Source organism: Amycolatopsis ruanii, assembly GCF_003385175.1.
Classification (GTDB): Bacteria; Actinomycetota; Actinomycetes; order Mycobacteriales; family Pseudonocardiaceae; genus Amycolatopsis_E; species Amycolatopsis_E thermalba.
Genome location: NZ_PQHY01000024.1, coordinates 1 through 54,628 on the forward strand (window position 1 = coordinate 1; position 54,628 = coordinate 54,628).

Below are 54,628 nucleotides of genomic sequence, written 5' to 3' on the forward strand. Positions count from 1 at the left end.
GCAACGACCGCAGCAGCCCGGCCCACCCCCGCGCCGGCGATGACGTGCCCCATCCCCAGCGCCCGCACCCCGGACAGCGGATCCTCCGCCGCGCCAAGGGGTTCCGGCGCGCTGTCGCCGATCTTCGTGATCTCCACCAGCGGCAGGTCCGCCAGCACCTGGCGGTAGTGCGGTTCGGCCATCAGCTCCGCGGGCGTGCGCAGCATCGGCAGCACCGCGCCCGCCGTGACCGCCGCGTTCTCCAGGTCCCGGCCCCGCCACTTCGCGATCGCCGCGGCGACCGCCTCGGTGTCGTCGGGCACGCCGAGCAGCTTCTGCGCCGCCAGCTTGATCTTCGGGTACGGGTTGAGCGGCATCACCCACTCGTCGTCCGCCGTGCGGTAGAAGCGGAACCCCAGCGCCTGTGACGGGTTCGCCGGGGTGCTCGCCGGATACCCGTTGAGCAGCTCCCACTTCCGGTCGTAGAACGGGCACAGCCGGTGCGGCGCCACGCGCAGGTCGACGCCGATGTCCTGCCCGTCACCGCCGCGCAGCCGCCACAGCTTCGCGATCGCGGCGGACTTCGCGGCCAGCGCGATCGCCGCCGACCCGCCCAGCCGCAGCGTGCTCGGCACCACCGGGTCCGCACCGCGGAACGTGATCGCGCCGCCGGTGTCGGCCGGGCTCATCCCGATCCCGGCCAGCACCTCGGCCAGCTCGGCGTGCGGGTCGAACTCGTCGCTCGTCGCGGGGTTCGCCACGGCCGCGGTGATGCGCTCAGTCAGCGACATGGTCGAGCAGCTCCTCGGGGATCAGGACGTGCTTGGCGCGCAGGTACTCGCCGACGGCCTTGCCGACCTGATCGGTGCGCAGGTTAGCGGACCCTCCGGTGCCCAGCAGGCCGCGCAGGACGAAGTGGACGGCCCGCAGGTGCGGGAACTCGTGCCGGACGATGTCGAGATCCCCGGTCTCGGGCAACAGCTTGCGAAGCTCCGCTGTGGACAGTGCCTGCCGCAGCCACGGCCAGGCCCGCTCGTCCGGCACCCAGACCCCGACGTTGCTGTTGCCTCCCTTGTCACCGCTGCGGGCGTAGGCGACGGTGCCCAGCGGCGCCTTGCGCGCCCGCTCCGGCAGCGGCTGCCCGGCCGGTTCGGGGTGCACCGGCTGCCCCCGGCCCGGCGCGGTGGGCGGCGGGGCGATCGGCAGCGTGCGGCCGTCGTCGAGGACGACCCGGTGCGGCACCTCCGACATCGGCAGCAGCGCCGGCCAGTAGTCGATGCGCGGTTTGCTGCGCGAGGTCAGCCCGGCGCCGCCGTCGTGGTAGAAGCCCGGGATGCTCTGCAGGTACAGCGATCCCAGCCGGCCGGCCAGGTTCAGCTTCGCCAGCGGCTCCGGGGTCGCGGCCACGGCCATCACGCGCACCGCGACGGTGGCGTCCCACTGCGTCTCGGGGTCGGTGGCCGCGGTGCCCAGTCTGGTGATGTCCAGCTCGACACCCTCGGGCACCTCGCGGGTGATCTGCGCGCGCAGCAGGGCGACCTTCGCGTCCACGTCCGGCGCGGTGACGTAGACGGTGTTGACCAGCGTGTGACCGATCGCGGCGAACACCGCGACCTTCGTGGTCGGCGGGGGAGGGGACCCGGTCGCGCCGGTGACCTCGACCCGATCCGGTCCCGCCGCGGCCAGCCGCACGGTGTCCAGGTGCACCGTGACGTCCGGGTTGAGGTAGCGCGGGCCCTGGATCTCGTAGACCAGTTGCGCGGTCACGGTGTCGACGGTGACCGCGCCGCCGTGCCCGGTGTGCTTGGTGATCACGCTGCTGCCGTCCGCGGCGACCTCGGCGATCGGGAAGCCCGGCACCAGCATGTCCGGGATGCGCGTGAAGCCGGCGAAGTTGCCGCCCACGGCCTGCGGACCGCATTCGATGACGTGGCCCGCGGTGACCGCCCCCGCGAGCGCGTTCCAGTCGTCGGTGGCCCAGCCGTGCCACCACGCGGCCGGTCCGGTGACCAGTGACGCGTCGGCGACCCGGCCGCACACCACGATGTCGGCGCCCTCGGCGAGCGCGGCCGCGATGCCCCAGCCGCCCAGGTAGGCGTTCGCGGCCAGCGGCTCGTGCCCCCAGGACGCCAGCGGCGCGCCGGTGTCCAGGTTCTCCAGCCGGTGCCCGGCCTCGGCGTACTCGCCCAGCCGGGACAGCACGTTGTCGCCCTCGACGTGCGCGATCCGCAGCGGGACGCCCTCGTCGGCGGCGACCTTGCGCAGCTTCTCCGCGAGCGCGGCGGGGTGGAAGCCGCCCGCGTTGGTCACGACCTTCACGCCTCGCTGCGCGATCGCGGCCAGGTGCGGGCGGATCTGGCCGACGAAGTACTCGACGTAGCCGCGTTCGGGGTCCCGCCGGTAGCCGGTGGCCAGTGCGGCCAGCGTGACCTCGGCGAGGTAGTCGCCGATCAGCACGTCCACCGGATCGCCGCTCATCGCCTCGTCGATCGCCGTGTAGCGATCCCCCAGATAGCCGGAGAAGTTCGCGATCCGGACAGCGGTCATCGGCGGCACCTCCCGTGGTTCCCCCGACCATAGCTCATTAGCGATCGTTAGGTAACGGTCGTCAGGCGATCTTCGACACGGCGAGGAAGACCTCCGTGCAGTGCTCCACCAGGTCCTCTTCGGACAGTTCGAGCGAGCCGTCCAGCCACGACGTCAGCGCCTGGGAGAGCCCGCCGACCAGCATCTCGGCGAGCAGGTCCAGCCGCGGGGTGGAGGGCATGCCGTAGAACTCGCGGGCCTGCAGGCCGAGCAGCCCGGCGAACCACCGCGCGGACGCGGCGCGCCGCTGTGCCAGGACGGTGTTGTCGAGGGTGGGGGAGAAGAGCAGGAAGCCCTTGCGCGGGTCTTCGGCGATCGCGCGGACCAGGCGGCTCAGCCCGGCGTGCGTCTTCGCGCGGGCGTCGCCGGGTGCGGACTCGACGGCCTCCAGGGTCGTCGCCGCGATGCCCTCGACCACCGAGTCGTACACCGCGACGGCCAGCGCGTCCCGGTCGGCGAAGTTCTCGTAGAAGTAGCGCGCGGCCAGCCCGGCCTGCCGGCACACGCCGCGCACGGTCAGGTTGCGGTCGCCATCGCGCGCGCCGAGCAGTTCCAGGCCGGCCTCGATGAGCTGGGCGCGGCGCTCGGCCTGCCGGTCCTCGCCGGCGACGCCGCCGTAGGTGCGCAGCGCTGACGTCTCCATGCCCCCATCTTGACAGGTGTGGTGGGGCCGCGCTGGAATATCTGCGAACGGACGTGAGCAGATCGGAGACCGGCGATGACCGCCACAGCCGCCCCCACCCGCCTCGGCGACGCGGTGATCGGGGCCGGTCTCCTGGCCGGCAGCGCGAACGTGATCATGCAGCTCGCGCACCCGTCCGTGGGCTACGGCGTGTACGAAAGCCGGGTGGACAGCGGGAACCTGTTCAAGCACCCGGTCAAGCGGAGCCGGACGACGGTGACCTACCTGGCTGTCGTGGCGCTGGGCACCGACGAGGAGCGCGCGGCGTACCGGAAGGCCGTCAACGTCGCGCACGCGCAGGTCCGCTCCACCGGGTCCAGCCCGGTGTCCTACAACGCCTTCGATCCGAAGCTGCAGCTGTGGGTCGCGGCCTGCCTGTACCGCGGGTTCGAGGACGTCTACGAGGCGTTCGTCGGGCCGCTCGCCCCGGAGCGGGCCGAGGAGATCTACCGGCATTCGTCCGTGCTCGGCACCACGCTGCAGGTCACGGAGGACATGTGGCCGGCCGACCGGCAGGCGTTCGAGGAGTACTGGACCGGGGCGCTGGCGGAGATCTCGATCGACGACACGGTGCGCGAGTACCTGATGGGGGTCGCCGACCTGAAGTTCCTGCCCGGGTTCGTCAGCCGCGCGCTGGGGCCGGTCAACCGGTTCGTCACCACCGGCTTCCTGCCCGGCGTGTTCCGGGAGCAGATGAAGCTCGGCTGGACGCCGCGCGACGAGCGCCGGTTCGACCGGCTGCTCAAGGCGATCGGCCTCGCGGTGCGGCTCTCCCCGCGCCCGGTGCGTGAGTTCCCGTTCAACGCCTACCTGTGGGACCTGCGACGCCGCCTGCGCACGGGCCGGCCGCTGGTCTAGCCGCGGCGGCGCAGGCCGCGTGGGTTCCCCAAGTGGCTTCACCGTCCTAGCCGCGGCGCGGTGGTCCGGACGGGCCGCGTGCCGGGAGCGTCCGCCGGTACACCACGTTCGTCGTCGTGCTGCCGAATTGCGCCAGCTGGTCCGCGACCTCCTCCAGGTGGTCCATCGAGGCGGCCGCGACCTTCAGCGTGTAGCAGTCGTCGCCGGTGGTGCGCAGGCACTCCAGGATCTCGTGGCGCGCGCCGAGCAGCCGGTGCAGCGGCTCGTGCCTGCTGCCCGGGTACTTCAGCCGCACCACGGCGAGCACCGGGTAGCCGACCTTGCCGAGATCGACCTCCGCCCGGTACCCGGTGATCACCCCCGCCGCCTCCAGCCGCTTGACCCGTTCGGTCGTCGCGGACGCGCTCAGGCTGACGCGGCGGGCCAGCTCGGTCAGCGGCACCCGCCCGTCCGCCTGCAGTTCGGTGAGGATCGCCCAGTCGGTCGCGTCGAGAGTCTCGGTCATGACCCGAAAATACCGGCAGATCCACGGCGGACGGGGCACAAGTCCGCAAGGAATCCCTGTGCCGCCCGGTGATCTCTGCCTAACCTGGACGTCGTGAAAATCGGTGTGAACATCCCGAACTTCGGCCCCGGCACGGATCCCGGCGTGCTCCGCGACTGGGGCCGGACCGTGGAGGGACTTGGTTTCGACCTGCTGATGATGTCCGACCACGTGGCGATCACGCCGGACGTGGCCGGCCAGTACCCGGCGCCGTTCTACGAGCCGTTCACGACGTTGTCCTGGCTGGCGGGGGTGACCGAGCGGATCCGGCTCGGCACGACGATCCTCGTGCTGCCGTACCGCCACCCGCTGCTGACCGCGCGCATGGCCGCCAACCTGAACGCCCTCAGCGGCGGCCGGCTGGTGCTCGGCGTCGGGGTCGGCTGGGCGCGTCAGGAGTTCGAGGCGCTGGGGGTGCCGTTCGAACGGCGCGGCGCGCTGACCGACGAGTACCTGGACGTGCTGCGCGAGGCGTGGGCCGATCCGGGCTACCGGGCGGGGCGGATCCCGTTGTGGATCGGCGGGAACAGCGCGGCCGCCCTGCGCCGGGCCGTGCGGCTGGGCGAGCCGTGGCACCCGCTGCGGTTCGGCCTCGGCTGGTTCCGCGAGGCGCTGGGACGGCTCAAGGCGATCGCCGACGACGCCGGACGGCCGGTGCCCGCCCTGGCGCCGCGGATCGCGTTGCGCCTGACCCGGGAACCGGTCACCGGCGAGCGGCTCGCAGGCGAGGGCACGATCGAGCAGATCGTCGCCGACCTCGCGGAACTGCGCGCACTGGGCGCCGAAACCGTGGTGCTCGACCCGTTCGGGGGCGACCCGGCGGAAACGTTGCGGCCCCAGGCCGCCTGGCAGGCGCTGGCGACGGTCCGCGCCCAAATGGAGGATTGATGTCCGACGAGAAGTACCTGCGGCGCGCGATCGAGCTGGCCGCCGAAGCCCGGGCCGCGGGCAACCCGCCCTTCGGCTCGCTGCTGGTCGGCCCCGACGGCCGGATCCTGGCCGAGGACCGCAACACCACGATCACCGACCGGGACATCTCCGCGCACCCCGAGCAGAAACTGGCCCGCTGGGCGGCGCGTGAGCTGGACCCGGAGACGGCGGCGGGCACCACGATGTACACCAGCTGCCAGCCGTGCGGGATGTGCACGGGCGCGCTGGCGCGGTCCGGTCTCGGGCGGGTGGTCTTCGCCCTGTCGGGGGAGCAGCTGGAGAGCCTGAGGGAGCCGACCGCGCCGGTCGTGGTGCGGCCGGTGCCGCAGGAGGGCCCGTTCCTGTTCGACGAGGCGCGCGTGCCGGTGGACGGCTACTACCGCTGACCGTCCGGAATGGAGCCGCTGGCGGGCTGGAAGGAGCGCACCAGCGCGGAATCCCGGTGCTCGGCGAGCGTGAGGGCGAATCCGACCTCGTCGGCCCACTCCTCGCCCGAGCAGTCCGCGCCCGGCGGGGGCGCCGCGCGCGGGGGTTCGCCGCGCTCCTTCGCCGCCTCCGCCAGGGGAAGCCAGCAGGCCGTGGCGAGGGCTTCGCTGCCCGCGTGGACCCGGGCCGCCTCGATCGTGCCCGGGTCCACGTAGTCGCGCAGGACCAGGACCGCGTCACGGATCTCGATCACCCGGCGGTACAGCCGCAGGTCGCTGGCCCACCGGCCGCTCTCCGGCAGGTGGACCTGTGGCACCGCCGTCACCAGGCGGCGCCACAACGGTTCCAGGTGGCGCAGCGTCCGGCGGTCGCCCGCGGCCCGGTGCAGCCGCAGCAGCTGCGGCAGTGCCGTGCCCAGCGCCATGACCCACGCCGTGATCGCGACGTTGAGCGGGGCCGCCGCCCCCAGCCACGGCGACCGGGTGACCAGGTAGGCGGGCACCACCAGGCCCCAGAAGACGGTCGAGGAGGCGAACCCGGTGGCGAGCACGTACAGGCCGGCCCGGAGCGGACGGGTGGTGGCCCGCCGCCCGTAGCGGGCGCACAGGATCGCCGCGGGACCGGTGCCCAGCACGTGCGCGAGGCACAGCAGCGACCAGAACAGGCCGAACCACGGGACGTCGGCGGAGGTGAGGCAGGCCGGCGCGGGAGCGCCCGAGTTGATCAGCAGCAGCGCGGCGCTGACCAGGGCGGCACCGCCGTAGACCAGCAGGGGGCGGCGGCTGGCGGTGGCGGCCAGGACGAAGTCGAGGATGAGCGCGGAGCCGACGACGCCCCAGACGCTCACCACGATGCCGCAGCCGCCGCCCGGCCCGAAGGCGCGGTCGACCAGGCCGGCGACCGGTTCGAGGACGAGGGTGATCGAGGTGGCGAGGCTCGCGATCGCGATCAGCATGCGCCGCCGCGGGGGTGCCCGCCGGGCGGCGGGCGCGCGGATCACCAGCGTCACCCACAGCACGAGCGTCCCGGCGGCCAGGAGGTGCGTGCCGCCGCTCTCCAGCGCCGCGGGGCTCACCGCGCACCCCGGCGCAGCTGGCCGCTCACTCCCACGTTCCCCGCAGGCCGAGCGCGGTTTCGAACTCGCCGAGCGCCCCGGTCGTCGTCCAGGTCGCGCGGGCCTGCGCGGCGGTCCGGATGAGGCTGGCGACCAGCTCGGCCTCCTGCTCCTCCTCCGTGGTGTACCCGGTGCGGGTCAGCAGGCGCTCGATCAGCTCCGGCGACAGGTCCGGCAGCACCCGCGACAGCGGATGCCCCGTGCCGTCGCCGGTGTGGTCGCACAGCAGGTGGCCGATCTCGTGCAGCACGATGTGGTCGCGGTGCACCCGGCTCGTCTGCTCCTCGACGTAGATCACGTCCGCCGACGCCAGCCGGATCCACGCCCCGCACGCGGCGGCGCCGGACCCCGGCGGGAGCGTGCGCACGTGGATCGGGCGGCCGCGCCGCGCGGCGAGGGCGTCGACCAGCGCCGGCACCGAGAACGGCCGGGGCAGCGGCAGGCCGGCCACCAGGGCCTGGCACCGCCGCAGGTCGCGTCGCGTCACCATCGCTGCCGTCACCTCCGCTCGGGCGGGTCTGCGAGCGGGCGCGGCACCTGCCCCGGTCTACGCGCCCGGCTCGTCGGCCGGGTGCTCGGCCGGCGGCCCGAGCCGCTCGATCTTGCGGGCCTCGGTGACCATGGCCAGCAGCGCGTCCAGGGTATCGTCGGACAGCCCGTCCGCGCGCAGCGCGATCGACCGGACCTTGTGGTTGCGCAGCGCCTGCGCCAGCTCGAGCTGGGCGTCCACGCGGGAGGTCACCGCGTCGTCGAGGAAGTAGTCGGGCGGCACGCCGAAGAACGCGGCGAGCGTGCCCAGCGTCTCCTGCGTCAGGTTGCGCTTGCGGCCGCTGGCCAGTTCCCACAGGTACGTGCTCGACAGGGTCGCCCCCGTGCGCTCGCGGATCTGCGCCGCCAGCTTCGCGTATCCGGGCCTGCCCTCGGGGTAGAGGGTGGTGATCAGGTGCGTGATCTTGGCGGCGAGCGAGCCGCCCTCCTGCCCGCCCTGGTCCATGCGGTTCCTCGTGCTCGAAGGTGGTCGTCCGCTTCGGCGGACGGCAGTCATTGTCAATCAGCCGCAGGCCGTTGACAAACCGAGGTGTCCTGCACCTATTCTGGCCCAGGTCATCCGCTACAGCGGATGCGCGGCCGGCGGGGCCTGGGGGCTCGCCGGCCTTTTTCGTGTCGAGATCCGTTCAGCCTGCACACCCCGCCCCGAAGCGGCTATGATGGTGGAGGCGTCGTTCTCCCAGTGACCCCCAGGCTGGTCGAGGACGACGCCCCTTTTTGCGACTTGACTTATGTTCATGGTATGCATTAGATGATTTCAGTAGTGCAGAAGACCTGCTGACAGGGGGAGAAGTGAGCGAGCCGTTGCGGGCCGGGATCATCGGCGCCGGGTTCATCGGAGCCGTACACGCCCGTGCGGTGCGCACGCTGGGCCAGGACCTGGCCGCGGTGGCCGCGTCCACGCCCGCCCGCTCCCGCGCGGCAGCGGCCGAGCTGGGCGCCCGGTCGGCCGTGGACAGCGCGGAGGAGCTGGCCGCCGCCCCCGGCATCGACGTCGTGCACATCTGCACCCCGAACGCCCTGCACGCGCCGCTGACCCGCATCGCGCTGGACGCGGGCAAGCACGTCGTCCTGGAAAAGCCCGTCGGCATGAGCGGCGCCGAGGTCGCCGGCCTCGTCCGGCGGTGGCGCGACACCGACCGCGTGGTCGCCGTGCCGTTCGCCTACCGCTTCTACCCGGTGGTGCGCGAGGTGCGGGAGCGGGTGCGCGGCGAGCGGATCCGGCTGATCCACGGCGTCTACCTGCAGGACTGGCTCTCCCGCGACAGCGACACGAACTGGCGGGTGCGGTCCGAGCTGGGCGGGCCGTCGCGCGCGTTCGGCGACATCGGGGTGCACTGGTGCGATCTGGCGGAGTTCGTCACCGGACAGCGGATCGCGCGGGTGCACGCGGTGCTGCCGCGGGTCGTGCCGGTGCGGGCGGGCGCCGAGGTGGACACCGAGGACGAGGCGCTGCTGCAGTTCGAGACCGAGCAGGGCGTGTTCGGGTCGGCGGTGATCAGCCAGATCTCGCCGGGGCGGCGCAACCAGCTGCAGCTGCGGATCGACACCCCCGAGGTCGAGTACGCGTTCGACCAGCAGGAGCCGGAGATCCTGTGGATGGGCCGGCGCGACGAGACGCGGGTCCTGCACCGCGGCGACCCCGCCCTCGGCCCCGACGCGACGTCCCGCAACCTCGTCCCGGCCGGCCACCCGCAGGGCTACCTGGACTCCTTCACCGGCTTCATCGCCGACACCTACGCCACGATCCGCGGCGAGAAGCCCGAGGGCCTGCCGACGCTGGCCGACGGCGCCCGCGCCACGGCGATCACCGAGGCGGTCCTGAGCTCCGCCACGCGCCGCGACTGGGTGGAGGTCACGCCCGGCTGACCCCGGGCCTGGTACGAATTTCCGGGTTAGTGCGAGCGAAGGGAACGCGCGTGACCGCAACCATCCCGTCCGACCAGCTCGACGATCTGGTCCTGGTGCTCGATCTGGTGCGCTCCGGCGCCGCGCGGACCCGGCCGGAGCTGGGCAGGCGGTCGGGGCTGGGGCGGACCGTCATCAGCCAGCGCGTCGGTCACCTGATGCGCGCCGGGCTGCTGGAGGACGGCGAGCTGGGGCCCTCCAGCGGCGGACGCGCGCCGCGGGAGCTGCGGTTCCGCTCCGGCGCCGGGGTGATCCTCACCGCCGAGCTGGGCGCCACCAGCATCAGCGCCGGGCTCACGGACCTCGCCGGGACCCTGCTCGCCCAGCGCACCGAGGCCTCCGACGTCGCCCGCGGGCCGGAACCCGTGCTCGCCCAGGTCGGCGCGCTCTTCGACGACCTGCTGGCCGCCCGGCCGGGCGCCGAGGTGTGGGGGGTGGGCATCGGGCTGCCGGGCCCGGTCGAGTTCGCCACCGGGCGGCCCAGCGCCCCGCCGATCATGCCGGGCTGGGACGGCTACCCGGTGCGCGACCACTTCGCCCGGCGGCACAGCGCGCCGGTGTGGGTGGACAACGAGGTCAACGCGATGACGCTCGGCGAGTTCCGGGCGGGCGCGGCGGCCGGGGTGCGGGACTACCTCTACGTCAAGATCGGCACCGGGATCGGCGCCGGGCTCATCTCCGGCGGTCACCTGCACCGCGGCAGCCAGGGGTGCGCCGGCGACGTCGGGCACACGGCGGCCCGCACCGACACGACGGTCGTGTGCCGGTGCGGCAACATCGGCTGCCTGGAAGCGCTTGCCGGCGGCGCGGCACTGGCCCGGGACGGCGAGACGGCGGCGAAGGACGGCACCAGCCCGATCCTGGCCGAGCGGCTCGCCGGGAACGGTGTGGTCACCGCGGAGGACGTGGCGTGGGCGGCGCAGAACGGCGACCGGGCGGCGCTCGAACTGATCCAGCGCGCCGGGCGGCTGATCGGCGACCAGCTGGCGATGCTGGTGAGCTTCTTCAACCCGTCGCTGCTGCTGATCGGCGGCGGCGTGGCCGGCGCGGGCGACCACCTGCTCGCCACGATCCGCGAGGTGATCTACGGCAGGTCCCTGCCCCTGGCGACGCGGGACCTGCGCATCGCGCGCTCGTCGCTGGGCGACCAGGCGGGCGTGGTGGGCGCCGCGTTCATGGTGCTGGACGAGCTGTTCACGCGCGACCGCCTGGCGAGGTGGATCGACGCGGGCACCCCGGCGGGGTTGCCGGACCTGACGGCGGCGTGATCGCGACGGCGATTTTGCGTCCGGCCGGTTCGAGCCGGACGGAAATGCCGGGGGCCGTGGCGATCGGCACTTGCCCGGCGAGCGGTGTGCTGCAACGGCAACGGGCCGGTCCCCCGGATGGGGAACCGGCCCGTTGAGCAGTCGTGCGTGTCAGACGATGCTGACGCGGCTCGCCTGGGGGCCCTTGGCGCCCTGCGTGATCTCGAAGGTCACCTGCTGGTTCTCTTCAAGGCTGCGGAAGCCGTTGCCGTCGATCTCCGAGTAGTGGACGAAGACGTCCGGTCCGCTCTCCTGCGCGATGAAGCCGAAGCCCTTTTCGGCGTTGAACCATTTGACGGTGCCCTGTGTCATGCGTTTCTCCTTGATATTTTCTCTAACAATCAGAGCGCGGAAGCCGCGCCCTTCGTGGTCAGCCCGAGCATGGCGAGCAGCTCGCGGCAGTCGTGGACGTCCAGCGCGTGGTCGGCGACCGTGCGCGCCGCACGGTGGTTGGCGATCGCCTCGTCCTGGGCCATCCGGGCGCGTGCCTCGGCGATCGGGCCGCTTTCGGGTCGCGGCGGGGAAGCGTGGCGAGCCCAGGTCATGACGATCCCTTCGGTGGTGCGGATTTCACGGCCAGCCTCGCCAGCCGCTGCTCGGTGGGCCAGCGCACCTGCCAGGCCCAGCCGAGACGTTCGAACGCCCAGATCACCCGGGCGGACACGTCGATCTGCCCGCGTCGCACGCCGTGGCGGGCGCAAGTCGGATCGGCGTGGTGGGAGTTGTGCCACGACTCGCCCATGGACAGGATCGCCAGCGGCCAGAAGTTGGCCGAGCGGTCCCGGCTGGCGAACGGGCGGTCACCGATCATGTGGCAGATCGAGTTCACCGACCAGGTCACGTGGTGCTGGAACGCCACCCGCGCCAGCCCGGCCCACAGGAACCCGGTGAGCGCGCCCCACCAGGACATCGTCGCCAGCCCGCCGATCAGCGCCGGCAGCAGCACCGACAACGAGACCCACAGCGGGAACAGCCGGTCCACCGCGCGGATGTCCGGGTCGGCGGCGAGATCCGGGGCGAACCGGTCCACATTGGTCCGGTCGCGGCCGAACAGCCAGCCCATGTGGGCGTGCCAGAAACCCTTGGCCAGCGCGGCCGGCGAGGTGCCGAACAGCCACGGCGAGTGCGGATCGCCCGCGCGGTCGGAGAACGCGTGGTGACGACGGTGGTCGGCCACCCACCCGATCACCGGTCCCTGCGCCGCCATGCTCCCCGCGATCGCCAGCGCGATCCGAAGTGGACGGTTCGCGCGGAACGCGCCGTGGGTGAAGTAGCGGTGGTAGCCGATGGTGATGCCCAAAGTGGACACCGTGTAGAACGCGGCGGCGACGGCGAGATCGAGCCAGCTCAGTCCCCAGCCCCAGAGCAGGGGAACGGCGGCGATCAGCGCGGCGAAGGGGATGATCAGGAACGCCCGGATGACCACCATCTCGGTCATCGACGCTTGTTCCGACAGCAGGGGCTTGGTCTTCCGGTCCGGGACAACGGGAGCCGAAGAGGTCAAGAAGGAACTTCTCTCGTGGAGGATCAACCACGATGGGCCAACCGAAGGGAACGAAACCGGCCCTGTGCCAGCCTGCGAGAATCTCCCGACAAGACCGACTCTACCCCATCGGATCCGGTCCGTCACGGTCACCGCGTGGGAAACTGCCGTTCATGATCATCGTCGCGGCGGTCGCGCTGCTGGCCTGGCTGTGGCTGGCCGCGACCGGCTTCTGGCGCACTGACCAGCGGTTACCGCCCCGCCGGGAGCCCGCCGCGTGGCCGTCGGTGGCGGTCGTGGTACCCGCGCGCGACGAGGCCGCGATCCTGCCGGAAACACTTCCGGCACTGCTCGCCCAGCGCTACCCGGGACCACTCCGGATGATCCTCGTCGACGACGGCAGCGGCGACGGCACCGCGGACGTCGCCCGCGCCCTGGGCGGTGAGCGGCTCACCGTCACCGCACCGGGTGAACGCCCGCCCGGCTGGACCGGCAAGCTGTGGGCGCTCGCGCACGGCGTCGCCCAGGCCGGCGAGCCCGACTTCCTGCTGTTCACCGACGCCGACATCGCCCACGGCCCGTACTCGGTCGCCGCGCTGGTCGCCTCCGCCGACGGCCGCGATCTGGTGTCCCAGATGGCCCGCCTGCGCACCCGCACCCGCTGGGAACGGCTGATCGTTCCCGCTTTCGTGTACTTCTTCGCGATGCTCTACCCGTTCCGGTGGGTCAACGGCCCCGGCCGCACCGCCGCGGCCGCCGGGGGCTGCTGCCTCGTGCGGCGCACCGCGCTCGAGCGGGCCGGGGGCCTGGCCGCGATCCGGGACGCGCTGATCGACGACGTCGCCCTCGGCCGCGCCATCAAGCGCGCCGGAGGCCGCATCTGGCTCGGACTGGCCGGGGACGTGCGCAGCGTCCGTCCCTACCCCACGCTGCGCTCGCTGTGGGACATGATCGCGCGCAGCGCCTACGCCCAGCTGCGGCACTCCCCGCTGCTCCTCGCCGGCACCGTGCTGGGCCTGGCCGTGGTCTTCCTCGCGCCCCCGGTGCTGACCTTCGCGGCCACCGGCGCTGTCCGCGTGCTGGCCCTCGCCGCGTGGGTGCTCATGACGGCGACCTTCGTCCCGATGCTGCGCTACTACCGGCAGCCGTGGCTCGCTGCGCCCCTGCTGCCCGTCACCGCGACGCTGTACCTGCTGATGACCGTCGGCTCGGCGGTGCGGCACTGGCGCGGGCTCGGCGCGACCTGGAAGGGGCGCAGCTACGGGTGATCGCGGGTACGGTCTGAAGCGGTGACCGGAACGAGGAGGGAACCATGGCCGACCAGGACATCATCGCCAACATCGACAAGCTGATCGCCGAGGAGCACGAGCTGCGGTCGCGGTCGGTCGGCGGGGGCCTGAGCGAGGAGGACCGGGCCCGGATGCGCCGGGTCGAGGAGCAGCTGGACCAGTGCTGGGACCTGCTCCGGCAGCGCCGGGCCGCGCGCGAGTTCGGCGAGGACCCCGACAAGGCGCAGGCCCGCCCGGTCGGCGAGGTCGAGTCCTACCGGCAGTAGGTCACGCCAACGCAGGACTCGCGTGCGTGAGCGTGGGACTCGCGCGCATGAACGCAGGACTCGCGTGCGTGAGCGTGGGACTCGCGTGTGTGAACGCGGGACTCGCGGAATACCCGCCCTGCCCGGGCCGTTGTGCCAGCTAGTTGAACGCACAACTACCTGAGCAGGGTGAGTCCATGTCCCGCACACTCGTGGTCGTCTCGGCCGGTCTGAGCAGTCCCTCCTCGACGCGGCTGCTGGGCGACCGCCTGGCCCAGGCCGCGGCCCGCGAGACCGGCGCCGGCGGCGAGGTCGAGGAGCTGCGCGACCTCGCCGGCGACATCGCGAACAACCTGGTCACCGGCTTCCCCAGCCCCAAACTGGCCGGCGCGATCGAGACGGTGACCCGCGCCGACGGCCTGATCGTCGTCACGCCGATCTTCAACGCCTCCTACAGCGGCCTGTTCAAGTCGTTCTTCGACGTCATCGAGGCCGGTTCGCTGCGGGGCAAGCCGGTCCTGATCGCCGCGACCGCCGGCACCGCCCGGCACTCGCTCGCGCTGGAGTTCGCCCTGCGGCCGCTGTTCGCCTACCTGCGCGCCGACGTGATGCCGACCGCCGTCTTCGCCGCCGCCGAGGACTGGGGCAGCTCCGACGGCCCGGACGGCGACCTCACCGCCCGCATCGAGCGCGCCGCCGGTGAGCTGGCCACGGCGATGGGCGGGCGGCCCGCCGCCGCGCCCACCGGTGAGGACGAGTTCGTCCCCTTCGACCAGCAACTGGCCCGGCTGGGCATCACGTCATCGCGTTGACGCCGGTCAGGTCCCGGCCGATGATCAGCTTCTGCACCTGGCTGGTGCCCTCGTAGAGGGTGAGCACGCGGGCGTCGCGCACGTACTTGCCGACCGGGTACTCGTCGATGAACCCGTAGCCGCCGAACACCTGCAGGCAGTTGTTCGTCACGCGCACCGCGGTCTCGCTCGCGTGGTACTTCGCGGCCGAGGCGTCCGTGGCGTACTCCTTCGGCTTCATCCCGGCGTCGGCCATGCGCGCGACCTGGTGGGTGAGCAGGCGGGAGGCCTGCACGTCCACCGCGGCGTCCGCGAGCAGCTCCTGCACCAGCTGGAACGAGGCGATCGGCTTGCCGAACTGGTCCCGCTCGGTGGCGTAGCGGGTGGCCGCGTCCAGGGCGGCCTGCGCCACGCCGACCGCGCCCGCGGCCACCTCGATCCGGCCGCGGGACAGCGTGCCGAGCGCGATGCCCAGGCCCTTGCCGACCTCCCCGAGCCGCGCCGAATCGGGCACGCGCACGTTGTCGTAGGTCAGCTCGGCGGTCGCCTGGCCACGCAGGCCGAGCTTGCCCTTGATCTCCCTGGCGGTGAACCCGGGGGAGCCGGTGGGCACCAGGAACGCGGTGATGCCGGTCTCGCTGGTGCGGGCGAACGTGAGCGCGACCTTGGCCCAGGTGCCGTTGGTGATGAACATCTTGCTGCCGTTGATCACCCAGTCGCCGCCGTCGCGCTCGGCGCGGGTGCTCAGTGACCCGGCGTCGGAGCCGGTGCCCGGTTCGGTGAGGCCGAAGCAGCCGAGCGCCTCACCGCTGATCAGCCGCGGCAGCCACTCCTGCTTCTGCTCCTCGGTGCCGTGCGCGGCGATCGTCTTCGACACCAGGCCGAGCGACACCGACACGATCCCGCGCACCGCCGAATCGCCGCGGCCCAGCTCCTCGGTGACCAGCACGTAGGACAGCATGTCGGCGTCCACCCCGCCGTAGCGCTCGTCCAGCGTCAGCCCGAGGAACCCCAGTTCCCCGAGCCGCCGCACCACGGACTGGTCGACGTGCTCGGTGCGGTCCCACTCGCGCGCGTTGGGCGCGATCTCGGCGTCGACGAACTCCGCCGCCATCCGGCGGAAGTCGCGCTGGGTCTCGGTGAGCCCGAAATCCCGTGCCAGCATGGCTCTTCTCCTTCTCAGACGTCTTCGGGCGCGGTGCCGGCGGCGGTCAGCGGCAGGCCGAGCTGGGCGCGCTCGGTCAGCCACCGCGTCGGCCGGTAACGCGGGTCGCCGGTGGCCTCGTGCAGCGCGCGCTGCAGCGTGAGCAGCCGCGACGGGCCCACCACGTCGCCCCAGGCCAGCGGCCCGCGCGGGTAGCCGAGCCCGAGCCGCACGCCCAGGTCGATGTCGTCCGGCGCGGCGATGCCCTGTTCGGCGATCGAGGCGGCGACCGACACGATCGAGGACACCAGCCGCTGCGCGACCCCGCCCTCGACGTCCCGCACCACCGAGACCGCCTTCTCGCCACGAGCCAGCACCGCGCGCGCGTCGCGGGCCGCGGCCGGGTCGGCGGCCGGGGTGATCGCCAGCACCCGGCGGCCGGTCCGGATCGACAGCGGGTCGACGCCGAACGTCCGCTCCGGCGGCAGGCCCTGCGCGGCGATCGCGGTCGCGACCGTGGTGCCCCACGTCGTGACGAGCGCGACCGCGTCGCCGGTGAGCGTGCCGGTGACCTTCGCCCCGGCCTCGGTCAGGGCGGCGCGCAGCTCGTCGTCGTCCGTCCACACCGGACGGTCGGCATCGCCGGTGATCGGCTTCTCCGCGGGCTTTTCCGCCCCCTCGGTGTAGTCGAACCAGCCCTGCTTCGTCTTGCGGCCGTGCAGGCCCGCCGCGACGCGGTTCGGCGTGAGGAACGACGCGCGCAGCCGGTCGGAGAAGCGGAACCCGGCCCAGATCGACTCGATCACCGTCGCGGTGACGTCCAGCCCGGTGAGGTCCATCAGCTCGAACGGGCCCATCTTCAGGCCCAGCACGTCCCGCGCGATGCGGTCCAGCTCGGCCGGTCCGGCGACCTGGCGCTCCAGCAGCGCGAGCGCCTCGGTGACCAGGCCGCGCCCGGCGTGGTTGATCAGGAAGCCCGGCGTGTCCGACACGACCACCGCGCTGTGCCCGGTCTCGCGGACGAGCGCGGAGACGCTGTCCACGACATCGGGCCGGGTGCGGGCGCCGGGGATCACCTCGACGATCTTCATCAGCGGCGCCGGGTTGAAGAAGTGCAGGCCGACCAGGCGGGACGGATCGGACAGCCGGGCGGCGATCTGCGTGACCGGCAGCGACGAGGTGTTGGTGGCGAACACCGTCGTGGCGGGCAGCGCCTTCTCCAGGTCGGTGAACAACGCGGCCTTGGTGTCCAGGTCCTCCCGGATCGCCTCGATCACCAGGTCCGGCTCGCCCGGCTGGGCGGGGGAGTCCAGTGGCACCAGCCGTGCGCCGATCGCGGCGGCCTCCTCGGCGGTGCTGCGGCCCTTCCGCACGGCCCGGTCGAGCATGCCGCGGACGAACTCCACGGCCTCGCCGACCGATTCCGGCCGGGCGTCGGCCAGCTCCACGGTGTGCCCGGCGGTCGCCGCCCACTGGGCGATCCCGCGGCCCATCACCCCGGTCCCGACGATCCTGATGCGCACGGTTCTCTCCTTCATCGCAGATACACCCGCTCCGGGTCGACATCCTCGCGCAGCAACCGTAGTTCGGCCTCGCTCGGCGGTGCGATCACCGTCACGTCGCCGGCGACCTTCAGCGGCCAGCCGGTGGCTTCGCGCGCCTGCTCGACGGTGGCGCCGGGGTGCAGCGCGACCAGTTCCAGCTCCTCGCCGGGGCCGCCGCGCGCGAGGATGCCCAGCTCGGTGATCACCTTCGTGACGCCGAGCCCGGACGGCCGCACGCCGTCGGCGAGCGCGCGGTCCGGGCCGGGGGAGGTGCAGAAGTCCAGCTCGTCCACAAAGGACCGCGGGTCGTGGCGGCGCATCACCACGAACACCTCGCGGGAGTTCGCCATGACCTCCATCGCGCCCCCGGGGCCGGGCAGCCGCACCTTCGGGGAGTGCCAGTCGCCGATCACCGACGAGTTCAGGTTGCCCCAGCGGTCGATCTGCGCGGCGCCGAGGAACCCGACGTCGATGTGCCCGCCCTGCAGCACGTACCCGAACAACGCGGGCATCGACAGCACGGCCTCGGCGCCGGTGATCAGCACCGCGTCGGCGATCGTCTCGGGCAGGTGCGAGGGGTGCGCCCCGCACACGCCGGATTCGTAGACGATCTCCAGATCGGGTGCCACGGTCAGGTGCGCCAGCGACGCGGCCAGCGTGGGCAGGCCGATCCCGGCGAACACCGTGCGCTTGCCCGCCAGCTCGCGGGAGGCGACGACGGACAGGACTTCGCTCGACGTGGTCACTTCTGCAGCCTCCGTCCGTAGTTCACCGGTTCGCTCCAGGCTTCGCCGACGGCGAGGCCCGCCCAGGACTCCGCGCCCAGCTTGGCGACGTACTCGGCGTGGTCGGCGGTGCCGTGCACCCACTCCGCCATCCACGCGGCCAGCTTTTCCTTGTCCCTGCTGATGCCCGACCACGCGCGGTAGAAGGCGTTGTCGCGGTCGTAGTAGCCCTGCGCGAACGACGGGTGCGCGCCGCGCGGGACCTCGACCACCGCGTCCACGGCGTGCGCGGGCACGACCGTGCGGTTGGGGTCGCTGCGGATCACCTCGTCGGCGACGATCTCCTCGACCACCACGATCGCCTTCTCCGCGGCGTACACCGCCTCGGCCTGGATGCCGGTCAGGCCCCAGATCTGGGTGTTGCCGGCCCGGTCGGCGCGCTGGGCGTGGATGATCGTGACGTCCGGGTTGACCGGCGGGACGACGTAGATCTGCTCGTCGCCGTAGGGCGAGGCGACCTTGCGGATGTCCGGGTTGACCCGCGGCAGGTCGGAGCCGGCGTAGGAGCGCAGCGGGTAGAACGGCAGGCGCTGCGCCCCGGCGAGGTAGCGGCAGATCATGCCGTAGTGGCTGTACTCCTCGAACTCCAGCGGTTCGGGGTCGGCGTGCTCGACGCGGCGGCGCAGCTCGCCCAGCGACCCGGCCGAGGAGTTGCCGACGAACGACGACACCAGCTTGCGCACGCAGCCGCCGGCGAGCATCTGGTCGACGACGATGTCCGCGGTCATCCGGACCACCGTGAGGTCGCGGCGGCCCTGCCGGATGATCTCGTGCCCGGCCGCGGTGGGGATGAGGTGCGTGAACCCTTCCAGCGAGACGGTGTCCCCGTCGTGCACGAAGGCCGCGACCGCGTCGCGCAGGCTCATCGTCTTGTCCGGACCCGGGCGGGGCATCGTCGCGCTCCTCGAAGGCTCGTGGGTTGGGGCGGTCTTCACCGTGCCAGGAACATTGATTAGAGTCCAATACCGAATTCGGGTCAGATCAAGACGGAGACGGTAATAATGGAGTTGCGTTATCTGACGTCGTTCCTGGCGGTGGCGGAGGAGCTGCACTTCGGGCGCGCCGCCAAGCGGTTGCAGATGGCGCAGCCGCCGCTGTCCCAGCAGATCCGGCAGCTGGAGAAGGAGCTCGGGGTCCAGCTGTTCGAACGCAACACCCGGTCGGTGCGGCTGACCAGCGCGGGCGAGTCGTTCCTGGGCCCGGTGCGGCGGGTGATGGAGGACCTGGACATCGCGACGAAGGCGGCGCGGGCGGCCGGGCGGGGCGAGTACGGGCGCGTGACGGTGGGGTTCGCGGGGGCGTCGAGCCACGAGAGCCTGCCGCTGCTGACCCGGGCGGTGCGGGCCGCGCACCCCGGGCTGGAGCTGGTGATGCGCGGGCAGACCTACGCCAACGTCGCGCTGGCGCGGGTCGCGGACGGTTCGCTGGACCTGGGGTTCGTGCGGTTGCCGATCACCCAGCCCGGCGTGGCGGCGCGGGTGATCGACGAGGAGGAGATGATCTGCGCGCTGCCGTCGGATCATCCGCTGGCCCGCCTGGACGAGGTGCCGGTGGCGGTGCTGGCGGAGGAGCCGTTCGTGAGTTTCCCGGCCAACGCGGGGTCGAGCGTGCGGGACGCGACGGTGCGGGTGTGCGTGTCCGCCGGGTTCAACCCGCGGGTGGTGCAGGAGGCGCCGGACTCGTACACGATCCTGGCTCTGGTGGCCGCCGGGGTCGGGGTGACCCTGACACTGTCGTCCTGCCAGCACATCCAGCAGACGGGGCTGGCGTACCGGCGGCTGGCCGGCGAGCCGGTGCGGTTGCAGGCCGCGCTGGCCTGGCGGCCGGACAACCCCTCGGCGGCGTTGCGGACGGTGCTGGCCATCGCGGAACAAGCCCTGCCGACGCCCGTCCGCGATTGAGACGATCACCGTCTTGCCGAGGTGCTCATTCGGTATTGGACTCTTCTAGGTCCTGTTTGGCACGGTGTCCAGCAACACGGGATCTCAAGGGAGAGAGAAAAACACGCATGAGCACGGCCACGGCGGCCAGGCGAGCGGGCATCGGGTCGTTCATCGGCTCGACCATCGAATGGTTCGACTTCTACATCTACGGCACCGCGTCGGCGCTGGTCTTCGACAAGGTCTTCTTCCCCGAGCTGGACGGCGCGCTGGGCACGCTCGTCGCGTTCGCCACGTTCTGGGTGGGTTTCCTCGCCCGGCCGCTGGGCGGGATCATCTTCGGCCACTACGGTGACCGGCTCGGCCGCAAGAAGACGCTGGTCATCACGCTGCTCATGATGGGCATCTCGACCACGCTGATCGGCGTCCTGCCCTCCTACGCCCAGATCGGCGTCGCCGCGCCGATTCTGCTCATCGTGATCCGCATGGTGCAGGGCATCGGCCTCGGCGGGGAGTGGGGCGGCTCCGTCCTCATCGCCTCCGAGCACGCGCCCAAGGGCAAGTCGATCCTCTACGGCGCGTTCGCCCAGCAGGGCTCGCCCGTCGGCAACACCCTGAGCACGGTCAGCTTCCTGGCGATCAGCCAGCTGCCGGACGACGCGTTCACCTCGTGGGGCTGGCGGGTGCCGTTCCTGTTCTCCGCGCTGCTGGTGATCGTCGGCCTGTTCATCCGGCTGCGGGTGGCCGAATCGCCCGCGATGGCGAACCTCATCGAGAAGAAGGCGGTCGCCAAGCTGCCGTTCACCGAGGTGCTGCGGACCCAGCCGCTGCTGATCGTCCTCGGCATCGGGGCGTGCACCATCGGGCTGTCCGCCACGTACTTCAAGTCGACGTTCGCGCTGTCCTGGGCCACCTCGGACCTCAGCTTCGACAAGAGCTCCTTCCTGACGATCATCCTGGTCGCCAACATCACCCAGATCCTGGTGCAGCCGTGGGGCGCGCTGATCGCGACGAAGATGCGCAGCTGGTCCCGCGCGGTGATCGTGATGCTGGTGCCGGAGATCCTGCTGATGCCGCTGATGTTCCTGTTCATCAGCACGGAGAACTACGCGCTGGCGATGGTCGGCACGGTGATCGCGACCGTCCCGCACTGCCTGTACTACGCGGCGCTGGCCGGGATGCTCGCCAGCCGCTTCCCGGCGAACGTGCGCTACACCGGAATTTCCCTGTGCTACCAGCTGTGCGGCACGCTGCTCGGCGGCACCACGCCGATCGTGGGCCAGTTCCTGCTGAGCCAGACCGGCTCGATCGTCGCCGTGATCGTGTACGCGGTGTTCCAGGTGCTGCTGACGCTGGGCTGCATGCTCGCGTTGCTGCGCAAGCCCAACTACGACGAGCGCGCCGGCGAGGCGTCGGGCGCGCAGGCCGTCGCGGCCTGAGGGGAGTGGCTGCGATGCCGGTGGTGGCGAACGGGATCCCGGAGATCCTGGCCTTGCAGGGGCGCGACCTAGGGTACTCCGCGTGGCGGGAGGTGACGCAGGAGCTGATCGACGCCTACGCCGAGGTGTCCGGGGACCACCAGTGGATCCACACCGACCCCGAGCGCGCCGCGCGGGGCCCGTTCGGCCGCACGATCGCCCACGGGTACATGACGCTGAGCTGGGGCATCCCGATGGTCGCCGAGCTGCTGCAGGTCACCGGCGTCGGGATGGCGCTGAACTACGGCGTGAACAAGGTCCGCTTCCCGGCGCCCGTCCCAGTGGGCAGCCGGGTGCGCCTGCACGCCGAGATCGCCGCGGTGGAGGAGGTCGGCCGCGGCGGGGTGCAGGTGACGCGGAAGTTCACGTTCGAGATCGAGGGGTCCGAGAAACCGGCCTGCGTGGCGGAATCCCTGACGCGCTACTACCCGTAGGACGGATCGCGGAGGCCGTGCGGGAGGTGTGCCGGGACGGGCGTTACGTCCCGATCACCCGCAAGTAGCTCGGCGAACCGTGGATCATCGCCGCCGTGCCCGGTGCCGGCTACCGGATCGCCCACGGGCAGTGCCCACGGATAGGCACGCGGGCTACGCGCCCGGCTGAAACTCCTCCTCGCCGGCGTGATCCTGCTGGGCGTGGTCTGGTTGTTCCTGACGTGGTCCGTGCCGGACCGCGGGCAGCTCATCCAAGCGCTCCTCGAGCTGGCCGCCGAGCTGGGGCTGGAGCGGGTGACGGTGCATTCGTCGTCCCGGGCGGTGGCGGCCTACCGGCGGCACGGGTTCGCGGCCTCGCCGCGGCTGCTGCACGCCGTGCTCGTCCCGCCCGCCCGTTGACCGCGAACGAACTTCACGTTATGGTCCATACCACATGGTCTAGATCAAAGAAGTCCAGGTTCGCCCCAAGGAGCCGACATGACCATGAGACGACGCATCGCGACCATCGCCGCCGGGGCGGCTCTCGCTCCCCTCGCCCTCGTGGCCCTCCCGGGCACCGCCAGCGCCCACGGCTACGTGAACTCGCCGCCCAGCAGGCAGGCCCAGTGCGCCCAGGGGATCGTGCCCTGCGGCGACATCAAGTACGAACCGCAGAGCGTGGAGGGTCCCAAGGGCCTGCGCAGCTGCAGCGGGGGCAACACCCGCTTCGCCGAGCTGGACGACGACGGCAAGGGCTGGCGCGCCACCCCGGTCGTCGGCACCGTGACCTTCACCTGGAGGCTGACCGCCCAGCACCGCACCAGCACGTGGGAGTACTACATCGGCGACCGGCGCGTCGGCTTCGTCGACGACCACGGTGCCCAGCCGCCGGCGACCGTCTCCCACCCGGTCGACCTCACCGGCTTCACCGGATGGCAGAAGCTGCTCGCGGTCTGGAACGTCGCCGACACCGCCAACGCCTTCTACGCCTGCGTCGACCTGCAGATCGGCTGACCCGCGGGTGGTCCCGCGCCCGTCCGCGCGGGGCCGCCACCCCGATCAGCCGTCTCCCAGGTCGCGGGCGATCGCCGTCGCGGTGGCGGACAGGGCGCCCACCCAGGTGGGCAGCACGTCGTGGTCGAAGCGGGCCGACGGGAGCGCCACCGAGACCGCCGCCGCGGGCTCGTCGGCGCCGGGCCACGGGATCGCCACCCCGACGGCCGTCAGCCCGGTCTCGGTGAGCTGGTCGTTGATCGCGAAGCCGCGCCGCCGGATCAGGCCCAGCTCGCGCCGCAGCCGGGTCAGGTTCACGTCCGTCCCGGCGTACCGGCGCGTCAGCTCGGCCGCCGGCAGCGCGGCCAGCAGCGCCTTGCCGCCCGACGCGAGGTGCGCGGGCAGCACCCGCCCGACCCGGTCGCCCACGCGCAGGATCTGGTCGCACTCCACCGAAGCCAGGAACCGCGCCTCCGTCCCGGCCAGCACCTGCAGGTTCACCGTCTCCCGCACCCGCGCCACCAGCGCCCGCAGGTGGGGCATCGCCACCTCGCGCAGCAACGCCACCGGCGCGCCGACCGGATCGGCCGGCCGCAGCACCGGCCCCGCCCGGTAGCGGCGGTCCGGCCCCTGCTCGGCGAAATCCCGGTACACCAGCATCGCCAGCAGCCGGTGCGCCGTCGACCGCGACACCCCCAGCCGCGCCGCCGCCTCCGACACCCCCAGCGGCCCCTCCTGCAGCATCGTCGCGAGGTGCAGCGCGTGGTCGACCGAGTCGATCGCGTACGGCGGTTTGTTCTTCACAGCAGAATTGTAGATCCCTGCTGACAGAACCTCGCTTACGTTCCTCGCATGCCCGCCCCACCGCGCAACGTCGCGCCCCTGGTGACCGCCCTGTGCTGGGTGGTCGTCGTGTTCGACGGATACGACCTCATCGTCTACGGCACGGTCCTGCCGCAGCTGCTCACCGAACCCGGCTGGAACCTGACCAGCAGCACCGCCGGCCTGCTCGGCAGCCTCGCCTTCCTCGGCATGCTGCTCGGCGCCCTGCTCGCCGGCCGCCTGGCCGACGCGCTCGGCCGCCGCCGGACCATCCTGGCCTGCACCGCCTGGTTCTCGGTGTTCACCGCGCTCTGCGCGATCGCCCCGGACCCGGTCGTCTTCGGCGCCTTCCGCCTGCTCGCCGGGCTCGGCCTGGGCGGCCTCGTGCCCTCGGCCAACGCCCTGGGCAGCGAGTTCGTCCCCGCCCGCAGCCGCTCGCTGGTCGCCACGCTGATGATGTCCGGTGTCCCGATCGGCGGCAGCCTCGCCGCGCTGATCGGCATCGCGGTCCTGCCCCGCTACGGCTGGCCGGCGATGTTCGCGATCGCCCTGCTCGCGCTCGTCCTCGTGCTGCCGCTGTGCGCGTGGCTGCTGCCCGAATCCCCGGCCTGGCTGCGCGCCAAGGGCCGCATCGCGCAAGCCGAGGCACTGGAACGCAAGTACTCCCTCGTACCGGAGACGGAAACCGTGCCGCACCGGGGTTTCCGCGCCCTGCTGAAGCCGCCCTGCACCCGCGCCACCGTGCTGTTCGCCCTCGCCACGCTGGCGACGCTGTTCGCCTGGTACGGGCTGGGCACCTGGCTGCCGCAGCTGATGCGGCAGAGCGGGTTCGACCTCGGCTCCGCGCTGACGTTCCTGCTCGCGCTCAACCTCGGCGCCGTCGGCGGCTCGCTGGTCACCGCGTGGGCCGGCGCCCGCCTCGGCCCGCGCCGGGCCGCCGTGCTCGCCGCGGCCGTCGCCGCCGCCGGCCTGCTCGTGCTGGTGCTGCGCCCGTCGCAGGCGGGCGCCTACCTCGCGCTGGTCCTGGCCGGCGTCGGCACCCACGGCACGCAGTGCCTGATCATCGCCGCGGTCGCCGACCACTACCCGGCCCCGCTGCGCGGCTCCGCGCTCGGCTCGGCGCTGGGCATCGGCCGCATCGGCGCCGTGCTCGCCCCGCAGGCCGGCGGCTGGCTGCTGGCCGCCGGGTTCGGCGTCACCGCCAACTTCCTCGTGTTCGCCATCGGCGCGGCCGTCGCCAGCGGCTTCGTCTGGGCCTGCCCCCGTCCCGTCATCCGTAAGGAAGGAGTGGTCACCCGATGACCAGCAACCAGCCCGAGCCGTCCCCCGAACTCGACGAGCTGTACCGGGGGTTCGCCGAGGAACTCCTCGTTCCACTGTGGACCGAGATCGGCGACCTGATGCCGATGAGCCCGTCCCCGGCGATGCGCCCGCACGCCTGGCGCTGGAAGACCCTGCTGCCGCTCGCGGAAAAGGCCGGCGAGCTGGTGCCGGTCGGCCGCGGCGGCGAGCGGCGCGCCATCGCGCTCGCCAACCCGGGGCTCGGCGGCGCGCCGTACGCGACGCCGACCCTGTGGGCGGCGATCCAGTACCTCGGCCCGGGCGAGAACGCGCCCGAGCACCGGCACACGCAGAACGCGTTCCGGTTCGTCGTCGAGGGCGAAGGCGTGTGGACGGTCGTCGACGGCGACCCGGTCGCCATGCGCCGCGGCGACTTCCTGCTCACCCCCGGCTGGCACTTCCACGGCCACCACAACACCTCCAGCGAGCCGATGGCCTGGATCGACGGCCTGGACATCCCGTTCGTGCACTACACCGGCTCGGCGTTCTTCGAGTTCGGCCCGGAGCGGGTGTCCAGCACCGACACCCCGGAGCGCTCCCGCGCCGAGCGGCTGTGGGCCCACCCCGGCCTGCGCCCGGTGTCGCAGACCGCGCCCGCGGTGCACTCGCCGATCGCCGCCTACCGGTGGGAGCACACCGACGCCGCGATGACCGACCAGCTCGCCCTGGAGGACGAGGGCTACCCGGGCGTGGTCGAGCCGGGTCACGCCGCGATCCGCTTCACCAACCCGACCACCGGCGGCGACGTCATGCCGACCATCCGCGCCGAGTTCCACCGGCTGCGTCCCGGCGCGGAAACCGCGCCGCGGCAGGAGGTCGGCTCCGCCGTGTGGCAGGTGTTCGACGGCTCCGGCACGGTCCGCGTCGCCGATCAGGAGTGGACCGTCGACCACGGTGACCTGTTCGTCGTGCCGTCCTGGGCCGAGGTGACCCTGGCCGCCGACACGCAGCTGGACCTGTTCCGGTTCAGCGACACCCCGATCTTCGAGCGACTGCACGCCGACCGCGTGCGGGTGGGAGGACAGCAGTGAAACTCGCGACCCTGCGCACCGCCGAGGGCACCCGCGCGATCCGCGTCGAGGGCGAGCGGTACGCCGAACTCGGCGCGCCGGATGTCGGCGCCTTCCTCGCCCAGGAGGACTGGCGCGCCCAGGCCGGAGCGGTCACGCCGGAGCGGCCGCTGGCGGGTGCCGGCCTCGCCCCGGTCGTGCCGCGGCCGGGCAAGATCCTGTGCGTCGGCCTGAACTACCGCAACCACATCCTGGAGATGGGCCGCGAGCTGCCGCGGTACCCGACGCTGTTCGCCAAGTACCCGGAGGCGCTCGTCGGCCCGGCCGACCCGATCGCGCTGCCGCCCGAATCGGACGCCGTGGACTGGGAGGCCGAGCTGGCGCTGGTCATCGGCGCGACCGTGCGCCGCGCGAGCGAGACCGAGGCGGCCGCCGCGATCGCCGGGTTCAGCGTCCTCAACGACGTCACCACCCGCGACTGGCAGTACCGGTCGCCGATGTGGTTGCAGGGCAAGACGTTCGAGGGAACCACCCCGTTCGGCCCGTACCTGGTGACCCCGGACGAGCTGCCCGGCGGCACCACACCCGCCCTGGACCTGAGCTGCTCGGTCGACGGCGAGCAGGTGCAGAAGGCGAACACCGGCGACCTGGTGTTCGGCCCGGTCGACCTGGTCCGGTACGCGTCCACGATCCTGACGCTGCGGCCCGGCGACGTGATCGCCACCGGCACGCCCGGCGGAGTGGGCCACGCCCGCAAGCCGCCGCGCTACCTGTCCGGCGGCGCCCGGCTGGTCACCGAGATCAGCGGCCTGGGCCGGCTGGAGAACGTGGCGCGTGATGAGCACGCGTGACTGGATGGACGAGGGCACCCGGCTGGTCCTCGGGGTGATCGGCGAGCTGTCCGACGCGGAGTTCGACGCGCCGACGCTGCTGCCCGGCTGGACCCGCCGCCACCTCGTCGCGCACCTGCACTACAACGCCGAAGCGCTGCGGCGCCTGGTCAGCTGGGCCCGCACCGGGGTCGAATCACGCATGTACGCGAGCACCGAGCAGCGCAACGCCGAGATCGAGACGGGCGCGCGGCTGCCCGTGGCCGAACTGCGCCGCCTGGTGCGGGAATCGGCGGACGCGCTGGCCGCGGACCTGGACGGACTCCCGGATGCGGCGTGGGCCAGCCAGGTGGTCACCGCGCAGGGCCGGACCGTGCCGGCCACCGAGATCGTCTGGATGCGCACCCGCGAGGTCGCCGTGCACGCGGCCGATCTCGACCGCGGCGTGGGGTTCGGCGATCTGCCCGCGGACCTGGTCGAGGCCCTGATCGGCGACGCGCTCAAGCGCCGGATCGCGCAGGGGCACGGGCCCGCGCTCGCGCGCTGGCTCACCGGACGCACCGGCCAGGCCCCCGAACTCGGCCCGTGGTTGTAGGAGGAGAGGACATGACCGACACCGATGTCGTGGTGGTGGGCGGCGGGATCGGCGGGCTGGCCAACGCCCTCGCCCTCGCCGCGGCCGGGCAGCGCGTCCGCGTGCTGGAGCGCGCGCCCGCGTTCGCCGAGGTGGGCGCCGGGCTGCAGCTGGCGCCCAACGCCACCCGGATCCTGCGCGAGTGGGGCCTGCTCGACGAGGTCGTCGCGCGCGGGGTGCTGCCGCGGCGGCTCGTGCTCAAGGACGCGCTCGACGGCGCCGAGCTGACCTCGATGGACCTCGGTCCGGGGTTCGTCGAGCGCTACGGCGCGCCGTACGTGGTGATCCACCGCAGCGACCTGCTGACGATCCTGCACGACGCGTGCGCCCGCGCCGGGGTCGAGCTGCTGGCCGACCACAAGGTGGACGACGTCGAGGTGCTGTCCGAGGGCGTGCGCGTGCGGGCGGGGGAGCGGGAGTTCGCGGCGGGCGCGGCGCTGGCGGCCGACGGGTTGTGGTCGTCGCTGCGGCCGCGGCTGTCCGGCGACCAGCCGGTGTGCTCGGGTTACGTCGCCTACCGCGGCACCCGCCCGGTGGCCGAGGTGACCGGGCTGGACTCCGACGTGCTCACCGACGTGGTCGTCCACTTCGGACCACGGTGTCACCTCGTGCAGTACCCGCTGCGGGGCGGGGAACTGCTCAACACGGTCGCGGTGTTCGCCTCGCCCGCGTACGCGCGCGGCGAGGCGGAGTGGGGCGGCCCGGAGGAGCTGGACACGGCGTTCGAGGGCACGTGCGACGCGGTGCGGCGTGGCCTGGCGTGGCTGTGGCGGGACCGGCGGTGGCCGATGTACGACCGGCTGCCGGTGGACCGCTGGGTCGACGGGCGGCTGGCCCTGACCGGCGACGCGGCGCACCCGATGTTGCAGTACCTCGCGCAGGGGGCGTGCCAGGCCCTGGAGGACGCGCACAGCCTCGCCGGGGAGGTCGCGAAGCAGCAGGCCGCGGCGGCGCTGGACTGGCCGTCCGCGCTCGCGGCCTACGAACAGGCCCGCACGGCGCGGACGGCGCGGGTGCAGTCGAGCGCCCGGGTGTGGGGCGAGCTGTGGCACTGCGACGGCCTCGCCCGGCTGCTGCGCAACCAGTACCTGAGCGAACGCCGCCTGGACGACTACCGCTGGACCGACTGGCTCTACCAGCCGTGAGCCGGTGCCGGGACGCCCCGCCGGGTGCGGGGTGTCCCGTTGGTGGCTTGCGTGTGATGGCTTTGTGCGGCTGTTGCGCAACGAGTACGTGAGTGAACGCCGTCTGGACGGCTACCGCTGGACGGACTGGCTCTACCGGCCGTGAGCCGGTGCCGGGGCACCTCGCCGGGCGGGGTGCCCCGTCGGCGGCCTGGATCCACCGGCCCGTGACGCGGTGCCGGGGGCGCCCCGCCGGGTGCGGGGTGTCCCGTCGGCGATGCGCTTCCCGGTCCGTCGCTGACGGCCCCACCGGCTGTTGGCCGTCCTCTACAAGGGCGAGTGATCAGGCTCTCACGATCCGCGCGGTCCCGCGTGCGCGCGAGCCGCCGGCATTGTCCCGGGTCAGCGCGCTGCTTTGGAGGGTTCCGACAAAAATCCGCCCACGGCACGGTGCGGGTGCGACGATCACACTACCGATGGGTACGCGCGATGCTGGACCAGCGGCCAGGGGAGGCCGCGCCGTCCAACCACCACAACCTGTGAGGCTCGATTCGGTGTTCAGTCGTGTCGCGATCGTCAACCGGGGAGAAGCCGCGATGCGGCTCATCCACGCCGTCGGTGAGCTCAACGCGGAGGGCGGGCCACGCATCGAGACGGTGGCCCTCTACACCGACGCGGACCGCAACGCCACGTTCGTGCGGGAAGCCGACATCGCCTACAACCTGGGGCCCGCGGCCAACCGCCCCTACCTCGACCTCGCCGTCCTCGAACGCGCCCTGATCGAGACGAAGGCCGACGCCGCGTGGGTCGGCTGGGGCTTCGTCGCCGAGGACCCGGCCTTCGCCGAACTCTGCGAGAAGATCGGCGTCACCTTCATCGGCCCGAACCCGGACGCCATGCGCAAACTGGGGGACAAGATCGGCGCCAAGCTGATCGCCGAAGAGGTCGGCGTACCGGTCGCGCCGTGGAGCCGCGTGGCGTTGCAGGAACTGGACGCCGCCCTGCGCTCGGCCGAGCGGATCGGCTACCCGCTGATGCTCAAGGCCACCGCGGGCGGCGGCGGCCGCGGCATCCGGGTGATCAACAACGCCGACGAGCTGCGCGATGCCTACGAGCGCACCAGCCAGGAGGCCGCGCGCGCCTTCGGCAGCGGCGTGGTGTTCCTGGAGCGCCTGGTCACCGGCGCCCGGCACGTCGAGGTCCAGGTCATCGCCGACGGCCAGGGCACCGCGTGGGCGCTGGGCGTGCGCGACTGCTCCGTGCAGCGCCGCAACCAGAAGATCATCGAGGAGTCCTCCTCGCCGCTGCTCGCGCCGGACCAGGTGGCCGAGCTGAAGGCCTCCGCCGAGCGGCTGGCCGTCGCGGTCGGCTACCGCGGCGCCGCCACCGTCGAGTTCCTGTACCACCCGGTGGAGAAGCTGTTCGCCTTCCTCGAGGTCAACACCCGCCTGCAGGTCGAGCACCCCATCACCGAGGCCACCACCGGCATGGACCTGGTCAAGGCCCAGCTGCACGTCGCCTCCGGCGGCAAGCTCGAGGGCACCCCGCCCGCCGAGCTGGGCCACGCCATCGAGGCCCGGCTCAACGCCGAGGACCCCGACCCCGACTTCGCGCCCGCCCCGGGCCGCATCGCGCTGCTCGACCTCCCGGCCGGCCCCGGCATCCGGGTCGACACCGGCGTCAGCGAGGGCGACACCATCCCCGCCGACTTCGACTCGATGATCGCCAAGATCATCGCCTACGGCCGCGACCGCGATGAGGCGCTGTCCCGGCTGCGCCGCGCGATGCGCGAGACCACCGTGCTCATCGAGGGCGGCACCACCAACAAGAGCTTCGTCCTCGACCTGCTCGACCAGCCCGAGGTGATCGACGCCAGCGCCGACACCGGCTGGATCGACCGGGTCCGCGCCCAGGGCCGCCTGGTCTCGCACGCCCACTCCGGCATCGCGCTGGCCGCCGCCGCGATCGAGGCCTACCAGGACGAGAAGCAGGTGGAGCTGCAGCGCCTGCTGTCCACCGCGCACGGCGGGCGCCCGCAGGTGCAGCACGAGGTGGGCCGCCCGATCGACCTCAAGCTGCGTGGCGCGACCTACCGGCTGACCGTCGCCGAGACCGGTCCCGGCCGCTACCGCATCGGGTTCGTCACCGGCGACGACGTGGAGACCGTCGACGCCGAGCTGGAGCGGTACGACGAGCACACCGGCCAGATCCACGTCAACGGCCGCCGCTTCCGGCTGGTGACCGGCACGCACGGGCCGATCCACCTGGTCGAGGTCGACGGCGTGACGCACCGGATCAGCCGCGACGAGGGCGGCGTGGTCCGCTCGCCCGCCCCGGCCCTGGTGGTCGCCACGCCGCGCGCCGTCGGCGACGAGGTCGAGGCCGGCGCCCCGGTGCTGGTGCTGGAGTCCATGAAGATGGAGACCGTCCTGCGCGCGCCGTTCAAGGCGCTGCTCAAGGAGTCGATGGTCTCCGTCGGCAGCCAGGTCGAGACCGGCGCCGCCCTGCTGCGCCTGGAACCGCTGGCCGAGGACGCCGACGCCGCGCCGGAAACCGCCGGGGTGGACCTGGACCTGCCGTCCGAGCCGGACGGTCTGACCGCGATGCAGCGCGCCGAGCGCGGGATGAACGACCTGCGCAGCATGCTGCTCGGGTTCGACGTCGACCCGCGCGACGGCGGCCGCACCCTGGCCGGGTACCTCGCCGCGCGGTCCGAGCTGCGGTACCGGGGCCTGGCCGCCGAGGCCGGGCTGCTGGAGATCTTCGCCGACCTGTCCGAGCTGTCCCGCAACAAGCCCGACGGCGAGGAGACCAAGGCCGAGACGCGGGTGCACAGCCCGCGCGAGCACTTCCACACCTACCTGCAGAGCCTGGACGCCGAGCGCGCCGGGCTGTCGGAGACCTTCCAGGGCCGGCTGACCCGCGTGCTGAGCCACTACGGGGTCGAGGGGCTGGACCGCACGCCCGAGCTGGAGGAAGCGGTCTTCCGCATCTTCCTCGCCCAGCAGCGCGCCGCCTCCGACGTCGCGGTGATCACCGCGCTGCTGCAGCAGTGGCTCACCGAGGCCCCGCCGGACAACGGCTCGCGGCAGACCGTCGGCCAGGCGCTGGAGCACCTGATCCGCGCCACGCAGCTGCGGTTCCCGGTGGTCGGCGACCTCGCCCGCAGCGTGGTGTTCCGCTGGTTCGCCCAGCCGCTGCTGCGCCGCACCCGCGCCGAGGTCTACACGAAGGTGCGCCGGCACCTCGGCTACCTGGACGCCAACCCGGAGGCGCCCGACCGCGAGCAGCGCATCGCCGAGATGGTCGCCAGCCCCGAACCGCTGGTGCGGCTGGTCGGCCAGCGCATCGGGCGGCCCGGCCTGGACCCGGGCCCGCTGCTGGAGGTGCTGAGCCGCCGCTACTACCGCGAGCACGGCCTGGAGGGCGTGGAGACCGGCACCGCGGGCGGGCACGCGTTCGTCACCGCCGGGTACGACCTGGACGGCCAGCGGCAGCGGCTCATCGCCACCGTCGCCGACTTCACCGGCCTGGCCGACGCGGTGCGCACGGTCGCCGAGGTCGCGGCGAAGGCCGAGCCGGGCGCGTTGGTCGCCGACGTCTACCTGACCTGGACCGGCCAGCCGGCCGAGGCCGACCTCATGGCCGCCGAGCTGCGCGAGGTGCTGTCCCGGGTCGCGCTGCCGGCCGACCTGCGCCGCATCACCACCACGGTCGCCGGGCGCAGCGGCTCGGCGATGCACCACCACTTCACGTTCCGGCCGTCGTCGGCGGGCCTGACCGAGGAGCGGCTGATCCGCGGCCTGCACCCGCTGATCGGGCAGCGGCTGCAGCTGCGGCGCCTGCAGAACTTCGACCTCACCCGGCTGCCGTCGGCCGACGAGGACGTCTACCTGCTGCGCTGCGTCGCGCCGAAGAACCCGTCCGACGAGCGGCTCGTCGCGATGGCGCAGGTCCGCGACCTGACCCCGCTGCGCGACGACGAGGGCCGCATCCTCGCCCTGCCCGCCGTCGAGGGCGCGCTCGGCGCGTGCCTGGACGCGATCCGCAAGGTGCAGGCCCAGCGCCCGGCCAAGAAGCGGCTCGACACCAACCGGATCTTCCTCTACGTGTGGCCGCCGAGCGACCTCACGGCCGACGACCTGAACACGGTCGCGCAGCGGGTGGTGCCGTCGACCGCGGTCGCCGGTGTCGAGGAGGTGCTGTTCCTCGGCCGCCAGCGGGACAAGGAGACCGGTGAGCTGCGGCCGATCGCGGTGCGGGTGACCTACGACGTCGCCACCGGGGTGCGGCTGACCATCACCGATCCGCCGACCGAGCTGATCCAGCCGCTGGACGACTACGGCCAGAAGGTGCTGCGGGCGCGGCGCCGCGGCACGGTCTACCCGTACGAGCTGACCGGCATGCTGGCCGGCGAGGGCGGCTCGTTCACCGAGTACGACCTCGACGACTCCGGCGCGCTGGTGCCGGTCGAGCGCGAGAAGGGGCTCAACAAGGCCGGGATCGTGGCCGGGGTGGCGACCACGCCGACCGAGCGGTACCCGGAGGGCGTGACCCGCGTGGTGCTGCTCGGCGACCCGACGAAGGCGCTCGGCGCGCTGTCCGAACCGGAGTGCGCGCGGGTCATCGCGGCGCTGGACCTGGCGGACCGGCTGGGCGTTCCGGTCGAGTGGTACGCGCTGTCGGCCGGGGCGCGGATCGCGATGGACTCCGGCACCGAGAACATGGACTGGATCGCCGCGGCCCTGCGCCGGATCGTCCAGTTCACCCAGGACGGTGGCGAGATCAACATCGTGGTGGCCGGCATCAACGTGGGCGCCCAGCCGTACTGGAACGCCGAGGCCACGATGCTCATGCACACCAAGGGTGTCCTGGTGATGACGCCGGACTCGGCGATGGTGCTCACCGGCAAGCAGTCGCTGGACTTCTCCGGGGGCGTGTCGGCCGAGGACAACTTCGGCATCGGCGGCTACGACCGGGTGATGGGCCCGAACGGGCAGGCGCAGTACTGGGCGCCGAACCTCGGCGCCGCGCACGGCGTGCTGATGTCCCACTACGACCACACGTACGTGCTGCCGGGGGAGACCGGCCCGCGCCGGGCGGTCACCACCGACCCGGTGGACCGGGACATCTCCGACTACCCGCACGCGATCGTCGGGTCCGACTTCACCACGGTGGGCCAGATCTTCTCGCGGGAGACCAACCCGGACCGCAAGAAGCCGTTCGACATCCGCACCGTGATGCGCGCCCTGGCCGACCAGGACCACGCGATCCTGGAACGCTGGGCCGGCATGGCGGACGCGGAGACCGCGGTGGTGCAGGACGTGCACCTCGGCGGCTATCCGGTGTGCCTGCTGGGCATCGAGTCGCGGTCGGTGCCGCGGCGCGGGTTCCCGCCCACCGACGGACCGGACACCTACACCGCCGGCACGTTGTTCCCGCGCTCGTCGAAGAAGGCGGCGCGCGCGATCAACGCGGCGAGCGGGAACCGGCCGCTGGTGGTGCTGGCGAACCTGTCCGGTTTCGACGGTTCCCCGGAGTCGATGCGCAAGCTCCAGCTGGAGTACGGCGCGGAGATCGGGCGGGCGATCGTGAACTTCCGCGGGCCGATCGTGTTCTGCGTGATCTCCCGCTACCACGGTGGGGCGTTCGTGGTGTTCTCGAAGACGCTGAACCCGAACATGACGGTGCTGGCCGTGGACGGTTCGTACGCCTCGGTGCTGGGCGGCGCCCCCGCGGCGGCGGTGGTGTTCGCGCAGGAGGTCAACGCCCGCACGGCGAACGACCCGCGGGTGACGGAGCTGGTGGCGCGGATCGCGGCGGCGGACAGCGCCTCGCGGGCCGCGCTGGTGACCCAGCTGGCGGACGTCCGGGCGTCGGTGCGGGCCGAGAAGCTGGGCGAGGTGGCCGCCGAGTTCGACGGGGTGCACTCGATCCAGCGGGCGCAGCGGGTGGGCTCGGTGGACGCCATCATCCGCCCGGAGGAGCTGCGGCCGCAGATCATCGCCGCCGTGGAGCGCGGACTGGCGCGGAGCTGACGGCGACGGGCCGCTGCCTCGCGGGGCAGCGGCCCGCTCGCCAGGCCCTGATGTGCCCCGGACTACTGGCCGTTGGGGCCGGCGCGAGGGGCGCCCGGGTTCCGGCCCGGGCGCCCGTCAGACTCCCGCGTGGCGGTTCCGCGCCACCGCGCGGAGGACCCGCCGGGCGGCCCGGTCCGGGGAGCCGTCCCCGGCCAGGACCACTCCCAGCCCCGGGAACTTCTTCCGCAGGCGGGCGGCCTCGGCGGGGTCGTGCAGCACCAGGCAGCCGCCCTCGCCCCGGTCAGCCATCCGCCGGGCGTACTCGGCGGCGGACCCCTGGCTGTCGACGGCCACGTCGGGCACCTCGGCCCCGTCGCGGCGCACCTCCGCCCCGGCGGCCTTGTTCGGGGGCGCCCGGGTTCCGGCCCGGGCGCCCGTCAGACTCCCGCGTGGCGGTTCCGCGCCACCGCGCGGAGGACCCGCTGGGCGGCCCGCTCGGGTGAGCCGTCCCCGGCCAGGACCACTCCCAGCCCCGGGAACTTCTTCCGCAGGCGGGCGGCCTCGGCGGGGTCGTGCAGCACCAGGCAGCCGCCCTCGCCCCGCTCAGCCATCCGCCGCGCGTACTCGGCGGCGGACCCCTGGCTGTCGACGACCACGTCGGGCACCTCGGCCCCGTCGCGGCGCACCTCCGCCCCGGCGGCCGCGAACGCCGCCGAGACGGCCCCGGCGAAGCGGCTCGCCCCGGTGACCAGCACCGAATACCCCTCGAATCCGGCGGACCGCGCCCGCCGCAGCGACCGGCTCTCCGGCGCGCCCTCGGCGAACTCGACCAGCTCGGCCGCGCACCGCGCGATCACGTCCGGCCGCTCCCGCGGGATCCAGTGCCCGCCGGGCAACCGCCGCACCCACAGCCGCGGCGCCCACCGCGCCACGTCGGTCTGCAGCGCGGGCGTCACGTACGGATCACCCAGCGGCGCGAGCACCTGCACCGGCACCTCGGCGGGCCGCGGCCGCGGGCGCGACAACCGGACGCCGACGTTGGCCCGGTACAGCTCCAGCCCGTGCACGGCGTCCGCCACCGCCGGACGGCCCGCCGCACTGCCCGAAAGCCGCCGCAACACCCAGCGGCCCACCCCGGACCGCCAGCTCAGCTCGGGAACCAGCGGGATCCGGAAGAACACGATGTAGGCCGAGTGCACCAGCTGCCGCAGCGCGGGCCCCCACCCCGACGGCCGCCGCAACCGGGCGCGGACCCAGTGCCCGACGTGGTCCAGCGAGGGCCCGGAGATCGAGGTGAACGACGCGATCCGCCCGCGCAGCCGCTCCCCGGTCACCGCGTGCCAGCTTTGGATCGACCCCCAGTCGTGCGCGACGAGGTGCGCCGGGCGGTCCGGGCTGACCTCGTCGAGCACGGCGGCCAGGTCCTCGGCCAGCCGGTCGAGCGCGTAGGCCGCGCGCCGCGACGGGCGATCCGACTCGCCCGCGCCCCGGACGTCGTAGGTGACCACGTGGAACCGCGGTTCGAGCCGGGCCACCACGCCGTCCCACACGGAACGGTCGTCGGGGTAGCCGTGCACGCACACCACTGTCGGCGCCGCCGGATCGCCGGCCTCCGCGACCGCGATCCGGGTGCCGTCCCGGGACACCACTCGCCGGACCACGCCGCCTCCTCCCTGAAGCCATTACCCGAAGTAACAGTTACTGCGATGAGCATCGGCGGCCGGGGAGGTGTTGTCAACCTCCGGAACCTGGTCCAGTCCACACCCGTGAGTGACGCACCAACGATGGATGCCCTGCGCCACAACGAATTTCACCGCGCCCGCCGTGACGGATCGGTTTCGCGGGGCCGACCAGCGGGAGTTCGGCTGTCGCGCCGACACGCCGTGATCGCAACGTGTCCTGCGTCACATCTACCTGCCGGATTTGCCCCGGCGGTCCCGGGCACCCGGTCCGCGGAGCCGGTCAGGTTCCGGTCCGGAATCCGTTGATACGAAGGGAATTCAGAACAATGAACGTTCGTCGCTTCGCGATCGCCAGCCTGCTGGCCATCCCGCTGTCGTTCGGTGCCGCGGGCATCGCGTCGGCTGACAGCTACGGGGCCTACGGTGAGTCCAGCGCGTCCGCCGGGGCGCACGGCGCCGCGATCAGCAACACCGGCGCGGTCGCGGGCCACGATGACGGCTACGACCACGACGGCTGGGGCCACGGCCACCACGGCTACGCCGCCTACCACGACTCCAGTCTGTCGGCCGGCCCGGACGGCGCGGGCGGCGAGTACACCGTCGCCGGCACCAACGGCCACCACGCCTGGTACGCCGATGGCTGCTTCTGGGCGGGCCCGAATGGTGCGCACGCGAGTGAGACCCACGCGGTCGCGGGGCACGACCACCACGGCCACGACTGGGACGATGAAGAGGACGAGGACGAGGGCTACGACGACTGACGCCGGCCGCCTCTCTCCCTGACGGTGACCCCCAGCTCCGGCCGGGGGTCACCGTTTCCCGGTGCCGGGGTTGCGGCTGTTGGGCACCCCGGCCAGTGGCGTCTTCCGGCTGGGGCGTTTTTTGTGGCCGGGCTCCGGCGTGCCCCGTCGGCTGGGGTCATCGTTTCCCGGTGTCCGGTGTCAGGTCGTGGCGCACCGCCAGGATCGCCAGGTGCACGCGGCTCGGGCTGCCGGTCTTGTCCATCAGGTTCGCGACGTGCGTCTTGACCGTCGTGACCCCGACGTGCATCCGCGCCGCGATGTCCGCATTGGACAGTCCCATCCCGACCAGCCCCAGGACTTCCCGTTCGCGCGGGGTCAGCGGCAGTTCCGGGCGCGGCGCCCGGGACCGCACCGCCTGCCCGACCAGCCGCCGCAGGACGTCGTCGCTGAACGGGCTGCCGCCCGCCGCCGCCCGGCGGATCCCGTCGAGCAGCTCGGCGGGCGTGGCGTCCTTCGCGAGGAACCCGCACGCGCCCGCCGCCAGCGCCGGGTACAGGTGCTCGTCGTCGTCGAAGGTCGTCAGCACCACGATCCGCGTCGCCGGCCGCTCGCCGAGGATCGTCTTCGTCGCGGCGATCCCGTCCACGCCCGGCATCCGCAGGTCCATCAGCACCACGTCGGGCTTCACCCGGCCGGCCAGCCGCACCGCCTCACCGCCGTGCGGCGCCTCCCCGACGACCTCGATGTCGGGAGTGGACTCGCACAGCATGCGCAGACCGGCGCGGACGAGCTGCTGGTCGTCGACGAGCAGGGTGCGGATCACGGGCCCTCCGGGGATGCCTGGGCGGACGTCTCCGCCGGGATCGACGCCCGCACCCGCCAGCCGTCGCCGTGCGGGCCGGCCTCCAGGGAACCGCCGACCAGGTCGACGCGCTCCCGCAGGCCGACCAGGCCGAAGCCGGGCTCACCACCGCCGTCCCGCGTGCCGCCGGTGTCGGTGACCTCGACCAGCACCTGCCCGCCGCCCGAGTCCACCCGCACGCACGCCCGCGCGCCCGGCCCGGCGTGCTTGGCCACGTTCGTCAGGCTCTCCTGCACCAGCCGCAGCACCGCCAGGCCGCGCAGCGAGTCCAGCGCCGCGATGCCCGGGTCGACGCGGCAGTCGATCGCCAGCCCGGCCCGCCTGCTGCGCTCGATCACCGACTCGACCGCGGCCGGCAGCGACGCCGTCTCGATGAGCACCCCGTGGTCGCGCACGCTCGCCGGATCGCGCAGCGCGGACACCAGCTCCCGCAGGTCGGACAGCGTCCGGGTGGCCGAGGCGTGCACGTCGTCGAGCACCTCGCCGACCCGCGGGTCCAGGTCCGGCACCACGGCCCGCGCCACCCCCACCCGCAGCGCCATCGACGCGACGTGGTGGGCGACCAGGTCGTGCAGTTCGCGAGCGATCTCGGTGCGCTCGGTCAGCCGGGCGCCGCGCGCGGCCAGTTCGCGGCGCGCTTCGGCCTCGGTGGCCCGCGCGCTCGCCTGCGCCACCGCGCGCACCCCGGCCCGCAGGTAGGCGCCGAGCAGCAGCGGCCCGCCGACGACGGTGAGCACGCGGTAGCCGACGGCGAGCACGCCGGTGAGCACGTGGTCGTAGGTGCCGAGCACGAAGTACACGGCGGTGACCGCGCCCGCGCCGAGCAGCGCGGTGCGCATCGGGCGGCGGATGGCCAGCTCGAACAGCGCCACGCCGGCCAGCACCTTCACCGCGACCGGGGTCGCGTCCGCCCACTGGTGCGCGGCCAGGATGAGCAGCGCCTCCGCGACGGTGACCGCCAGCGGCCACACCCCGCCCGCGAGGAACACCCCCGCCGCGGCGAACACGACCGCCCAGTCCGCGGCCGTCGGCTCGGGCCCCTGCACCAGCAGCAGATACCCCGGGCCGACCACCAGCGGCACCAGGCGCGCGGGCCCGAACCGGTCACCCACCGCCCGCCCCACCCACGCCAGTACCACACGACGACAGTAATCGACCCCCGGCGCCGGGCGTCTCCTCCTCAGGAAGGAGATCCGGGCGGTTTGCTGGGGAGGATGCGGCGCTGATTCCGGGGCGCGTTCGCCTCGGGAGCGAGGGCGAGCGGCCGCGGCACTCGACGGCGATGGCAGGCGGAGGCCGGGTGTCGCGACCTCAGGAGGGAGGTTCGGCCTGCGGCCGGTGGCGGTGGCCCGTGGCGGCGCGCGTTGCCTCCTCCGGAGGAGGCTCCGCCCGCGCGGCGAGGGCCCCGGTGGCCGGGTGTGTGCCCCAGCCACCTAGAAATCAACCCCCGGCCATCGCGCCCATCACCAGGAACGGTTCGGTTCCCGCGACCACCGGTGCGGGCAGCGGGGCGTCCGGCTCCTCGTGCGACAGGTCCTGCTCGCAGGCGAAGAACCGGACGAACGCCCGCCGCTTGCCGGTGCCGTGCTCGCGGATCGTGCCGCGCAGCATCGGGTACCGCTCCTCGAGCGCGTCCAGCACCGCGCGCTGGGTGACGGTGCCGTCCAGGTCGAGCTCGACCTCGCCGTCGATGTGGGCGATCGTGCGCAGGTGCGCGGGCAGGTGAACGCGGATCATGGCAGCGTCTGGACCTCCACCGAGAGGACCGCGGGCAGGTCACGCACGATCGGCGCCCAGGTGTCCCCGGAGTCGGCCGACGCGTAGACCTGGCCGCCGGTCGTGCCGAAGTAGATCCCGCACGACTCCAGCGAATCCACGGCCATCGCGTCGCGCAGCACGTTCACGTAGCAGTTCTCCTGCGGCAGCCCCGCGGTCAGCGGCTCCCACTCGTTGCCGCCGCCGCGGCTGCGGTACACGCGCAGCCGCCCGTCCGGCGGGAAGTGGTGCTCGTCGCTCTTGATCGGCACCACGTACACCGTGTCCGGCTCGTGGGCGTGCACGTCGATGACGAACCCGAAGTCCGTCGGCAGGTCCCCGCTGATCTCGTACCAGTTGTCGCCGCCGTCGTCGCTGCGCATCACGTCCCAGTGCTTCTGCATGAACAGCACGTCCGGGCGCTGCGGGTGGCGCGCGATGTGGTGCACGCAGTGCCCGACCTCGGCGTCCGGATCGGGGATCTGGCCCGACTGCAGGCCGTGGTTGATCGCCTGCCAGGTCTTGCCGCCGTCCTCGGTGCGGAACGCCCCGGCCGCGGAGATGGCGATGACCAGGCGGTTGGCGTCACGCGGGTCCTGGATGATCGTGTGCAGGCACAGCCCGCCCGCGCCCGGCTGCCAGTTCGGGCCGGAGCCGTGCCCGCGCAGGCCCGGCAGCTCCTGCCAGGTCGCGCCCGCGTCGTTCGAGCGGAACAGCGCCGCGTCCTCGACCCCGGCGTAGATCAGGTCCGGATCGGTCAGCGACGGTTCGAGGTGCCACACGCGCGCGAACTCCCACGGGTGCGGGGTGCCGTCGTACCACTGGTGGGTGCCCGGGACGCCCTCGTAGGCGAACTCGTTGCCCACCGGCCGCCACGTCTTCCCGCCGTCGTCGGAGCGCTGGATCAGCTGGCCGAACCAGCTGGTGGACTGCGCGGCGAAGATCCGGTCCGGGTCGGCGGGGGAGCCCTTGACGTGGTAGATCTCCCAGCCCGGGAAGTGCGGTCCGCTGACCTCCCAGTCGGCGCGCCGTTCGTCGGATGTCAGGACGAACGCACCCTTGCGTGTGCCGACCAGCACGCGAACCCCGCTCATCGCCGCTCCTTCCCACGTGTGTGGTTAGACCGTAGGGAGCGGCGGGGCGCCGCGTCTTCTCCAATCTTGCGGTTTGCGGGCGGGGCCCCGGGTACCCGCCCGGGAAGCGCATCGGAAGGAGCAGGCCATGCCGCAGGCGCTGTCGGACACCGAAATCGCCCGTGCCCTGGGCGGGCTCGCGAACTGGCGCGGCAACGCCGGCCGCCTGTCGCGCACCGTGCGGCTGCCGGAGCAGGCGCACGGCACGCTGATCGGCCGCGTGCAGCGGGACGCCGCGGAGCTGGCCGACCACGCCCAGTTCGAGCGCCGCCGCGGCGAGCTGACGTTCACGGTCACCACGGGTTTCCCCGGACGGGTGACCGAGCCGGACCTGTGGCTGGCACGCCGCATCGAAGCGCTGCTGACCGAACTGACCTGACGCGCGAGTCCCACGCTCCCGCGCGCGAGTCCCACGTTCGTGCGCGCGAGATCCACGTTCGTGGCCGGGGCCCTGAACGCGGCGGCCCGGGCGGGGCCACCGAATGCGGAACTCGCGGGCCTGAATGCGGGACTCGCGGGCCTGAATGCGGGACTCGCGGGCCTGAATGCGGGACTCGCGGGCCTGAATGCGGGACTCGCCGGCCTGAGTGTGGGACTCGCGGGCGTCAGATCTTGCGCCAGCTGTTGTCGCCGAGGCCGGAGGCGCCCTGCGGGCCCATCAGCAGCATCCCGCCGTCCACCACGTACGACGAGCCGGTCACGTAGCCGGCCGCGGGGGTGGTCAGGAACGCCACCACGGCGGCGACCTCCTCCGCGTGCCCGGTCCGCCCCAGCGGCACCCCGGGGCGCTCCTGGTCGTGCGGGTTCACGTCGGTCTGGCCGGTCATCGGCGTGGAGATCTCGCCCGGCGCCACCGAGTTCACCGTGATCCCGTGCTCGGCCAGCTCCAGCGCCAGCACCTTGGTCAGCATGCCCATCCCGGCCTTCGCCGCGCAGTAGGGCGCCGCGCCGACCTTCGGGGCGTGCTCGTGCACGCTGGTGATGTTGACGATCCGCCCGCCGGTGCCGGCGTCGATCATCCGCCGCGCCGCCCGCTGCGCGCACAGGAACGCGCCGTCCAGGTCGACGCTGAGCACGTGCCGCCAGGTGTCGAAGTCCATGTCCATGACCCGCTGACCGGTGCCCGTGCCGGCGCAGTTGACCAGCACGTCGACACCGCCGAGCACGTCGGCCAGCTCGTCGATCGCGGCGGCCGCGGTGGGCAGGTCGGCCAGGTCGAGCCGCCGCACCTCGGCGCGGGCCCCGGCCTCGCGCACCTGCTCGGCGGTCGCGTTCGCGCCGTCCTCGTCACGGTGCCAGGTGATGCCGACGTCCACGCCGCCACCACCGAGCGCGACGGCGATCGCGCGCCCGATGCCGGAGTCGGACCCGGTCACGATCGCGGTCCGCGGCCGTCCGGCCTGCTCTGCGGGAAGGGGAGCTGTGTGCGTCATACCCGACCAGCTACCCGCCGCCCCGGTGCTTAACCCACCGGCCCCTCGACCAGCGCGGCGGTCGCGCCGTGCTGCTGCCCGGCCTGGTCCAGCCAGGTGACCGTGACGTGGTCGCCCGGGTGCAGCGTGTCCATCACCGCGGTCAGCTCGGTCGCCGAGCCCACCGCGCGGCCGTCCAGGCCGGTGATGACGTCCCCGGCCCGCAGGCCCACGTTGTCCGCCGGGCCGCCGGAGACCACCTGCCGCACCAGCGCACCCGAGCCGCCCGCGTCGCTCACCGACACCCCGAGGAACGCCGACGGTCCGATGTGGATGGTGTCGGAACCCTGCCCGGCCGCGATCTGCCGGGCCAGCGTCAGCGCGTCGTCGATCGGGATGGCGAACCCGCTCACCCCGGCGGTGCGCCCGCTCTGCCCGAACTGGTAACCGGTCGAGGCCGCCGTGTTCATCCCGATCACCTTGCCGTCGGCATCGGCCAGCGCGCCGCCGGAATCGCCCGACTGGATGTTCGCGTCCACCTGGATGAGGCCGGTCAGCTGCTCGCTGCTGCCCGTCGACTCGTCCGTCGCGGTGATCGACTGGTTCAGCGCGGTCACCTTCCCGGGTGAGACGCTCGGTTCGCCGCCGTCGCCGCCCGCGTTGCCGAGCCCGACCACCGGATCACCCACGGACACCGCCGAGGAGTCGCCCGTGGTGACGGTGCCCAGCCCGGAGGCGTTCCGCAGCCGCAGCAGCGCCACGTCCCGTGACCGGCTGTACCCCATGACCTCGGCGCGGTAGGTGCGTCCGGTGTCCACGTCGGTCACCTTGATGCTGGTGGCGCCCGCGACCACGTGGTTGTTCGTCAGGACCTGGCCGTCCCCGGTGAGCACCATCCCGGTGCCTGCCGCCTGCTGCCCGGAGTAGCCCAGCGTGGCGTAGACGTCGACCAGCCCGGGCTCGACCTTCTCCGCGACCCCGGCCACGTCCAGGGTGGAGCTGCTGGTCTGCTCCCCGCGCAGGCCGCGCTCCAGCGGCGACGAGGTGCTGCCCGGCGACAGGGACCCGCGGCCCAGGTCCCACGCCACGAAACCCAGCGCGAGCAGCACCACCAGGCCCAGCACGCTCAGCAGCGTGCCCAGCCCCCGCTTCCGGCGCGGCGGTGGTGGCGGCGCCCAGGGGTCGTAGTGCGGTGGGTAGTAGGTCATGACTGCCCCTCCTCCGCCGTCCAGTGAACCCCTCATCCCTGAGATTCGCCTGCGGCCGGACCGTGAAACACCTGAGAGGCCCTCCCGTTTGCCCAGTTGACCTTGGGGTACGCCGGCCTGATGCGGAGGACGGTCTTCGCGGGCCTCGCGCTCGCGGTCACGCTCACCGCCTGTTCCGGCTCAGCAGCGAGCTTTGCGGACAGCGCGGTGGTCCGCGCGCAGGAGGGCCTCTCCGCCGTCGGCACCCTGCACCAGATCATCGTGGCCCACACCGAAGGCCGCCTGTTCCCCACGTTCGCCACCGCCGCCGTGGACGACACGCTCGCCACCGCCACCAAGGCGCTCGACGAGCTCGACAGCCAGCCGCCCACCAGCCCCGAGACCCAGCGGCTCTACGACGAGCTGCACCCGCGCCTGCAGGACGCCGTCGCCCGCGCCACCGAGGCCCAGGAAGCGCTGGAGGCGGGCGACACCGGACGGATCGCCGACGCCGACGCCGAGCTGGTGCGCGTCAGCGACGAGCTGACCGCGTTCGTGGAGAGCCACGGATGAAGAAGGTCATCGCCGTCACCCTGGGCGTCCTCACCGCCATCGGCGGGTTCGTCGACATCGGCGACCTGGTCGCCAACGCCCAGTCCGGCGCCCGCTTCGGCATGCGGCAGGCGTGGATCGTGGTCGTCGGCGTCCTCGGCATCTGCGTGTTCGCCGAGATGGCCGGCCGGGTCGCCGCGGTCAGCGGCCGCGCGGTGTTCGACCTGGTCCGCGAGCGCCTCGGCCCGCGCGCCGCGATGACCAACCTCGCCGGGTCCTACCTGGTCACGCTGCTGACCCTGACCGCGGAGATCGGCGGCATCGCGCTCACCATCCAGCTCGCCAGCGGCCTGCCGCACGTGCTGTGGGTGCCGCTGGCCGCGTTCGCCGTGTGGATCGTGCTGTGGCGCGTGAAGTTCTCGGTGATGGAACAGGTCTTCGGTGTGCTCGGGCTGGCGCTGGTGGTGTTCGTGGTCGCGTTGATCGCGCTCGACCCGCCGTGGGGCACCTTCGCCCAGCAGCTCACCCACGCCGGCCCGCCGCAGGGGGAGAACTGGGGCACCTGGGGCTATCTCGCGGTGTCGCTGTTCGCCTCGGCGCTCACCCCCTACGAGGTGTTCTTCTTCTCCTCCGGTGGCGTGGAGGAGAAGTGGACGACGAAGGACCTGTCCACCGAGCGCAGCAACACCTTCGTCGGCTTCCCGCTCGGCGGGCTGCTCGGCCTGGCGATCATGGGTTGCGCCGCGACGGTGTTCTTCCCCGCCGGCGTCCAGGTCGACCAGCTCAGCCAGACCGCGCTGCCGGTCGCGCTCCCGCTGGGCAAGCTGGGCCTGGTCGTGGTGATGATCGGGTTCTTCGCGGCCACCTTCGGCGCCGCGCTGGAGACCGGGCTGTCCACCGGGTACTCGATCGCGCAGTACTTCGGCTGGCAGTGGGGCAAGCTGGTGAAACCGCGTGAGGCGGCCCGCTTCCACACCGTGATGCTGATCAGCGTCCTGCTGGGCACCGCCGCGCTGCTGACCACGATCGACCCGGTGCAGATCACCGAGTTGTCGCTGCTGTTCAGCGCGGTGGTGCTGCCGCTGACCTACCTGCCGATCCTGGTCGTCGCCAACGACCGGGACTACCTCGGCGACCACGCCAACGGGCGGGTGCAGAACTTCCTCGGCGTGACCTTCCTGATCATCATCGTGATCGCCGCGGCCGCCGCGATCCCGCTCATGATCATCACCGGGATGGGGCAGTCGTGATCCTCGGACGGCCGGACCCGCTGCGCGTCGAGTTCCACCTGCTGGACCGCCAGATCGTCGACGTCGACGGCCACCCCGTCGGCAAGGTCGACGACGTCGAGCTGGCCCGCAACCCCGACGGCACCTACCGGATCACCGCGCTGCTGGTCGGGCAGCACGTGCTGGGGGAGCGGATCGGCGGCCTCCTCGGGAAGGTGCTGTGCACGCTGGCCGCCCGGCTCGGGGGCGGGCGGGCCGAGCCGCTGCGGATCACCTACGACCACGTCAAACAGGTCAGCAGCGACGTGACCCTGTCGCTGCGGGCCGAGGTGCTGGAGGTGCCGCCGCTGGAGAAGTGGTTGCGGGACAAGCTGATCGCGCGGATCCCGGGGTCCGGTCATGGCGGATGAGGTGGTGCGGGCGAGTCGGCTGCTGGGGCGGCGGGTCTACGACGTCCGGGGCCGTCCGCTGGGGAAGGTGACCGACCTGATCACCCGGCTCGACCCGCTCGGCCGGGAGCGGACGGTGGCGGTGCTGGTGACGCCCCGGCGGCGGGGCCGGTTGCTCGGGTACGAGCGGACCAGCCAGCGCGGCCCGGTGCTGCTGGCGTGGCTGGCGAAGGTCCTGCACCGGGGAACGCGGGAGATCCCGTGGTCGCAGGTCCGCTGGACCCGCTGACGAACGGGACGAAAGCGACGCAACCTCCGGCCCGCCGGCGCGTCTGGAGAGGACCAGCGCTGGGATTCCCTCTCTCTCCCGGCAGGAGGTCACCGATGACCCTCACCCCACGGCGCCTGCTCGCAGCCTGCGCCGCCACTCTGTTCGCGATTTCGGGCGCCGTCGTCGCCGCGGCGCCGGCCGGCGCCCAACCGGGTGTCGCCACCATGACGAGCATCCGCACCGGCCTCAACACCGGTTTCGACCGGATCGTGCTGGACATGACCGGCCCGCCGCCCCAGGTCACCCACCGGTGGACCGACGAGCTGCGTGCCGACGGTTCCGGGGAGATCGTGTGGCTCACCGGCGAGCACTTCCTCGCCGTCACCACCACCCCGGCCCGCGCGCACGACGACAACGGCAACCGCACCTACCCCGGGCCGGACAAGTTCCGCACCCGCAACCTCCGCAACGTCATGGCCGTGGCCGTGACCGGGGACTACGAGGGGTACGTGTCGATCGGCCTGGGTACCCGGAACCAGTCCTGGGTGCGGGTGTTCACGCTGACCGCACCGACCCGCGTCGTCATCGACGTCGGTCACTGAGAACCGGGCCGGGCGGCCGCACCGCGCGCCGCCCGGGCTCACACCGAAGCCAGGTACTCCTCGGTCTTGGCCGGGTCCAGCAGCCAGTGCTGGAAGTCGGCCGGGTTGTTGAAGCCGTTCACGAACCGCTTCGCCACCGCCGGGTTCGTCTGCGCCGTGCCGAGGATCTGCTGCACGTGCGGCGGTGGCGGCTGCAGCATCGCGTTGGTGAACGTGGTGACCCACTGGGCGTGCTCCCAGTACCGGTCGAACGCCCGCTGCATCCAGTCCCGGTCGAACGGCCGGTCCTCGTTCTCCAGGATGCTGCCCAGGTACGACTCGGCGCACTTGGCCGCGTTGTTCGCGCCCTGGCCGGTGATCGGGTCGTTGGCCACCACCACGTCGGCCATGCCGAGCACGAACGCGCCGGAGGGCAGCTCGCCCACCGGGTGCCGCACCACCGGCGCGTACCCGCCGACCAGCACGGCCTTGCCGTCGGTCAGCTCCGCGTCCTTGGCCCGCTCGTACTCCCACGGGATGTACTGCCGGAACAGCTCCAGGTGCCGCCGCAGCTGCTCCTGGGCAGGCGGCCGGTCGGCGAACGCGTCGAACGGCCCGCCCGGGACACCGGACACGTAGAAGATGTCGCACGGCCCGGACAGCGTGTAGCCCGGGATGTTGATCAGCTCGCCGACGCCGGGGATGATGTTCATCCACACGTCGGTGGTGCCCGGGCGTTCCGGCCGCGACCGCTGACCGTGCACATAGGACACCGACAGCCTCCGCTGCGGCTTGGTGTAGGGCGATCGCGACGGGTCGCGGTCGAACAGCTGCACCAGCTCGCCCTTGCCGGCCGCGACGATCACCAGATCGTAGAGGTGGGCCAGGCCGTTGAGGTCGGCCGTGGTGACGCCGTGGATGACGACGTTGCCGCCGCGCTCCTCGAACAGCTCCAGCCACGCCGACATCTTGACCCGCTGGTCGATCGACTGCGCCGGGCCGCCGTCCCACGACGCGATCCAGTTCAGCGCCCGCTGCCCGTCCGGGCCGGCCATGGAAAACCCTTGTCCCGCAACGCGGGGCGCAACGTCGTCCCACAGGTTCAGCCCGTGCTTGCGCTCGATCGCGAGCGCGTCGGCGAACATGCACTGGGTCGAGGTGACCCAGCCGCCGCGGATCTCGTCCGGCGTGCGCGCCGACATCACGGTGACGTCGTAGCCGTGCTCCTGCAGGCTCAGCGCGAGCTGCAGGCCCGACTGCCCAGAACCGACGATCAGGATCTTACGCATGGGCGCGGATCCGGCCCCCCTCCGAGACTTCGGCCAGTGACAGCGTGTAGGACACCAGTTCCTGCAGGGTTTCCAGCACCGACGCCTTGTCCCGCGCGTCGCAGGTGACCAGCGGGACGTCCGGGCTCAGCGCCAGCGCTTCCCGGACCTCGCCCACGTCGTGCGCGAGCTGCCCGTCGAACCGGTTGATGGCGACGATGAACGGCAGGTCCGAGTCGTTCTCGAAGTAGTTGATCGCGGCGAACGACTGGTCCAGCCGCCGGGTGTCGACCAGCACGATGGCGCCGAGCGCGCCACGCGAGAGGTCGTCCCACAGGAACCAGAACCGGGCCTGTCCCGGCGTGCCGAACAGGTACAGCATCAGGTCGTCGTACAGCGAGATCCGGCCGAAGTCCATCGCGACCGTGGTGGTGGTCTTGCCGCCGTCCGGCGGCAGGTCGTCCACGCCCTCGCTCGCCTCGGTCATCCACGCCTCGGTGTTCAGCGGGGGCACCTCGGACACGGACCCGACCAGCGTCGTCTTGCCCACGCCGAACCCGCCCGCGACGACGATCTTCGCCGAGATCGTCAGCGCGCCCGGATCAGACGGGGAGCTGCTTGAGTCCATTGAGGATCCTCTCGAGCATGTTCCGGTCGTGGGAGTAGGCGTGGGCGGTCGGGTGGATGAACACCGCCCCCTGCGCGGCCAGGTCGCTGACCAGCACCCGCACCACCCCCAGCGGGATGGTCAGCAGCGAGGACAGCTCGGCGATCGAGACCTGGGAGCGGGCTCGCTCGTAGAGGGCCCGCGACTCCGGCATGAGCTTCTCCGCCAGCGCCGGGTCGTACTGCGGCACCGAGATCAGCGTCTCGACCAGCAGCTGGTGGCGGGCCCGGGTGCGGCCGCCGGTCAGCGTGTACGGGCGGATCCGCTTGCTGCGCGGCTTGACCGCCCGCTCGTCCGGCCCGGTGTCCTGGGACATCGCGAATCACATCCTGTCGGGAGCGCTCAGGCCTGGGGCCGGCGGCCGGTGAGCACGCGGCGCAGGTCCGCGCGCGTCTCGGGGGTCAGCGCGTGGCCGGCGCTGGAGACGAACTGCGTCATCTCGTACGCGACGACCTTCATGTCGCAGTCGGAGGTGGTCAGCACGGCCAGTCCGGCGTGGGCGTCGATGCCCATGAACAGGAAGTACCCGTGGGTGAGCCGGATGATGATCTGCTCGCAGGTGCCCTTGTCGAACAGCGCCGCGCTGTTGCGCGCCAGGCTGAGCAGGCCGCTGGAGATCGCGGCGAGCTGCTCGCGCTCCTCGGTCGACATGTCGTCGGAGGCGGTGAGCGGGAAGCCGTCCGAGGACATGATCAACGCGTGCGACACGCCGTGGACCTTGCGGACGAAGTCGTTGATCAGCCAGGTGAAGTCCTGGCCGGTGTCGGCGGTCACTGCTGCTGCTCCCCGGATTCGTCGGTGCCCTGCTTCTCCCGCGCCTCGCGCTCGCCGTCGGTGAAGGCGCCGAGGTCGGCGAGCAGTTTCTCGTGCCCGGCCGCCTGGTCCTCGGCGGGGGCGGGTTCGGCCGCGGCGGGTGCCTGGCCCTGGGGGTTCTTGAGGCTGTGCGAGACCCGGCGGGGCAGGCCGCTGGCGGTGGTGCCGCCGACCATCGAGCCGGGCTGGGGACGGCGCGCGGGCGCGGGCTTCGGCGGCGCCGGTTCCCGCTTCGGCAGCCCGGAGCGCGGGCGGGCCGGCGCTTCCGCCGCCGCGGCGCCACGCGCGGCCTGCGGGAACACCACCATCTGGGTGCCCGACCAGCTGGCCTCGGGCAGGTCGGCGACGAGTCCGGCGGGCAGCAGCACCGTGGCCGTGGTGCCGTGCGGGACGCGGCGGTCGAGCCGGGTGCGCAGGTCGTGGCGGGCGGACAGCCGCCGCACCACCGCCAGGCCCATGTGCCGCACCGCGGAGTCGTCCAGCACCGGCTCGCCGGAGAGGCGGTCGTTGAGCTCCCGCAGCCGGTCCGGCGGCAGGCCGATGCCCTCGTCCTCGATGCGCAGCAGCACGCTGCCCTGCTCGGTCAGGTGCGCGCTGACCCGCACCGGGGTGTTGGGCGGCGAGGACTTCGTCGCGTTGTCCAGCAGCTCGGCGAGCAGCCGGCTGAGGTCCTCGCTCGCGAACCCGACCACGCCCAGCGACACGATCCGGCCGAGGGTGACCCGGGCGTACTGGTCGATCGACGACATCGCGCCGCGCACCACGTCGACCAGCGAGGTGGTCTCGGCCGCGGTGTCGCTGGCGTCACGGCCGGCCAGCACGCGCAGGTTCTCGGCGTTGCGGCGCAGCCGGGTGGCCAGGTGGTCGAGCCGGTACAGCTCGCCGAGCCGGTCGGTGTCCTCCTCCTTGGCCTCCATCTCCTCCAGCTGCGAGAGCAGGGAGTCGACCAGGTTGAGGTCGCGCAGCGCGACGTTCGCGCAGAGCGCGGCCAGTGCTTCCTCGTTGACCCGTTCGCCCTCCGCCCGGGCCGGGGACCGCACGATCACCGGCGGCGGCGGTTGCGCGGGTGGCGGACCGAAGAGCTGCGAGGCCGCTTCCTTCGAGCGGTCCAGCAGCGCGCGTGAGCGGTTGAGCAGTTCTCGAGCCCGCGTCGCCATGTCGTCCTAACTGCCTGGGTTCGTCACGTGCCGGGGCCCCAACCGTCGCGGGGACACCTTTCCCCGCGTGTGGCCGAACCCGCGCCGGTGCACGCTATGCAACCATTGCGACCCCGGCCGTGTCCACCACTCTCCGCGATCTTGACGCACCGTGCCCGGGTGATCAACGGATGGTGTTTTGCCTTGCGCGGCACGGAAACGCTCAGGTGAGCCGGACGTCCAGCCGCGCGGGCCCGCCGCCCACGTGCGTCGCCTGCCGGACCGGCGCGTAACTGGTAGCGACGACGGTGTAGGTCCCGGGTTCGAGGTCGTGGAAGGCGTAGCGCCCGTCCTCGCCCGCGTACGTGCTCCGCGTGACGTTGCCCGCTTCGTCGAGCAGGCTCACCGTGATCCGCGGCCACGGGCGCGGCAGGTCGCCCACGGTGACCGAGCCGCGGATCACCGCCGCCTCGGCCAGTTCGACGTCCTGCCGCACGGACGCGTCGGTCATGGGCACCGCGACCGCCACCGGCCGGTACCCCGGGGCGTTCACGGCGAGCGTGTACGCCCCGGCGGGCAGCGCGCCGAAGGAGTATTCGCCACCCTGCCCGGACAGGTAGGAGCCGACGACCTCGCCGCGCGCGTCGGCCAGCGTCACCGTCGCGTCCGCGACCGGCACGCCGGTGGTGGCCGAGCGCACCACGCCGCCGAGTCCGGTCGCGCTCTCCAGCACGAGGTCCGGACCGGCCGCGGTGCCGCCGACGGTCACGGTGGCCGCCTCCGGCCGGTACGCCGGCGCCGACGCGATCAGGACGTGGACGCCCCGGCCGGGCGCGGGCAGCCGGTAGCCGCCGTAGCGGCCGGTGGTGCCGCGCGCGATCTGCTGCCCGCTGGAGTCGACGAGCGTGACCACGGCACCCGGCACCGGGATCCCCGCCACGTCGCGCACCCGCCCGGTCACCTCGGTCATGAGCGCGCCTGCTCGGGACGGCCGGCGCGCAGGTCGGCGTCGACGGTCGCGGTTTCGCCGCCGCCCAGGTCGACCTGCCGCACCACGGGTTCGAACAGGCTGGTCACCACGGTGTAGTCGCCGGGCGCCAGGCCGGCCACCAGGTAGTCGCCGTGCTCGTCGGTCACCGCGGTCGCGGCGAGTTCCCCGGCGGCGGTGCTGACGGTGACGCGGGCGCCGGGCACCGGGCGCTCGTCCGGCCCGGTGACCGTGCCGCGCAGCGTGCCGGCGGCCTGGACCAGCAGGTCCGCCACGGCGGGTTCGGTGCCGGACACCGCGACGGTGGCGGCGGCCGGGCGGTGGCCGTCCAGGTGGGCGGTCACCGTGATCTCCCCGGCGGGCAGGCCGGCGAGCTGGAAGGTGCCGTCGGCGCGGGTGCGGGTCCGCGCGAGCACCTGGCCGTCGCCGTCCGTGGCGACCACCGCGGTGTCCCCGGCGCCGGAGCCGCCGGGGGAGCGGCGCACGATGCCGGTCACGGTCCCGCCGCCGGACACCACGAAGTCCCGCACCGCGCCCGAGCCGTTGAGCGTGACCGCGGCGGCCTCCGGCTGGAAACCGGGTGCGGTGACGATGAGCGTGTAGGTGCCCGGGCGCAGGCCGGGCACCGCGTAGCCGCCGTCCGCGCCGGCCCGGGTGCGGGCGGCCTGCCTGCCGTCGGCGCCGGTCACGGTCACCACCCCGCCGGCGAGCGCGGTGCCCCCGGCCGTGCGGAGCCGACCGGCGATCCGTCCCGGGCCCGCGGTCACGGCGTCGTGCTCGCTCACGTCGACGATCTCGCCCGCGGCGGCGGCCAGTTCGGAGCCCGCGGTCTCGTGCGGCTGCCCGGGCGCGGCCCGGCGCGAGGGCCCGGTGAACCAGGACGCGAGCGCGGCGATCACCGAGGCGATGATCGCGAACCAGAACGCGGCGGTGAGACCGTCGGCGAACGGGCCGGAGATCAGCTGCGGGAAGAAGCTGCGCCCGGTCAGGTAGGCGGCCTGGTCCGGCGGCAGGGTGTGCAGCACGCCGCCGAGGAGCTGTTCGATCGGGTTGTAGCCGAGGAACGCGGCGAACAGCACCCCGACCGGCGGCAGCGACGCGATCTGGTTCGCGTCCGCGGCCGGCACGCCGTGAGCGGTCAGGCCCTGCGCCATCGCGGTCGGCAGGTGGTCGGCCAGTCCGGCGATCATCAGGCTGAAGAAGAAGCCGATGGACAGCACCATCGCCGAGTTCTGGAAGGTCGCGGTCATGCCCGCGCCGGCGCCGCGGGCGTTGTTCGGCAGGCTGTTCATCACCTCGGCCCGGTTGGGCGAGGTGAACAGGCCCATGCCGAGTCCGTTGAGGAGCAGGATGGCGGCGAAGGCCCAGTAGCCGAAATCGACGGGCAGGACTTCCAGCAGGACGAAGCTGACCGCGGTGATCAGCATGCCGCCGGTGGACAGGAACCGGCCGCCGATCCGGTCGGAGATGACGCCGGAAACCGGTGCGGAGACCAGGAATCCGATGGTCAGCGGCAGCATGTAGATGCCGGCCCACAGCGGGGTCTGCTCGAAGCTGTAACCGTGCTGCGGCAGCCAGATGCCCTGCAGCCAGATGATCAGCACGAACTGCAGGCCGCCGCGGCCGAGCGAGGCGAGCAGGTTCGCCAGGTTGCCGAAGGTGAACGCGCGGATCGTGAACAGCCCGAGGTTGAACAGCGGGTTCGCGACCTTGGTCTCGATCACGCAGAAGACGACGAGCACGGCGGCGCCGCCGATGAGGCAGGACAACACGAACGGGCTCGTCCAGCCCATCGTGTGGCCGCCGTAGGGCTGGATACCGTAGGTGATACCGACCAGCACGGCGATGAGGCCGGCCGCGAAGGTCAGGTTGCCCCACCAGTCCATCTTCGCGCGGTGGCGCTCGCTGGTGTCCTTGAGCTTGAGGTAGGCCCAGATCGTGCCGAACACGCCGAACGGGACGGACACGAGGAAGACCAGCCGCCACTCGACCGGGCCGAGCAGGCCGCCGATCACCAGGCCGAGGAAGGAACCCGCGATCGCGGCGACGCCGTTGATGCCCAGCGCCAGGCCGCGCTGGCGCTGGGGGAAGGCGTCGGTGAGGATCGCGCTGGAGTTCGCCATCAGGAACGCGCCGCCGATGCCCTGGACGATGCGCCAGGCGATCATCCAGATCGCCGCCGCGTCCCCGGTCGTCCAGGTGATCGCCAGGAAGACGGACGACACGGCGAAGACGGCGAACCCCAGGTTGTACATCCGGACGCGGCCGTACATGTCGCCCAGCCGCCCGAACCCGACCACCAGCACCGCGGTGACGACGAGGAAGCCCATCATCATCCACAGCAGGTAGCTGGTGTTCGACGGCTCCAGCGGGTTGATGCCGATGCCGCGGAAGATGTCCGGCAGCGCGATGAGCACGATCGAGGAGTTGATCGTGGCCATCAGCATGCCCAGCGTGGTGTTGGACAGCGCGATCCACTTGTAGCGGGGACCGAGCGCAGGGTGCACTTCCATCACTCCCACCAGCGAAAATTAGTTGACCTATGCTAACTGGTTTCGCCGTGCGGGTGATGCGGCTCGCGCGTGATCCGGCTCGCAGGAATCTGGCGCATTTCCGGAGAATGTGCATCCAAGCGGACACTTCCGGCGAGCAGAAGCGGCGTTGACAGCGCCGCACGAGTATCAGTAGACCTGATAACCATGGATCTCAGTCAGCTCGAGGCGATCGACGTGCACGTCCACGTCGAGACCGACGACCACGGGCACCTGTCCCTGCCCGACGACTTCGTCGAGGCGTCCTCGGCCTACTTCGGCGCCGGCGCCCGGCGGCCGACCATCGACGAGATCGCCGCCTACTACCGCGAACGCCGCATCGGCGCGGTGCTGTTCACCGTCGACATCGAGGCGTTCACCGGGCACCCCGCGCTGTCCAACGAGGAGATCGCCGAGGCGGCGGCCAGGCACCCGGACGTGCTCATCCCGTTCGCCAGCATCGATCCCGCCAAGGGCCGGGCCGGCGCGCGGCAGCTGGAGCGGCTGATCGCCGATCACCGGGTGCGCGGCCTGAAGTTCCACCCGAGCCTGCAGAACTTCGCGCCCAACGACCGCAGCGCCTACCCGCTGCTGGAGATCGCGCAGGAGCACGGCCTGCCCGCGCTGTTCCACACCGGGCAGACCGGCATCGGCGCGAACATGCGCGGCGGCGGGGGAGTGCGCCTGGGCCTGTCCAACCCGATGCTGCTCGACGACGTG

General features: G+C 72.8%; 56 protein-coding genes and 1 pseudogene (1 of these 57 cut by a window edge). 27 read left to right on the forward strand and 30 right to left on the reverse strand.

The annotated features are described in order from the left end of the window. The 3 genes and pseudogenes from D0D28_RS15455 to D0D28_RS15465 all read right to left on the reverse strand — a co-directional run. Positions 1 to 770: pseudogene (locus D0D28_RS15455) on the reverse strand (CoA transferase); the annotation flags it as partial. Further along, positions 757 to 2,526: an acyclic terpene utilization AtuA family protein gene (locus D0D28_RS15460; protein ID WP_116111023.1), complete on the reverse strand. Its 1,770-nt coding sequence runs from the start codon at positions 2,524 to 2,526 to the stop codon at positions 757 to 759. The gene D0D28_RS15460 and the pseudogene D0D28_RS15455, both read right to left, overlap by 14 nt. A gap of 61 nt (positions 2,527 to 2,587) precedes the next feature. Beyond that, the gene (locus tag D0D28_RS15465) at positions 2,588 to 3,208 is read right to left on the reverse strand and encodes a TetR/AcrR family transcriptional regulator (RefSeq protein WP_094007934.1); all 621 of its coding nucleotides are present in this window, start codon (positions 3,206 to 3,208) and stop codon (positions 2,588 to 2,590) included. 75 nt (positions 3,209 to 3,283) lie between these two features. Between D0D28_RS15465 and D0D28_RS15470 the strand changes: the two genes are divergently transcribed. Next, complete coding sequence (locus D0D28_RS15470) at positions 3,284 to 4,105, forward strand: oxygenase MpaB family protein (protein ID WP_116111024.1); 822 nt, start codon at positions 3,284 to 3,286, stop codon at positions 4,103 to 4,105. Positions 4,106 to 4,151: 46 nt separating this feature from the next. Here D0D28_RS15470 and D0D28_RS15475 read toward each other — a convergent pair whose 3' ends face one another. Then, positions 4,152 to 4,610, reverse strand: a complete 459-nt coding sequence (locus D0D28_RS15475) for an Lrp/AsnC family transcriptional regulator (protein ID WP_116111025.1) — start codon at positions 4,608 to 4,610, stop codon at positions 4,152 to 4,154. 93 nt (positions 4,611 to 4,703) lie between these two features. Between D0D28_RS15475 and D0D28_RS15480 the strand changes: the two genes are divergently transcribed. Next, positions 4,704 to 5,537: an LLM class flavin-dependent oxidoreductase gene (locus D0D28_RS15480; protein ID WP_116111026.1), complete on the forward strand. Its 834-nt coding sequence runs from the start codon at positions 4,704 to 4,706 to the stop codon at positions 5,535 to 5,537. Then, positions 5,537 to 5,965: a nucleoside deaminase gene (locus D0D28_RS15485; RefSeq protein WP_116111027.1), complete on the forward strand. Its 429-nt coding sequence runs from the start codon at positions 5,537 to 5,539 to the stop codon at positions 5,963 to 5,965. The genes D0D28_RS15480 and D0D28_RS15485 overlap by 1 nt, the downstream gene beginning before the upstream one ends. On the opposite strand, the gene D0D28_RS15490 is transcribed toward D0D28_RS15485, so the two are convergent. The 3 genes from D0D28_RS15490 to D0D28_RS15500 are packed head-to-tail and all read right to left on the reverse strand — an operon-like array spanning position 5,956 to position 8,113. Further along, positions 5,956 to 7,080, reverse strand: coding sequence for an MAB_1171c family putative transporter (locus D0D28_RS15490; protein WP_116111028.1), 1,125 nt, complete (start codon positions 7,078 to 7,080; stop codon positions 5,956 to 5,958). The genes D0D28_RS15485 and D0D28_RS15490 overlap by 10 nt on opposite strands. A gap of 25 nt (positions 7,081 to 7,105) precedes the next feature. Next, positions 7,106 to 7,609, reverse strand: coding sequence for a hypothetical protein (locus D0D28_RS15495; protein WP_116111029.1), 504 nt, complete (start codon positions 7,607 to 7,609; stop codon positions 7,106 to 7,108). Positions 7,610 to 7,666: 57 nt separating this feature from the next. Then, on the reverse strand, positions 7,667 to 8,113 hold the full coding sequence (locus D0D28_RS15500; RefSeq protein ID WP_116111030.1) for a hypothetical protein: 447 nt from the start codon (positions 8,111 to 8,113) through the stop codon (positions 7,667 to 7,669). A 347-nt stretch (positions 8,114 to 8,460) separates the two neighbouring features. Between D0D28_RS15500 and D0D28_RS15505 the strand changes: the two genes are divergently transcribed. Together D0D28_RS15505 and D0D28_RS15510 are read left to right on the forward strand one after the other, a co-directional pair. Next, positions 8,461 to 9,537, forward strand: coding sequence for a Gfo/Idh/MocA family protein (locus D0D28_RS15505; protein ID WP_116111031.1), 1,077 nt, complete (start codon positions 8,461 to 8,463; stop codon positions 9,535 to 9,537). A gap of 50 nt (positions 9,538 to 9,587) precedes the next feature. Continuing rightward, on the forward strand, positions 9,588 to 10,844 hold the full coding sequence (locus D0D28_RS15510) for an ROK family protein (protein WP_116111032.1): 1,257 nt from the start codon (positions 9,588 to 9,590) through the stop codon (positions 10,842 to 10,844). Positions 10,845 to 10,994: 150 nt separating this feature from the next. Here D0D28_RS15510 and D0D28_RS15515 read toward each other — a convergent pair whose 3' ends face one another. Genes D0D28_RS15515 through D0D28_RS15525 form a run of 3 tightly spaced genes read right to left on the reverse strand, consistent with a single transcriptional unit; the run spans position 10,995 to position 12,321 of the window. After that, positions 10,995 to 11,195, reverse strand: coding sequence for a cold-shock protein (locus tag D0D28_RS15515; RefSeq protein WP_094007944.1), 201 nt, complete (start codon positions 11,193 to 11,195; stop codon positions 10,995 to 10,997). A gap of 29 nt (positions 11,196 to 11,224) precedes the next feature. Further along, positions 11,225 to 11,428 carry a hypothetical protein gene (locus D0D28_RS15520; RefSeq protein WP_094007945.1) on the reverse strand — a complete coding sequence of 68 codons (204 nt, stop codon included), beginning with the start codon at positions 11,426 to 11,428 and terminating at the stop codon, positions 11,225 to 11,227. Then, positions 11,425 to 12,321 (reverse strand): acyl-CoA desaturase, encoded by an 897-nt coding sequence (locus tag D0D28_RS15525; RefSeq protein WP_162830566.1) that lies wholly within the window; start codon positions 12,319 to 12,321, stop codon positions 11,425 to 11,427. The genes D0D28_RS15520 and D0D28_RS15525 overlap by 4 nt, the downstream gene beginning before the upstream one ends. A 218-nt stretch (positions 12,322 to 12,539) precedes the next feature. On the opposite strand from D0D28_RS15525, the gene D0D28_RS15530 reads away from it, so the two are divergent. From D0D28_RS15530 to D0D28_RS15540, 3 genes are all read left to right on the forward strand, one after another. After that, positions 12,540 to 13,634, forward strand: coding sequence for a glycosyltransferase (locus D0D28_RS15530; RefSeq protein ID WP_116111033.1), 1,095 nt, complete (start codon positions 12,540 to 12,542; stop codon positions 13,632 to 13,634). A gap of 44 nt (positions 13,635 to 13,678) precedes the next feature. Next, positions 13,679 to 13,921, forward strand: a complete 243-nt coding sequence (locus tag D0D28_RS15535; protein WP_094007948.1) for a DUF2630 family protein — start codon at positions 13,679 to 13,681, stop codon at positions 13,919 to 13,921. A 176-nt stretch (positions 13,922 to 14,097) separates the two neighbouring features. Next, entirely contained in the window at positions 14,098 to 14,712 is a 615-nt protein-coding gene (locus tag D0D28_RS15540; protein ID WP_116111034.1) for an FMN reductase, read from the forward strand. Here D0D28_RS15540 and D0D28_RS15545 read toward each other — a convergent pair. From D0D28_RS15545 to D0D28_RS15560, 4 genes are read right to left on the reverse strand one after another with little or no spacing between them, the layout of a single operon-like run. Beyond that, complete coding sequence (locus tag D0D28_RS15545; protein WP_116111035.1) at positions 14,696 to 15,856, reverse strand: acyl-CoA dehydrogenase family protein; 1,161 nt, start codon at positions 15,854 to 15,856, stop codon at positions 14,696 to 14,698. The two genes, D0D28_RS15540 and D0D28_RS15545, sit on opposite strands and share 17 nt — an antisense overlap. A gap of 14 nt (positions 15,857 to 15,870) precedes the next feature. Beyond that, complete coding sequence (locus D0D28_RS15550; protein ID WP_116111036.1) at positions 15,871 to 17,373, reverse strand: 3-hydroxyacyl-CoA dehydrogenase; 1,503 nt, start codon at positions 17,371 to 17,373, stop codon at positions 15,871 to 15,873. After that, a complete protein-coding gene (locus tag D0D28_RS15555) occupies positions 17,370 to 18,125 on the reverse strand; it encodes a CoA-transferase subunit beta (protein WP_094007952.1) in 756 nt (251 codons plus the stop codon). The genes D0D28_RS15550 and D0D28_RS15555 overlap by 4 nt, the downstream gene beginning before the upstream one ends. After that, a complete protein-coding gene (locus tag D0D28_RS15560) occupies positions 18,122 to 19,057 on the reverse strand; it encodes a CoA transferase subunit A (RefSeq protein ID WP_094007953.1) in 936 nt (311 codons plus the stop codon). The genes D0D28_RS15555 and D0D28_RS15560 overlap by 4 nt, the downstream gene beginning before the upstream one ends. Before the next feature lie 108 nt (positions 19,058 to 19,165). Between D0D28_RS15560 and D0D28_RS15565 the strand changes: the two genes are divergently transcribed. From D0D28_RS15565 to D0D28_RS15585, 5 genes are all read left to right on the forward strand, one after another. Further along, on the forward strand, positions 19,166 to 20,065 hold the full coding sequence (locus D0D28_RS15565; RefSeq protein WP_116111037.1) for a LysR family transcriptional regulator: 900 nt from the start codon (positions 19,166 to 19,168) through the stop codon (positions 20,063 to 20,065). A gap of 107 nt (positions 20,066 to 20,172) precedes the next feature. Beyond that, complete coding sequence (locus D0D28_RS15570) at positions 20,173 to 21,483, forward strand: MFS transporter (RefSeq protein ID WP_116111038.1); 1,311 nt, start codon at positions 20,173 to 20,175, stop codon at positions 21,481 to 21,483. Between the two features lie 14 nt (positions 21,484 to 21,497). Next, positions 21,498 to 21,956, forward strand: coding sequence for a MaoC family dehydratase (locus D0D28_RS15575; protein WP_094007956.1), 459 nt, complete (start codon positions 21,498 to 21,500; stop codon positions 21,954 to 21,956). Between the two features lie 186 nt (positions 21,957 to 22,142). Then, entirely contained in the window at positions 22,143 to 22,355 is a 213-nt protein-coding gene (locus tag D0D28_RS15580) for a hypothetical protein (RefSeq protein ID WP_240323218.1), read from the forward strand. A gap of 78 nt (positions 22,356 to 22,433) precedes the next feature. Beyond that, a complete protein-coding gene (locus tag D0D28_RS15585) occupies positions 22,434 to 22,949 on the forward strand; it encodes a lytic polysaccharide monooxygenase auxiliary activity family 9 protein (protein ID WP_116111040.1) in 516 nt (171 codons plus the stop codon). A gap of 45 nt (positions 22,950 to 22,994) precedes the next feature. Here the strand turns inward: D0D28_RS15585 and D0D28_RS15590 are convergent, their stop codons facing one another. Further along, a complete protein-coding gene (locus tag D0D28_RS15590) occupies positions 22,995 to 23,732 on the reverse strand; it encodes an IclR family transcriptional regulator (protein ID WP_116111041.1) in 738 nt (245 codons plus the stop codon). A 48-nt stretch (positions 23,733 to 23,780) separates the two neighbouring features. On the opposite strand from D0D28_RS15590, the gene D0D28_RS15595 reads away from it, so the two are divergent. From D0D28_RS15595 to D0D28_RS15620, 6 genes are all read left to right on the forward strand, one after another. After that, positions 23,781 to 25,052: an MFS transporter gene (locus D0D28_RS15595; RefSeq protein ID WP_094007959.1), complete on the forward strand. Its 1,272-nt coding sequence runs from the start codon at positions 23,781 to 23,783 to the stop codon at positions 25,050 to 25,052. Beyond that, a complete protein-coding gene (locus D0D28_RS15600; protein WP_116111042.1) occupies positions 25,049 to 26,122 on the forward strand; it encodes a cupin domain-containing protein in 1,074 nt (357 codons plus the stop codon). Before D0D28_RS15595 ends, D0D28_RS15600 begins: the two co-directional genes overlap by 4 nt. Next, positions 26,119 to 26,952 (forward strand): fumarylacetoacetate hydrolase family protein, encoded by an 834-nt coding sequence (locus D0D28_RS15605; RefSeq protein ID WP_094007961.1) that lies wholly within the window; start codon positions 26,119 to 26,121, stop codon positions 26,950 to 26,952. The genes D0D28_RS15600 and D0D28_RS15605 overlap by 4 nt, the downstream gene beginning before the upstream one ends. Continuing rightward, positions 26,939 to 27,526: a maleylpyruvate isomerase family mycothiol-dependent enzyme gene (locus tag D0D28_RS15610; RefSeq protein ID WP_240323219.1), complete on the forward strand. Its 588-nt coding sequence runs from the start codon at positions 26,939 to 26,941 to the stop codon at positions 27,524 to 27,526. The genes D0D28_RS15605 and D0D28_RS15610 overlap by 14 nt, the downstream gene beginning before the upstream one ends. Positions 27,527 to 27,537: 11 nt before the next feature. Next, positions 27,538 to 28,710, forward strand: coding sequence for an FAD-dependent monooxygenase (locus D0D28_RS15615; protein ID WP_116111043.1), 1,173 nt, complete (start codon positions 27,538 to 27,540; stop codon positions 28,708 to 28,710). Positions 28,711 to 29,243: 533 nt separating this feature from the next. Continuing rightward, the gene (locus D0D28_RS15620; protein WP_116111076.1) at positions 29,244 to 34,727 is read left to right on the forward strand and encodes a carboxyl transferase domain-containing protein; all 5,484 of its coding nucleotides are present in this window, start codon (positions 29,244 to 29,246) and stop codon (positions 34,725 to 34,727) included. A gap of 117 nt (positions 34,728 to 34,844) precedes the next feature. On the opposite strand, the gene D0D28_RS15625 is transcribed toward D0D28_RS15620, so the two are convergent. Continuing rightward, positions 34,845 to 35,063, reverse strand: coding sequence for a hypothetical protein (locus D0D28_RS15625; RefSeq protein ID WP_205413276.1), 219 nt, complete (start codon positions 35,061 to 35,063; stop codon positions 34,845 to 34,847). Between the two features lie 83 nt (positions 35,064 to 35,146). Then, positions 35,147 to 36,370 carry an alpha/beta fold hydrolase gene (locus D0D28_RS15630; RefSeq protein ID WP_240323220.1) on the reverse strand — a complete coding sequence of 408 codons (1,224 nt, stop codon included), beginning with the start codon at positions 36,368 to 36,370 and terminating at the stop codon, positions 35,147 to 35,149. A 347-nt stretch (positions 36,371 to 36,717) separates the two neighbouring features. Here D0D28_RS15630 and D0D28_RS15635 point away from each other — a divergent pair, with 347 nt between their 5' ends. Continuing rightward, the gene (locus tag D0D28_RS15635) at positions 36,718 to 37,152 is read left to right on the forward strand and encodes a hypothetical protein (RefSeq protein ID WP_094007964.1); all 435 of its coding nucleotides are present in this window, start codon (positions 36,718 to 36,720) and stop codon (positions 37,150 to 37,152) included. 157 nt (positions 37,153 to 37,309) lie between these two features. Here the strand turns inward: D0D28_RS15635 and D0D28_RS15640 are convergent, their stop codons facing one another. The 4 genes from D0D28_RS15640 to D0D28_RS15655 form a co-directional block, all read right to left on the reverse strand. Further along, positions 37,310 to 37,957, reverse strand: a complete 648-nt coding sequence (locus D0D28_RS15640; RefSeq protein ID WP_094007965.1) for a response regulator transcription factor — start codon at positions 37,955 to 37,957, stop codon at positions 37,310 to 37,312. After that, complete coding sequence (locus tag D0D28_RS15645) at positions 37,954 to 39,135, reverse strand: sensor histidine kinase (RefSeq protein WP_205413277.1); 1,182 nt, start codon at positions 39,133 to 39,135, stop codon at positions 37,954 to 37,956. The genes D0D28_RS15640 and D0D28_RS15645 overlap by 4 nt, the downstream gene beginning before the upstream one ends. Positions 39,136 to 39,436: 301 nt before the next feature. Continuing rightward, on the reverse strand, positions 39,437 to 39,733 hold the full coding sequence (locus D0D28_RS15650) for a MoaD/ThiS family protein (RefSeq protein ID WP_094007966.1): 297 nt from the start codon (positions 39,731 to 39,733) through the stop codon (positions 39,437 to 39,439). Further along, positions 39,730 to 40,845: a WD40/YVTN/BNR-like repeat-containing protein gene (locus D0D28_RS15655; RefSeq protein ID WP_094007967.1), complete on the reverse strand. Its 1,116-nt coding sequence runs from the start codon at positions 40,843 to 40,845 to the stop codon at positions 39,730 to 39,732. The genes D0D28_RS15650 and D0D28_RS15655 overlap by 4 nt, the downstream gene beginning before the upstream one ends. Positions 40,846 to 40,972: 127 nt before the next feature. Here D0D28_RS15655 and D0D28_RS15660 point away from each other — a divergent pair, with 127 nt between their 5' ends. Continuing rightward, positions 40,973 to 41,263, forward strand: coding sequence for a 4a-hydroxytetrahydrobiopterin dehydratase (locus D0D28_RS15660; protein ID WP_094007968.1), 291 nt, complete (start codon positions 40,973 to 40,975; stop codon positions 41,261 to 41,263). A 226-nt stretch (positions 41,264 to 41,489) separates the two neighbouring features. On the opposite strand, the gene D0D28_RS15665 is transcribed toward D0D28_RS15660, so the two are convergent. Together D0D28_RS15665 and D0D28_RS15670 are read right to left on the reverse strand one after the other, a co-directional pair. Further along, on the reverse strand, positions 41,490 to 42,317 hold the full coding sequence (locus D0D28_RS15665) for an SDR family oxidoreductase (protein WP_116111045.1): 828 nt from the start codon (positions 42,315 to 42,317) through the stop codon (positions 41,490 to 41,492). Between the two features lie 29 nt (positions 42,318 to 42,346). Further along, positions 42,347 to 43,504: a S1C family serine protease gene (locus D0D28_RS15670; RefSeq protein WP_240323222.1), complete on the reverse strand. Its 1,158-nt coding sequence runs from the start codon at positions 43,502 to 43,504 to the stop codon at positions 42,347 to 42,349. Between the two features lie 120 nt (positions 43,505 to 43,624). Here D0D28_RS15670 and D0D28_RS15675 point away from each other — a divergent pair, with 120 nt between their 5' ends. From D0D28_RS15675 to D0D28_RS15695, 5 genes are all read left to right on the forward strand, one after another. After that, positions 43,625 to 44,056 (forward strand): hypothetical protein, encoded by a 432-nt coding sequence (locus D0D28_RS15675; protein ID WP_240323223.1) that lies wholly within the window; start codon positions 43,625 to 43,627, stop codon positions 44,054 to 44,056. Beyond that, complete coding sequence (locus D0D28_RS15680) at positions 44,053 to 45,285, forward strand: NRAMP family divalent metal transporter (RefSeq protein WP_116111047.1); 1,233 nt, start codon at positions 44,053 to 44,055, stop codon at positions 45,283 to 45,285. Before D0D28_RS15675 ends, D0D28_RS15680 begins: the two co-directional genes overlap by 4 nt. After that, entirely contained in the window at positions 45,282 to 45,674 is a 393-nt protein-coding gene (locus tag D0D28_RS15685; protein WP_116111048.1) for a PRC-barrel domain-containing protein, read from the forward strand. Before D0D28_RS15680 ends, D0D28_RS15685 begins: the two co-directional genes overlap by 4 nt. Next, positions 45,664 to 45,942 carry a PRC-barrel domain-containing protein gene (locus tag D0D28_RS15690; RefSeq protein ID WP_116111049.1) on the forward strand — a complete coding sequence of 93 codons (279 nt, stop codon included), beginning with the start codon at positions 45,664 to 45,666 and terminating at the stop codon, positions 45,940 to 45,942. Before D0D28_RS15685 ends, D0D28_RS15690 begins: the two co-directional genes overlap by 11 nt. Positions 45,943 to 46,037: 95 nt before the next feature. Next, positions 46,038 to 46,526 (forward strand): AMIN-like domain-containing (lipo)protein, encoded by a 489-nt coding sequence (locus tag D0D28_RS15695; protein ID WP_094007975.1) that lies wholly within the window; start codon positions 46,038 to 46,040, stop codon positions 46,524 to 46,526. A 38-nt stretch (positions 46,527 to 46,564) separates the two neighbouring features. Here the strand turns inward: D0D28_RS15695 and D0D28_RS15700 are convergent, their stop codons facing one another. The 7 genes from D0D28_RS15700 to D0D28_RS15730 all read right to left on the reverse strand — a co-directional run bounded on the left by D0D28_RS15700 (position 46,565) and on the right by D0D28_RS15730 (position 53,890). Then, positions 46,565 to 47,794, reverse strand: coding sequence for a styrene monooxygenase/indole monooxygenase family protein (locus tag D0D28_RS15700; RefSeq protein ID WP_116111050.1), 1,230 nt, complete (start codon positions 47,792 to 47,794; stop codon positions 46,565 to 46,567). Continuing rightward, positions 47,787 to 48,401 carry a GTP-binding protein gene (locus D0D28_RS15705; RefSeq protein WP_094007977.1) on the reverse strand — a complete coding sequence of 205 codons (615 nt, stop codon included), beginning with the start codon at positions 48,399 to 48,401 and terminating at the stop codon, positions 47,787 to 47,789. Before D0D28_RS15705 ends, D0D28_RS15700 begins: the two co-directional genes overlap by 8 nt. Continuing rightward, the gene (locus tag D0D28_RS15710) at positions 48,376 to 48,756 is read right to left on the reverse strand and encodes a DUF742 domain-containing protein (protein WP_020422162.1); all 381 of its coding nucleotides are present in this window, start codon (positions 48,754 to 48,756) and stop codon (positions 48,376 to 48,378) included. Before D0D28_RS15710 ends, D0D28_RS15705 begins: the two co-directional genes overlap by 26 nt. Positions 48,757 to 48,782: 26 nt before the next feature. Then, positions 48,783 to 49,214, reverse strand: a complete 432-nt coding sequence (locus tag D0D28_RS15715) for a roadblock/LC7 domain-containing protein (RefSeq protein WP_116111051.1) — start codon at positions 49,212 to 49,214, stop codon at positions 48,783 to 48,785. Continuing rightward, the gene (locus D0D28_RS15720; RefSeq protein WP_116111052.1) at positions 49,211 to 50,410 is read right to left on the reverse strand and encodes a sensor histidine kinase; all 1,200 of its coding nucleotides are present in this window, start codon (positions 50,408 to 50,410) and stop codon (positions 49,211 to 49,213) included. The genes D0D28_RS15715 and D0D28_RS15720 overlap by 4 nt, the downstream gene beginning before the upstream one ends. A 202-nt stretch (positions 50,411 to 50,612) precedes the next feature. Next, complete coding sequence (locus D0D28_RS15725) at positions 50,613 to 51,359, reverse strand: MSCRAMM family protein (RefSeq protein WP_116111053.1); 747 nt, start codon at positions 51,357 to 51,359, stop codon at positions 50,613 to 50,615. Beyond that, positions 51,356 to 53,890 carry an MFS transporter gene (locus tag D0D28_RS15730; RefSeq protein WP_116111054.1) on the reverse strand — a complete coding sequence of 845 codons (2,535 nt, stop codon included), beginning with the start codon at positions 53,888 to 53,890 and terminating at the stop codon, positions 51,356 to 51,358. Before D0D28_RS15730 ends, D0D28_RS15725 begins: the two co-directional genes overlap by 4 nt. A 186-nt stretch (positions 53,891 to 54,076) precedes the next feature. On the opposite strand from D0D28_RS15730, the gene D0D28_RS15735 reads away from it, so the two are divergent. After that, a protein-coding gene (locus tag D0D28_RS15735; protein ID WP_116111055.1) for an amidohydrolase family protein crosses the window boundary here: on the forward strand, positions 54,077 to 54,628 show its 5' portion. 312 nt of this gene lie beyond the right edge of the window; only the first 552 of its 864 coding nucleotides appear in the window; it begins with the start codon at positions 54,077 to 54,079; its stop codon lies beyond the right edge, outside the window.

Excerpts from the sequence above, each read along its gene's own strand:
- D0D28_RS15670 (WP_240323222.1), bottom strand. The coding sequence starts at position 43,504 with ATGACCTACTACCCACCGCACTACGACCCCTGGGCGCCGCCACCACCG.
- D0D28_RS15495 (WP_116111029.1), bottom strand. The coding sequence starts at position 7,609 with ATGGTGACGCGACGCGACCTGCGGCGGTGCCAGGCCCTGGTGGCCGGC.
- D0D28_RS15615 (WP_116111043.1), top strand. The coding sequence starts at position 27,538 with ATGACCGACACCGATGTCGTGGTGGTGGGCGGCGGGATCGGCGGGCTG.
- D0D28_RS15725 (WP_116111053.1), bottom strand. The coding sequence starts at position 51,359 with ATGACCGAGGTGACCGGGCGGGTGCGCGACGTGGCGGGGATCCCGGTG.
- D0D28_RS15700 (WP_116111050.1), bottom strand. The coding sequence starts at position 47,794 with ATGCGTAAGATCCTGATCGTCGGTTCTGGGCAGTCGGGCCTGCAGCTC.
- D0D28_RS15530 (WP_116111033.1), top strand. The coding sequence starts at position 12,540 with ATGATCATCGTCGCGGCGGTCGCGCTGCTGGCCTGGCTGTGGCTGGCC.
- D0D28_RS15465 (WP_094007934.1), bottom strand. The coding sequence starts at position 3,208 with ATGGAGACGTCAGCGCTGCGCACCTACGGCGGCGTCGCCGGCGAGGAC.
- D0D28_RS15705 (WP_094007977.1), bottom strand. The coding sequence starts at position 48,401 with ATGGACTCAAGCAGCTCCCCGTCTGATCCGGGCGCGCTGACGATCTCG.
- D0D28_RS15515 (WP_094007944.1), bottom strand. The coding sequence starts at position 11,195 with ATGACACAGGGCACCGTCAAATGGTTCAACGCCGAAAAGGGCTTCGGC.
- D0D28_RS15525 (WP_162830566.1), bottom strand. The coding sequence starts at position 12,321 with ATGACCGAGATGGTGGTCATCCGGGCGTTCCTGATCATCCCCTTCGCC.
- D0D28_RS15665 (WP_116111045.1), bottom strand. The coding sequence starts at position 42,317 with ATGACGCACACAGCTCCCCTTCCCGCAGAGCAGGCCGGACGGCCGCGG.
- D0D28_RS15635 (WP_094007964.1), top strand. The coding sequence starts at position 36,718 with ATGAACGTTCGTCGCTTCGCGATCGCCAGCCTGCTGGCCATCCCGCTG.
- D0D28_RS15575 (WP_094007956.1), top strand. The coding sequence starts at position 21,498 with ATGCCGGTGGTGGCGAACGGGATCCCGGAGATCCTGGCCTTGCAGGGG.
- D0D28_RS15570 (WP_116111038.1), top strand. The coding sequence starts at position 20,173 with ATGAGCACGGCCACGGCGGCCAGGCGAGCGGGCATCGGGTCGTTCATC.
- D0D28_RS15675 (WP_240323223.1), top strand. The coding sequence starts at position 43,625 with ATGCGGAGGACGGTCTTCGCGGGCCTCGCGCTCGCGGTCACGCTCACC.
- D0D28_RS15660 (WP_094007968.1), top strand. The coding sequence starts at position 40,973 with ATGCCGCAGGCGCTGTCGGACACCGAAATCGCCCGTGCCCTGGGCGGG.
- D0D28_RS15550 (WP_116111036.1), bottom strand. The coding sequence starts at position 17,373 with ATGAAGGAGAGAACCGTGCGCATCAGGATCGTCGGGACCGGGGTGATG.
- D0D28_RS15545 (WP_116111035.1), bottom strand. The coding sequence starts at position 15,856 with ATGCTGGCACGGGATTTCGGGCTCACCGAGACCCAGCGCGACTTCCGC.
- D0D28_RS15520 (WP_094007945.1), bottom strand. The coding sequence starts at position 11,428 with ATGACCTGGGCTCGCCACGCTTCCCCGCCGCGACCCGAAAGCGGCCCG.
- D0D28_RS15475 (WP_116111025.1), bottom strand. The coding sequence starts at position 4,610 with ATGACCGAGACTCTCGACGCGACCGACTGGGCGATCCTCACCGAACTG.
- D0D28_RS15710 (WP_020422162.1), bottom strand. The coding sequence starts at position 48,756 with ATGTCCCAGGACACCGGGCCGGACGAGCGGGCGGTCAAGCCGCGCAGC.
- D0D28_RS15485 (WP_116111027.1), top strand. The coding sequence starts at position 5,537 with ATGTCCGACGAGAAGTACCTGCGGCGCGCGATCGAGCTGGCCGCCGAA.
- D0D28_RS15610 (WP_240323219.1), top strand. The coding sequence starts at position 26,939 with ATGAGCACGCGTGACTGGATGGACGAGGGCACCCGGCTGGTCCTCGGG.
- D0D28_RS15560 (WP_094007953.1), bottom strand. The coding sequence starts at position 19,057 with ATGCCCCGCCCGGGTCCGGACAAGACGATGAGCCTGCGCGACGCGGTC.
- D0D28_RS15720 (WP_116111052.1), bottom strand. The coding sequence starts at position 50,410 with ATGGCGACGCGGGCTCGAGAACTGCTCAACCGCTCACGCGCGCTGCTG.
- D0D28_RS15595 (WP_094007959.1), top strand. The coding sequence starts at position 23,781 with ATGCCCGCCCCACCGCGCAACGTCGCGCCCCTGGTGACCGCCCTGTGC.
- D0D28_RS15695 (WP_094007975.1), top strand. The coding sequence starts at position 46,038 with ATGACCCTCACCCCACGGCGCCTGCTCGCAGCCTGCGCCGCCACTCTG.
- D0D28_RS15680 (WP_116111047.1), top strand. The coding sequence starts at position 44,053 with ATGAAGAAGGTCATCGCCGTCACCCTGGGCGTCCTCACCGCCATCGGC.
- D0D28_RS15730 (WP_116111054.1), bottom strand. The coding sequence starts at position 53,890 with ATGGAAGTGCACCCTGCGCTCGGTCCCCGCTACAAGTGGATCGCGCTG.
- D0D28_RS15540 (WP_116111034.1), top strand. The coding sequence starts at position 14,098 with ATGTCCCGCACACTCGTGGTCGTCTCGGCCGGTCTGAGCAGTCCCTCC.
- D0D28_RS15600 (WP_116111042.1), top strand. The coding sequence starts at position 25,049 with ATGACCAGCAACCAGCCCGAGCCGTCCCCCGAACTCGACGAGCTGTAC.
- D0D28_RS15585 (WP_116111040.1), top strand. The coding sequence starts at position 22,434 with ATGACCATGAGACGACGCATCGCGACCATCGCCGCCGGGGCGGCTCTC.
- D0D28_RS15690 (WP_116111049.1), top strand. The coding sequence starts at position 45,664 with ATGGCGGATGAGGTGGTGCGGGCGAGTCGGCTGCTGGGGCGGCGGGTC.
- D0D28_RS15470 (WP_116111024.1), top strand. The coding sequence starts at position 3,284 with ATGACCGCCACAGCCGCCCCCACCCGCCTCGGCGACGCGGTGATCGGG.
- D0D28_RS15500 (WP_116111030.1), bottom strand. The coding sequence starts at position 8,113 with ATGGACCAGGGCGGGCAGGAGGGCGGCTCGCTCGCCGCCAAGATCACG.
- D0D28_RS15460 (WP_116111023.1), bottom strand. The coding sequence starts at position 2,526 with ATGACCGCTGTCCGGATCGCGAACTTCTCCGGCTATCTGGGGGATCGC.
- D0D28_RS15650 (WP_094007966.1), bottom strand. The coding sequence starts at position 39,733 with ATGATCCGCGTTCACCTGCCCGCGCACCTGCGCACGATCGCCCACATC.
- D0D28_RS15535 (WP_094007948.1), top strand. The coding sequence starts at position 13,679 with ATGGCCGACCAGGACATCATCGCCAACATCGACAAGCTGATCGCCGAG.
- D0D28_RS15565 (WP_116111037.1), top strand. The coding sequence starts at position 19,166 with ATGGAGTTGCGTTATCTGACGTCGTTCCTGGCGGTGGCGGAGGAGCTG.
- D0D28_RS15655 (WP_094007967.1), bottom strand. The coding sequence starts at position 40,845 with ATGAGCGGGGTTCGCGTGCTGGTCGGCACACGCAAGGGTGCGTTCGTC.